General features: G+C 64.2%; 52 protein-coding genes and 1 other RNA gene (2 of these 53 only partly in view). 30 read left to right on the top strand and 23 right to left on the bottom strand.

Going from position 1 to position 56,068, the window contains the following annotated elements; all coding sequences use genetic code 11:
* The 3 genes in view from GTP77_RS17375 to GTP77_RS17365 are tightly spaced (at most 28 nt apart) and all read right to left on the bottom strand, a layout consistent with a single transcriptional unit that may run on beyond the window.
* Positions 1–952 carry the 5' portion of an efflux transporter outer membrane subunit gene (locus GTP77_RS17375; RefSeq protein ID WP_161073403.1) on the bottom strand. 500 nt of this gene lie to the left of the window's left edge, so 952 of the gene's 1,452 nt are visible here — the first part of the coding sequence; its start codon is at positions 950–952; its stop codon lies off the left edge, out of view.
* A 28-nt stretch (positions 953–980) separates the two neighbouring features.
* The gene (locus GTP77_RS17370) at positions 981–2,573 is read right to left on the bottom strand and encodes a DHA2 family efflux MFS transporter permease subunit (protein WP_161073402.1); all 1,593 of its coding nucleotides are present in this window, start codon (positions 2,571–2,573) and stop codon (positions 981–983) included.
* Positions 2,574–2,580: 7 nt separating this feature from the next.
* The gene (locus GTP77_RS17365; protein ID WP_161073401.1) at positions 2,581–3,666 is read right to left on the bottom strand and encodes an HlyD family secretion protein; all 1,086 of its coding nucleotides are present in this window, start codon (positions 3,664–3,666) and stop codon (positions 2,581–2,583) included.
* Between the two features lie 179 nt (positions 3,667–3,845).
* Between GTP77_RS17365 and GTP77_RS17360 the strand changes: the two genes are divergently transcribed.
* From GTP77_RS17360 to GTP77_RS17340, 5 genes are all read left to right on the top strand, one after another.
* Positions 3,846–4,514 carry a TetR/AcrR family transcriptional regulator gene (locus GTP77_RS17360; RefSeq protein WP_228893626.1) on the top strand — a complete coding sequence of 223 codons (669 nt, stop codon included), beginning with the start codon at positions 3,846–3,848 and terminating at the stop codon, positions 4,512–4,514.
* Positions 4,515–4,628: 114 nt separating this feature from the next.
* Positions 4,629–5,861 carry an RNA polymerase sigma factor gene (locus GTP77_RS17355; RefSeq protein WP_371869368.1) on the top strand — a complete coding sequence of 411 codons (1,233 nt, stop codon included), beginning with the start codon at positions 4,629–4,631 and terminating at the stop codon, positions 5,859–5,861.
* Between the two features lie 39 nt (positions 5,862–5,900).
* Positions 5,901–8,090 carry a protein-disulfide reductase DsbD family protein gene (locus tag GTP77_RS17350; protein WP_229202243.1) on the top strand — a complete coding sequence of 730 codons (2,190 nt, stop codon included), beginning with the start codon at positions 5,901–5,903 and terminating at the stop codon, positions 8,088–8,090.
* Positions 8,091–8,106: 16 nt separating this feature from the next.
* Positions 8,107–8,712, top strand: coding sequence for a redoxin domain-containing protein (locus tag GTP77_RS17345; RefSeq protein ID WP_161073399.1), 606 nt, complete (start codon positions 8,107–8,109; stop codon positions 8,710–8,712).
* A 107-nt stretch (positions 8,713–8,819) separates the two neighbouring features.
* Positions 8,820–9,107, top strand: coding sequence for a DUF3144 domain-containing protein (locus GTP77_RS17340; RefSeq protein WP_161073398.1), 288 nt, complete (start codon positions 8,820–8,822; stop codon positions 9,105–9,107).
* A gap of 83 nt (positions 9,108–9,190) precedes the next feature.
* Here the strand turns inward: GTP77_RS17340 and GTP77_RS17335 are convergent, their stop codons facing one another.
* Positions 9,191–9,391 (bottom strand): hypothetical protein, encoded by a 201-nt coding sequence (locus GTP77_RS17335; protein ID WP_161073397.1) that lies wholly within the window; start codon positions 9,389–9,391, stop codon positions 9,191–9,193.
* A 38-nt stretch (positions 9,392–9,429) separates the two neighbouring features.
* On the opposite strand from GTP77_RS17335, the gene GTP77_RS17330 reads away from it, so the two are divergent.
* Both GTP77_RS17330 and GTP77_RS17325 read left to right on the top strand, forming a co-directional pair.
* On the top strand, positions 9,430–10,008 hold the full coding sequence (locus GTP77_RS17330; protein WP_161073396.1) for a peptidoglycan-binding domain-containing protein: 579 nt from the start codon (positions 9,430–9,432) through the stop codon (positions 10,006–10,008).
* Positions 10,009–10,019: 11 nt separating this feature from the next.
* Complete coding sequence (locus GTP77_RS17325) at positions 10,020–10,328, top strand: hypothetical protein (protein ID WP_161073395.1); 309 nt, start codon at positions 10,020–10,022, stop codon at positions 10,326–10,328.
* 50 nt (positions 10,329–10,378) lie between these two features.
* Here GTP77_RS17325 and lpdA read toward each other — a convergent pair whose 3' ends face one another.
* From lpdA to aceE, 3 genes are read right to left on the bottom strand one after another with little or no spacing between them, the layout of a single operon-like run.
* Positions 10,379–12,169 carry a dihydrolipoyl dehydrogenase gene (gene lpdA / locus GTP77_RS17320; protein ID WP_161073394.1) on the bottom strand — a complete coding sequence of 597 codons (1,791 nt, stop codon included), beginning with the start codon at positions 12,167–12,169 and terminating at the stop codon, positions 10,379–10,381.
* Positions 12,170–12,178: 9 nt separating this feature from the next.
* Entirely contained in the window at positions 12,179–13,861 is a 1,683-nt protein-coding gene (aceF, locus tag GTP77_RS17315) for a dihydrolipoyllysine-residue acetyltransferase (protein WP_161073393.1), read from the bottom strand.
* Positions 13,862–13,892: 31 nt separating this feature from the next.
* Positions 13,893–16,589 (bottom strand): pyruvate dehydrogenase (acetyl-transferring), homodimeric type, encoded by a 2,697-nt coding sequence (gene aceE, locus GTP77_RS17310; RefSeq protein WP_161073392.1) that lies wholly within the window; start codon positions 16,587–16,589, stop codon positions 13,893–13,895.
* Positions 16,590–16,790: 201 nt separating this feature from the next.
* Between aceE and folD the strand changes: the two genes are divergently transcribed.
* From folD to GTP77_RS17275, 7 genes are all read left to right on the top strand, one after another.
* Positions 16,791–17,636, top strand: coding sequence for a bifunctional methylenetetrahydrofolate dehydrogenase/methenyltetrahydrofolate cyclohydrolase FolD (folD, locus tag GTP77_RS17305; RefSeq protein WP_161073391.1), 846 nt, complete (start codon positions 16,791–16,793; stop codon positions 17,634–17,636).
* A gap of 29 nt (positions 17,637–17,665) precedes the next feature.
* Positions 17,666–19,750: a M3 family metallopeptidase gene (locus GTP77_RS17300; RefSeq protein ID WP_161073390.1), complete on the top strand. Its 2,085-nt coding sequence runs from the start codon at positions 17,666–17,668 to the stop codon at positions 19,748–19,750.
* Positions 19,751–19,777: 27 nt separating this feature from the next.
* Positions 19,778–20,389: a glutaredoxin family protein gene (locus tag GTP77_RS17295; RefSeq protein ID WP_229202242.1), complete on the top strand. Its 612-nt coding sequence runs from the start codon at positions 19,778–19,780 to the stop codon at positions 20,387–20,389.
* A 52-nt stretch (positions 20,390–20,441) separates the two neighbouring features.
* Positions 20,442–20,867, top strand: coding sequence for a DNA polymerase III subunit chi (locus tag GTP77_RS17290; RefSeq protein WP_161073388.1), 426 nt, complete (start codon positions 20,442–20,444; stop codon positions 20,865–20,867).
* Positions 20,864–21,217, top strand: coding sequence for a DUF2486 family protein (locus GTP77_RS17285; protein WP_161073387.1), 354 nt, complete (start codon positions 20,864–20,866; stop codon positions 21,215–21,217). Before GTP77_RS17290 ends, GTP77_RS17285 begins: the two co-directional genes overlap by 4 nt.
* A 136-nt stretch (positions 21,218–21,353) precedes the next feature.
* Positions 21,354–22,496 carry a branched-chain amino acid ABC transporter substrate-binding protein gene (locus tag GTP77_RS17280; RefSeq protein WP_161073386.1) on the top strand — a complete coding sequence of 381 codons (1,143 nt, stop codon included), beginning with the start codon at positions 21,354–21,356 and terminating at the stop codon, positions 22,494–22,496.
* Positions 22,497–22,575: 79 nt separating this feature from the next.
* Entirely contained in the window at positions 22,576–23,706 is a 1,131-nt protein-coding gene (locus GTP77_RS17275; RefSeq protein ID WP_161073385.1) for a branched-chain amino acid ABC transporter substrate-binding protein, read from the top strand.
* Positions 23,707–23,733: 27 nt separating this feature from the next.
* Here the strand turns inward: GTP77_RS17275 and GTP77_RS17270 are convergent, their stop codons facing one another.
* Complete coding sequence (locus GTP77_RS17270) at positions 23,734–24,045, bottom strand: c-type cytochrome (RefSeq protein WP_161073384.1); 312 nt, start codon at positions 24,043–24,045, stop codon at positions 23,734–23,736.
* A 135-nt stretch (positions 24,046–24,180) separates the two neighbouring features.
* Between GTP77_RS17270 and GTP77_RS17265 the strand changes: the two genes are divergently transcribed.
* Positions 24,181–24,405 (top strand): TIGR04438 family Trp-rich protein, encoded by a 225-nt coding sequence (locus GTP77_RS17265; RefSeq protein ID WP_161073383.1) that lies wholly within the window; start codon positions 24,181–24,183, stop codon positions 24,403–24,405.
* Between the two features lie 89 nt (positions 24,406–24,494).
* Here the strand turns inward: GTP77_RS17265 and ilvD are convergent, their stop codons facing one another.
* Entirely contained in the window at positions 24,495–26,357 is a 1,863-nt protein-coding gene (gene ilvD / locus GTP77_RS17260) for a dihydroxy-acid dehydratase (protein ID WP_161073382.1), read from the bottom strand.
* 120 nt (positions 26,358–26,477) lie between these two features.
* Here ilvD and GTP77_RS17255 point away from each other — a divergent pair, with 120 nt between their 5' ends.
* Complete coding sequence (locus tag GTP77_RS17255; RefSeq protein WP_161073381.1) at positions 26,478–27,380, top strand: LysR family transcriptional regulator; 903 nt, start codon at positions 26,478–26,480, stop codon at positions 27,378–27,380.
* Positions 27,374–28,192 carry a prolipoprotein diacylglyceryl transferase gene (gene lgt / locus GTP77_RS17250; RefSeq protein WP_161073380.1) on the top strand — a complete coding sequence of 273 codons (819 nt, stop codon included), beginning with the start codon at positions 27,374–27,376 and terminating at the stop codon, positions 28,190–28,192. Before GTP77_RS17255 ends, lgt begins: the two co-directional genes overlap by 7 nt.
* Here the strand turns inward: lgt and GTP77_RS17245 are convergent, their stop codons facing one another.
* The 5 genes from GTP77_RS17245 to GTP77_RS17225 form a co-directional block, all read right to left on the bottom strand.
* Positions 28,193–28,651: an EVE domain-containing protein gene (locus GTP77_RS17245; protein WP_161073379.1), complete on the bottom strand. Its 459-nt coding sequence runs from the start codon at positions 28,649–28,651 to the stop codon at positions 28,193–28,195.
* A 73-nt stretch (positions 28,652–28,724) separates the two neighbouring features.
* Positions 28,725–28,903: non-coding RNA, 6S RNA (ssrS, locus tag GTP77_RS17240), on the bottom strand.
* Between the two features lie 46 nt (positions 28,904–28,949).
* Positions 28,950–29,261 carry a cell division protein ZapA gene (locus GTP77_RS17235; RefSeq protein WP_161073378.1) on the bottom strand — a complete coding sequence of 104 codons (312 nt, stop codon included), beginning with the start codon at positions 29,259–29,261 and terminating at the stop codon, positions 28,950–28,952.
* A complete protein-coding gene (locus GTP77_RS17230) occupies positions 29,258–29,494 on the bottom strand; it encodes a hypothetical protein (protein WP_161073377.1) in 237 nt (78 codons plus the stop codon). Before GTP77_RS17230 ends, GTP77_RS17235 begins: the two co-directional genes overlap by 4 nt.
* 234 nt (positions 29,495–29,728) lie before the next feature.
* The gene (locus GTP77_RS17225; protein ID WP_161073376.1) at positions 29,729–30,052 is read right to left on the bottom strand and encodes a hypothetical protein; all 324 of its coding nucleotides are present in this window, start codon (positions 30,050–30,052) and stop codon (positions 29,729–29,731) included.
* A gap of 397 nt (positions 30,053–30,449) precedes the next feature.
* On the opposite strand from GTP77_RS17225, the gene groES reads away from it, so the two are divergent.
* Both groES and groL read left to right on the top strand, forming a co-directional pair.
* On the top strand, positions 30,450–30,740 hold the full coding sequence (gene groES / locus GTP77_RS17220; RefSeq protein ID WP_056393686.1) for a co-chaperone GroES: 291 nt from the start codon (positions 30,450–30,452) through the stop codon (positions 30,738–30,740).
* Between the two features lie 18 nt (positions 30,741–30,758).
* Entirely contained in the window at positions 30,759–32,405 is a 1,647-nt protein-coding gene (gene groL / locus GTP77_RS17215; protein WP_161073375.1) for a chaperonin GroEL, read from the top strand.
* Positions 32,406–32,489: 84 nt separating this feature from the next.
* Here groL and GTP77_RS17210 read toward each other — a convergent pair whose 3' ends face one another.
* Positions 32,490–32,888, bottom strand: coding sequence for a DUF7684 family protein (locus GTP77_RS17210; protein WP_161073374.1), 399 nt, complete (start codon positions 32,886–32,888; stop codon positions 32,490–32,492).
* A 171-nt stretch (positions 32,889–33,059) separates the two neighbouring features.
* On the opposite strand from GTP77_RS17210, the gene GTP77_RS17205 reads away from it, so the two are divergent.
* The gene (locus tag GTP77_RS17205; protein ID WP_187358748.1) at positions 33,060–33,593 is read left to right on the top strand and encodes a hypothetical protein; all 534 of its coding nucleotides are present in this window, start codon (positions 33,060–33,062) and stop codon (positions 33,591–33,593) included.
* A gap of 95 nt (positions 33,594–33,688) precedes the next feature.
* Here the strand turns inward: GTP77_RS17205 and GTP77_RS17200 are convergent, their stop codons facing one another.
* Complete coding sequence (locus tag GTP77_RS17200) at positions 33,689–34,936, bottom strand: MFS transporter (RefSeq protein ID WP_161073373.1); 1,248 nt, start codon at positions 34,934–34,936, stop codon at positions 33,689–33,691.
* 11 nt (positions 34,937–34,947) lie between these two features.
* On the bottom strand, positions 34,948–35,475 hold the full coding sequence (locus tag GTP77_RS17195; protein ID WP_228893637.1) for a PadR family transcriptional regulator: 528 nt from the start codon (positions 35,473–35,475) through the stop codon (positions 34,948–34,950).
* Between the two features lie 130 nt (positions 35,476–35,605).
* Between GTP77_RS17195 and GTP77_RS17190 the strand changes: the two genes are divergently transcribed.
* A complete protein-coding gene (locus GTP77_RS17190; protein WP_161073372.1) occupies positions 35,606–36,274 on the top strand; it encodes a hypothetical protein in 669 nt (222 codons plus the stop codon).
* On the opposite strand, the gene GTP77_RS17185 is transcribed toward GTP77_RS17190, so the two are convergent.
* The 3 genes from GTP77_RS17185 to GTP77_RS17175 form a co-directional block, all read right to left on the bottom strand.
* Positions 36,275–36,808, bottom strand: coding sequence for a hypothetical protein (locus GTP77_RS17185; protein WP_161073371.1), 534 nt, complete (start codon positions 36,806–36,808; stop codon positions 36,275–36,277).
* Position 36,809: 1 nt separating this feature from the next.
* Positions 36,810–38,687 (bottom strand): glucokinase, encoded by a 1,878-nt coding sequence (locus tag GTP77_RS17180; RefSeq protein WP_161073370.1) that lies wholly within the window; start codon positions 38,685–38,687, stop codon positions 36,810–36,812.
* Positions 38,688–38,812: 125 nt separating this feature from the next.
* Complete coding sequence (locus GTP77_RS17175) at positions 38,813–40,435, bottom strand: alpha-glucosidase (protein ID WP_161073369.1); 1,623 nt, start codon at positions 40,433–40,435, stop codon at positions 38,813–38,815.
* 248 nt (positions 40,436–40,683) lie between these two features.
* On the opposite strand from GTP77_RS17175, the gene GTP77_RS17170 reads away from it, so the two are divergent.
* From GTP77_RS17170 to GTP77_RS17130, 9 genes are all read left to right on the top strand, one after another.
* Positions 40,684–42,327: a POT-type proton-dependent oligopeptide transporter gene (locus GTP77_RS17170; protein ID WP_161073368.1), complete on the top strand. Its 1,644-nt coding sequence runs from the start codon at positions 40,684–40,686 to the stop codon at positions 42,325–42,327.
* Positions 42,328–42,549: 222 nt separating this feature from the next.
* Positions 42,550–43,527, top strand: coding sequence for an ABC transporter substrate-binding protein (locus GTP77_RS17165; protein ID WP_161073367.1), 978 nt, complete (start codon positions 42,550–42,552; stop codon positions 43,525–43,527).
* Positions 43,528–43,539: 12 nt separating this feature from the next.
* Entirely contained in the window at positions 43,540–44,361 is an 822-nt protein-coding gene (locus GTP77_RS17160) for an ABC transporter permease (RefSeq protein WP_161073366.1), read from the top strand.
* A 10-nt stretch (positions 44,362–44,371) separates the two neighbouring features.
* Positions 44,372–45,175, top strand: a complete 804-nt coding sequence (locus GTP77_RS17155) for an ABC transporter ATP-binding protein (protein ID WP_161073416.1) — start codon at positions 44,372–44,374, stop codon at positions 45,173–45,175.
* Positions 45,176–45,257: 82 nt separating this feature from the next.
* Positions 45,258–47,054 (top strand): sensor histidine kinase, encoded by a 1,797-nt coding sequence (locus GTP77_RS17150; RefSeq protein WP_161073365.1) that lies wholly within the window; start codon positions 45,258–45,260, stop codon positions 47,052–47,054.
* The gene (locus GTP77_RS17145; RefSeq protein WP_161073364.1) at positions 47,035–48,396 is read left to right on the top strand and encodes a sigma-54-dependent transcriptional regulator; all 1,362 of its coding nucleotides are present in this window, start codon (positions 47,035–47,037) and stop codon (positions 48,394–48,396) included. Before GTP77_RS17150 ends, GTP77_RS17145 begins: the two co-directional genes overlap by 20 nt.
* Before the next feature lie 48 nt (positions 48,397–48,444).
* The gene (relB, locus tag GTP77_RS17140) at positions 48,445–48,672 is read left to right on the top strand and encodes a type II toxin-antitoxin system RelB family antitoxin (protein ID WP_161073363.1); all 228 of its coding nucleotides are present in this window, start codon (positions 48,445–48,447) and stop codon (positions 48,670–48,672) included.
* Positions 48,656–48,919: a type II toxin-antitoxin system RelE family toxin gene (locus GTP77_RS17135; RefSeq protein ID WP_161073362.1), complete on the top strand. Its 264-nt coding sequence runs from the start codon at positions 48,656–48,658 to the stop codon at positions 48,917–48,919. The genes relB and GTP77_RS17135 overlap by 17 nt, the downstream gene beginning before the upstream one ends.
* 95 nt (positions 48,920–49,014) lie before the next feature.
* The gene (locus GTP77_RS17130; protein ID WP_161073361.1) at positions 49,015–51,753 is read left to right on the top strand and encodes an alpha-1,6-glucosidase domain-containing protein; all 2,739 of its coding nucleotides are present in this window, start codon (positions 49,015–49,017) and stop codon (positions 51,751–51,753) included.
* Positions 51,754–51,891: 138 nt separating this feature from the next.
* Here the strand turns inward: GTP77_RS17130 and GTP77_RS17125 are convergent, their stop codons facing one another.
* From GTP77_RS17125 to GTP77_RS17115, 3 genes are all read right to left on the bottom strand, one after another.
* Positions 51,892–53,571: an alpha-amylase family glycosyl hydrolase gene (locus tag GTP77_RS17125; RefSeq protein WP_161073360.1), complete on the bottom strand. Its 1,680-nt coding sequence runs from the start codon at positions 53,569–53,571 to the stop codon at positions 51,892–51,894.
* 17 nt (positions 53,572–53,588) lie between these two features.
* Entirely contained in the window at positions 53,589–55,220 is a 1,632-nt protein-coding gene (locus GTP77_RS17120) for an alpha-D-glucose phosphate-specific phosphoglucomutase (RefSeq protein WP_161073359.1), read from the bottom strand.
* 106 nt (positions 55,221–55,326) lie between these two features.
* Positions 55,327–56,068, bottom strand: the 3' portion of a protein-coding gene (locus GTP77_RS17115) for an MFS transporter (protein ID WP_161073358.1). Its footprint extends 611 nt past the window's final position; 742 of the gene's 1,353 nt are visible here — the last part of the coding sequence; its start codon lies off the right edge, out of view; the stop codon is at positions 55,327–55,329.

Genomic DNA, 56,068 nt, shown 5'->3' with positions numbered 1-56,068 from the left:
GGTAGAACCCGCCTTCGGCCACGCCAATCTGGGCGTTGGCGGCGCGCAGCGTGGCGACGCTGCCGGCCAGGTCGGGCCGCTGCGACAGCAAACTGGCCGGCAGGCCCACCGGTATCGCCGGCGGCTGCGGCAGGCCGGCCGCCGCAGCGGCGGGCAGCCGCATGGCCGACGGCGAGGCGCCGGTCAGCGTGGCCAGGCTGTGCTCGAGCGTGTTGCGCTGCCGTTGCACTTCCTGCAGATCCGCTTCGGCGTTGGCGCGTTCGATGCGCGCGCGCGACGTGTCCAGCTCATTCGACAGGCCCGCATTGAAGCGCGCGTTGACCAGTTCCTCCGTTTCGCGGCGGCTGTCCAGCGCTCCGTTCAGGATGGCGGCCTCGGTGTCCAGCCCGCGCAGCTGCCAGTAGGTGGTCGCTACTTGCGAGGACAGCAGCAGCAGCACGCCGTCGCGGTCCGCTTCGGCGGCCAGCGCCTGCGCGTCCGCTGCTTCGACCATGCGGCGCACACGGCCCAGCAAGTCAACTTCGTAGGACATCGACGCGCCCAGCGAGTAGTTGTTGCCGTGGATGGAGCGGTTGCCCAGCGCCAGCCCTTGCGAGGTGTTGGCCGAGGTGCGCGAATTCGATACGCCGCTGTTCACGCTCAGCGACGGCGATTCGCTGGCGCGCGCCAGTCCCAGTTGCGCCTGCGCCTGCAGCAGGCGCTGCGCGGCGGCTTTCACGCTGGGGTTGTCGCGCAGCGCGCTTTGTTCCAGGCGGTTCAGCGTGTCGTCGCCGTAGATGGTCCACCATTGCGCGGGCAGGCGCGCGTCGCTTTGCGCGCCCGCCGGAGCGTGGCGGAAGCCTGCGTCGGCCACGTTCTTCGGCGCGCTGAAATCGGAACCCACGGTGCTGCAGCCTGCCAGCGCCAGCCCAACGGCGGCGGCCAGCGTGATTTTTTTGAATGAACTGAACATATCGTTTATACCTTTTCGTCTGGTGTTCTTAGTGCGCGCCGCCACCGCCGCCCGGGGACTTGACCTTGTCGGACATCCACAGCACCGGTATGCAAGCCAGCAGGATCGCGCTGACGATGAAGAAGCCGTCGTTATAGGCCATCACATAGGATTCGCGCCGCACAATGCCGTCGATCGCCTTCAGCGCCTGCTCGCCCGCCATCACCGCTTCGTAGCCCTTGCTGATGAACGACTGCGTCAACGCGGCGATGCGCTCCTGCGCGGCCGGCGCGAAGGAGTTGACCGCTTCGCCCAGGCGCTGCGAGTGGAAGTGCTCGCGCTGCGACAGCGAGGTGGCCAGCAGCGCGATGCCGATCGAGCCGCCTAGGTTGCGCGTCATGTTGAACAGGCTCGATGCGGAGGCCATGTCCTTGGGCGCGATGCCTTGCATGGCGAAGTTGGACAGCGTCAGCATCACAAAGGGCTGGCCCAGCGAGCGCACCACTTGCGACGCCAGCAGCTGGTCGTAGCCGGTGGTCGCGTCCATATAGGCGTTCATCAGGCAGGACACGCCGAACATCAGCAGCCCGAACGAGCACAGGATGCGGTTGTCCACCTTGCCCGACAGCTTGGCCACGAAAGGCATGATGAACAGCTGCGGCAGGCCGGCCCACATGATGACTTCACCGATCTGCATCGGCGAGTAGCCGGCGATCTGGCCCAGGTACAGCGGCAGCAGGAAGGACGAGCCGTACAGCGCCATGCCGAACACCGCCGACAGCGCGGTGGCGACCAGGAAGTTGCGCTGGCCGTACAGCGCCAGGTTGACGAAGGGGTTGGCCCTTGTCGCGCTGGTGACTATCCAGCCCAGCAAACCGGTCAGCGCCAGCGCGGCGAAGGTGATGATGAAGCCGGAGTCGAACCAGTCCTTGCTGTTGCCTTCTTCGAGGAAGATGGTGAGGCAGCCCAGGCCGAGCGCCATAAAGCCTATGCCCAGCCAGTCGGTCTTGAGCAGGTCGCCCCACTTGGTCTTCTCGGCATCCAGGCCGTAGGCCACGCCGGCGATCAGCAGCAGGCCGGGCACCCAGTTGATGTAGAAGATGGAGGGCCAGCCGTAGATTTCGCTCAGGTAGCCGCCCAGCGTGGGACCCATCGAGGGCGCCAGCGTAGCGGTCAGGCCGAAGATGGCCATGCCGGCGGCGCGCTTGGACGGCGGCAGCTTGAGCATCACCAGCGTGAACGCCATCGGTATCAGCGCGCCGCCGGTGAAGCCTTGCGCCATGCGGAACACGATCATGCTTTCCAGATTCCAGGCCGCGCCGCACAGGGTGGAGAACAGCAGGAACAAGGCGGTGGTGCCCATCATGTAGCGGCGCGCGCCGAACACGCGCGTGAGCAGCGCGGTCAGCGGGATAACGATGATCTCGGCCACCAGGTAGGCGGTGGAGATCCACGAGCCTTCTTCCTGGGTGGCGGACAGGCTGCCGAGGATGTCCTTCAGCGAGGCGTTGGTGATCTGGATGTCCAGCACCGCCATGAAGGCGCCCAGCATGCCGGCGCCGACAGCGATCCAGGTGCGCAGGTCGACCTTCTGGCCGTTCTGCGGCAGCGCCGGGGCTTGGTTGATAGTGGTGCTGCTCATGGCTTAATTACAGTTCGACTTCGGCGATGGCGGACATGCCGGGCACCAGGCGGCCGCTCAGCGCTTTCACGTCTTCCGGCTTGAAGGTGACCTTCACCGGCACGCGCTGCACGATCTTGGTGAAGTTGCCGGTGGCGTTATCGGCCGGCAGCAGCGCGAACTGGGCGCCGGAGGCGGGCGCGAAGCTGTCCACGCGGCCGACCAGGGTTTTGCCCGGCATGGCGTCGATGGTGACGTGCACCGGCTGGCCCACTTTCAGGTCGGCCAGCTGGGTTTCCTTGAAGTTGGCGGTGAGCCAGACGTTGTCCTGCACGATGGCGGTCAGCTGCTGGCCCGGCTGCACGCGCTGGCCCACTTCCAGCGAGCGCTTGCCGATGCGGCCAGTCACCGGTGCCAGGATGCGGTTGTAGGCCAGCTGCTGCTGGGCGTCCTTGAGCTGCACGCGCAGCACTTTCACTTGCGCCTTCAGCACGTCGCGCGCGGCGGCGGCGGCGGTGGTCTGGGCCTTGGCGGCGGCGGCGCTGTCCTTGCGCGCGGCCAGGTCGGCCACGGCGCTGGAGCGGCCTGCGTTGGCGGCGTCCAGTTCAGCCTTGGAGACGGCTTTCATCTGGCTGTTGTACAGCTGGCCGTAACGCTCGGCGTCCTGCCTGGCGCGCAGCAGCTGCGCTTCGGACTGCGCCACTTGCGCGGCGGCGGCGCCGGCCTGCGCGTTCACTTGCGCGATCTGCGCTTCCGACTGCAACACTTGCTGCTCGGCGGTGGCGATCTGCGCTTCGATCTGCTCCACTTTCACGTGCTGGTCGAACGGGTCCAGTTCGGCGATCACGTCGCCCTGCTTTACCAACTGGTTGTCTTCGATCAGCACCTTGGTCACCACGCCGGAGATGCGGGCAGACACCGGATGCACGTGGCCGGCCACGTAGGCGTTCTCGGTTTCCACGAAATGATGGCTGCGGTACCACATGCGCGCACCGGCGCCGATGGCGGCCAGCGCGATCAGGCCGGCGATCACCAGCACGCGGCGGTTCGGCGGCGTGGCGGCGGGGGCGGCAGGGGCTGCGCTCAGCATTTTTTGCTCTGCTTGGTTGGACATGTAGTGCTCCGGGATAATGAAATGGGATAGGTGCATTATTCGCCAAGTCCCAGTCCAAGTCAAGAAATGAAACGATTGCATTTCATTTTAATTTGGACTACAGTCCCCATCTGTTAAGATCTCGATCAAATCCATCGCTAGCTGCCATGACGCCCGCCAGTCCAGAAAAATTATCCTTATTGCCAGAACCCGAGCTGTTCGGCCTGCCCCTGTGCCCCGCCAAGACGGCGGGCCGGCCGCGCGCGTCCGAAGCCGAGGCGCGCACCCAGGAGCTGGTGGAAATCGCCGCCCGGCTGTTCCTGGAAAAGGGCTATAGCAAGGTCAGCCTGGAGATGATCGCCAAGCAGGCGCGCGTGGCGGTACGCACCATCTACGTGAAATTCGGCGGCAAGGCCGGCCTGTTCACGGCCGTCATCAATGCCGGCTGCGCGCACTTCTTCGCCACCATGCACGATATGGAAACCTCGGTGCGCCCGCTGCGCGAGATCCTGCTCGACTTCGGCCTGCGCTTCGGCCAGCTGGTGGCCTCACCGCAGGTGCTGGCCGTGCACCGCATGGTGATCGCCGAGTCCATGTCCAACCCGGAACTGGCGCAGGCCTTCTTCGAGGCCGGCCCAAGGCAGACCCGCGAGGCGCTGCAGCGCTTCTTCGCGCGCCCCGACATCCGCAGCCAGCTGCGCGGGGACATGACGCCGGAAGCGCTGACCGTGCATCTGCTGAACTGCATCATGGGCGACCAGCTGAAACGCTATCTCTTCGTCATCAATCAGACCCTGCCCATGCCCGACGTGCTGCGGCAGGTGGAGGTGGGCGTGGACCTGTTCCTGGGCGGCGCCTTGCAAAAGTAGAGTCAGTAGAAACCGGGCCAGGCCCGGTTTTTTTACGCCCCCGGCTAAGCGCTGCCACGCGCTTTGCCGTAAGCTAGGCCTTTACCCTCTCTTTGCACGAGTTACCGAACCGACGTGGCGCCACCCGACAACGACACCATTGCGCAATTGCTGTCCCTGCACCGCCCGCAAACGCTGGCGGCGCTGCTGCGCACCTTCCGCGACCTCGACCTGGCCCTGGCCGCATGGCAGGACGCGGCGATGCGCGCACGCCTGCTATGGCCCGGCACCGGCCTGCCCGGCGACCCGCTGGCCTGGCTGGTGGCCTGCGGCCGCAACGCCGGCATGGCGCCGGTGCGCCACCAGAGCAGCGCCTATTCCGACCCCGACCTGGTGGCCGACAGCATGGACGCCCTGCCCGGCCTGCAGCGCAACCTGGACTTCGTGCCCTTCCGCGACGACACGCTGCGCCTGCTCTACATCTGCGCCAATCCCGGCCTGCCGCCGTCCTACCAGATCGCGCTGCTGCTGCACACGGTCTGCGGCCTGACGGTGGCGCAGCTGGCGCACGCCTTCCTGCTGCGCCAGCCCGCCATGGAGCAGCGCATCGCGCGCGCCAAGCGGCGCGTGGCGGAAACCGGCACCTCCTTCGACGAACCGGCCGCACACGAGCGCGCGGCGCGGCTGAAAACCGTGCTGGCCATGGTGTATCTGCTGTTCAGCGAAGGCTACGCCTCGAGCAGCGGGCGGCAATACATCCGCATGGAGCTGTGCGAGGAGGCGATCCGCCTGGCGCGGCTGCTGGCGCGCATGTTCCCGCACGACGGCGGCGCGCTCGGCCTGGCGGCCCTGCTGATGCTGCAGCACGCGCGCTCCGGCGCGCGGGTGGACGCCAAGGGCGCCCTGATCCTGCTGGACGACCAGGACCGGCGGCGCTGGGACCTGGCCCTGATCGACGAGGCGCTGCCCATGGTGGACACGGCGCTGCACTGCCGCGAGCTGACGCCTTACCAGATCCAGGCGGCGGTGGCGGCGGTGCACGCGCAGGCCGAAACCGCCTCCGGCACCGACTGGGCCGAAATCGACCGCCTGTACGCGGTGCTGCAAGTGGTGCATCCCTCGCCCATCGTCACACTGAACCGGGCGGTGGCGGTGAACAAGCTGCGCGGACCCACTGCGGCGCTGGTGATGATAGAGCCGCTGGCGGCCGAGTTGTCCGGCTACGCCTACTATTTCAGCGTGCGCGGCATGCTGCTCAAGCGCCTGGGCCGCAACACCGACGCGCAGGCGGCCATGCTGCGCGCGCGCGAACTGGTCAACAGCGCGCCCGTGGCCAGCCATATCGACATGACGCTCAACCTGCTGTAACGGAGGGCTGCTGCCTTGATACGTAGCGCAAAACCGGAAATGGCACGGCTTGCCGGGATGGTGGTGGTCACGCTGCTGGCGGCGCTGCCGGGGCATGCAGCTGCGGCCACGGCCCTCGTCACGGACCACGTGCGGGCCGAGCTGCTGGCGCACTCGCCGCAGGGCGTCCAGCACGGCATGCCGCTGTGGCTGGGGCTATCGATCGAACATCAGCCGCACTGGCACACCTACTGGAAAAATCCCGGCGACTCCGGCCTGCCGACCACGCTCGCATGGACGCTGCCCACCGGATTTACGGCCGGCGACATTAGCTGGCCCACGCCGCAGCACTTGCCGCTAGGCCCCCTGCTGAACTACGGCTACGAAGGCCGCGTGCTGCTGCCGGTGCCGGTGACCGTCCCCGCAGGCTATGCGGGTAAAACGCTGGACATCAAACTGCACGCCGAATGGCTGGTATGCAAGGAAATCTGCCTGCCAGAATCAGGCGACTTCCTGCTGACCATCCCAACCGCCCAGCCCACGGCCGCGCACGAAGCCTTGTTCAACGCCGCCCGCGCCGCCGTGCCGGTAACAGTCCCGCAAGCCAGCGCCAGCGCCCGCGTGGACGGCAACGCGCTCGCCATGGAAGTGCGCGGCCTGCCCGCCGCCGCGCAAGGCCAGCCGCTGCGCCTGATGATGGAAGATGCCGGCGTGATCGACTACGCCGCCAAAGTAGACCAGCGCTGGACAGATGGCACGCTCCAGCTACGCGTTCCGCTCTCCGCGCAACGCAGCGAGAGCCCCGCCGCGCTGCAGATCATCCTGAAAGCCGCCACCCAGCCCGCCGGCTGGTCCATCCCTGTCCCGCTTGCAGGCGGCTGGCCCAACACCGCCAGCACAGCCAATCCGGGCACGGCTGGCGCCAGTTCAGCACCAAGCGCAAACGCGCCTGCCGCAGGCGCAGCAATTAGTTCGGGCGCGGCGGGCGCAGCCTCCGCCGGTGCCGCAAGCGGCGCCCCCGCCTTCCTGCTTACGCTGCTCTTCGCTTTCATCGGCGGCGCCATCCTGAACCTGATGCCCTGCGTGTTCCCCGTGCTGTCGCTCAAGCTGGTCAGCCTGGCGCAGCACGCCAACGAGCGCAAACAGGCAGTCGCCGGCGGCATTGCCTATACTGCAGGCGTGGTGCTGTCGTTTGCCGCGCTGGCAGGGCTGCTGCTGGCCCTGCGCGCGGGCGGTGAACAGCTGGGCTGGGGCTTCCAGCTGCAGTCCCCGACGGTGGTGTTCCTGCTGGCCGCCCTGTTCACCCTGATCGGCCTGAACCTGGCCGGCGTATTCGAATTCGGCACCATGCTGCCCAGCGCCCTGGCCAGCTTCCGCGCCAGGAACCGCCTGCTGGACGACGCCCTGAGCGGCGCGCTCGCGGTGGCGGTAGCGTCGCCCTGCACCGCGCCCTTCATGGGCGCCGCCATGGGCGCGGCACTGACGGAATCGCCCCCCAAGGCGCTGGCCATCTTCGTGGTGCTCGGCCTCGGCATGGCCGCGCCCTACCTGGCCGCATCCTGCTGGCCCGGCCTGGCTCGCGTGCTGCCGAAACCGGGCGCCTGGATGCAGCGCTTCAAGGTGCTGATGGCCTTCCCCATGTTCGCCACCGTCGTGTGGCTGGCCTGGGTGCTGGGCCAGCAGACCGGCATCGACGGCATGGCAGCCGCGCTGGCCATGCTGGTGGCGCTGGCCTTCGCCGCCTGGACGCTGGGCACGCCGGTCCGCACGCGCCGTACGCGCGTGCTGCTGGCAGGCGCAGGCCTGCTGACGCTGGCGGCCGCCGTCGGCACCGCCGGCCCGCTGCTGCGCGCCGACAGCGGCAACGGTAGCAATGAGGTCAGCGCAAAGAAAGAAACCCAGGCAGGCGCACGCTGGTCTGCCTGGTCCGAAACGGCAGTGGCGCAGGCGCGCGCGGCGGGCAAGCCGGTGTTCGTCGACTTCACCGCCGCGTGGTGCGTCACCTGCCAGTTCAACAAGCGGGCGACGCTGGCGGACGCCCGCCTGCTGGCGGACTTCGACGCCAGAAACGTCGTGCTGCTGCGCGCAGACTGGACCCGCCGCGATCCGGCCATCACGCAGCAATTGGCCCGGCTGGGCCGCAACGGGGTGCCGGTGTACGTGCTGTACGCACCCGGGGACGCCCCGCCGCAGTTGCTGTCCGAACTGCTGACGGTGGAACAAGTAAGGACGGCTTTGAAACAACTCTGACCTGAAAGGAAATCGCATGAAAACTCTGACGTTGACGGCAGCATTGATCGCAGGTTTGACGGCCAGCGCACTGGCCATGGCGCAAGCGGCGGTGGGCCAGCTTGCGCCGGCATTCACCGGCATCGACACCGCAGGCAAGCAGGTATCGCTGGAGAGCCTGAAAGGCAAATACGTGGTGCTCGAATGGGTCAACCCCGATTGTCCCTTCGTGCAAAAGCACTACAACAGCGGCAATATGCAAAGCACGCAAAAGCACGCCGCCGGCAAGCAGGTGGTGTGGCTGTCGGTGAGCACCAGCGCCGCGCCGGACGGCGATCCCAAATCGGCCGCCTCGCTGTCCAGCTGGGCCAAAGAGAAAAAAGCCACGGCCAACGCCATCCTGGTCGACAGCGGCAAGATCGGCCGTGCCTACGGCGCGCGCACCACGCCGCATATGTACTTGATCGATCCGGCCGGCAAACTGGTGTACGCCGGCGCCATTGACAGCAAGCCGAGCGCCAATGCCGCCGATATCGCCGGCGCCAGCAACTACGTGGTGCAGGCCATCGACGAAGTCACGGCGGGCAAGCCGGTCAGCAAACCAGTGACCCAGCCCTATGGCTGCTCGGTGAAATACGGCTAATCGGCAACACTGGCCGCGTACAAGGCGGCGCCCGGCGCGCCGCCGCTCGACTATTGCGCCGATTCGTGGCAGGATGCCCACTCGTTTAAATTCATACCGAGACATCAATGACCACCCCTAACAACGACGAACAATTCTGGCAACTTGTCGATTCCTTCATCAACCTGGCCAACGACAAGGCACAGACCATGGACCGCAACACCATCGGCCCAGCCATCCTGTTCGCGGCTACCCGCTTCAACGCCTACATGCTGGCCGTATCCACTGGCGAGCAAGCTGCCTTTTCCCAGCAAAAGGAAGCGGCGATGCAGTACTACAAAGAGCAGCACGAGAAGATGTTGAACGATAACTTCGGCGATTTCGAAACCAATTTCGAAAAGTACCGCACCAAGTAATCGCGCGGGACGCAGTTCCAGCCCCGGGATCCCGGTCGCCGGGGCGATCAGCCGCCTGGCCCTCATCAAGGCCGGGCGGTTTGTCATTCAGCCCGCTTTAGAGCAGCGCGGTAAGCCCTGTAGAGCAGATAGCTCTGCAACATCATCACCAGATAGCCGCGCCACCAGCCTTGCGCCATGCTCAGGAAGCTGCGCGTATCACTGGGATGCGAAAATAAACCGCATGCAGTTTGGCCGCGATCAACGCCATCATCTTTGGCCTCGGCTAGCCTTTGAACTTCCACCAGCGTCGGCTAATTAAGCCGAAAAACGGAGGTTTGACATGGCCACATCCAAACAGAACAAGGAATTAAGTGGCGCTCAATGGGCGCGGCGCTTTCCGGGTAGCAGAGACACCAAAGACCTAAACGGCACATTCCGCCACGCGGTTGAAGACTTTATACATGCCATGACTGAAGCTGGCATCAAGGTTGAAATAGATGCCACCTACAGGCCGGCAAAACGATCCTACCTGATGCATTGGGCTTGGCGCATAGCGAATGACAAGACGGACGCCAGCTCAATTCCAGCTATGGTTGGCGTGGATATAGAATGGCAGCATCCGGCATCTGCTGAATCCATGCGCGCAGCAAAAGATATGGTTGACGCCCTTTCGCTGCGACGCCTGCGCACAAAGCCGGCCCTTCGCTCCCAACATAACCTGGGGCTGGCAATCGACATGTCACTGACTTGGCGTGGCGCCGTATCAGTGAAGGATGCAAACGGGAAGCTGGTTCAAATCAAATCACTGCCTCGCAACGGAATGAATCGGCAACTGATCGAAGTCGGAGCGACCTACGGCGTGAAGAAATACGCTGGCAGCGGGAGAGATGTACCTCATTGGTCAAACAACGGGCGCTAGCGCAGGGGAAAATGATGCAGATGAAAACCTTGGCTGTGCTTGCATGCTTTATGGCGTCCGGCACCACGCAAGCGAGCAGCGCCACACCGAAAGATGTCCAGGCATTCATTCGCAACGCCAATGCTTGCGAACATTTCGCGGGAGAATTTGACGGCAGTTTAAGCGAAAAGCGGCAGCGGGAAATCGAGCGGTCTGTCGTCAAGCATTGTCAAGCCGCTCAAAAACAACTTGAGCAGCTAAGCGCCAAATACAAAAATGATCCCCGCGTGTCAGAAATAATTCGCGCTCAAACAAACGATTCTGTAACCAGCTTTCGGTAAGACGAAAAAAGCCCGGTGCGGACACCGGGCTTTAGGGAGATGCTTGCAGCTTAACGCTTGCGCGGCGGAGGCAGGTCGGTGCAGACGCCTTCGTACACTTCGGCGGCCATGCCGATCGACTCGCCCAGGGTTGGGTGCGGGTGGATGGTCTTGCCGATGTCGGTGCCGTCGCAGCCCATTTCGATGGCCAGCGCGATTTCGCCGATCATGTCGCCAGCGTGCGTGCCGACGATGGTGCCGCCGATGATGCGGTGCGTTTCAGCGTCGAACAGCAGCTTGGTGAAGCCTTCGGCGCGGCCGTTGGCCACGGCGCGGCCGCTTGCCGCCCAAGGGAAGTGGCCCTTCTCGACCTTGATGCCCTTGGCTTTCGCTTCGTCTTCGGTAATGCCGGCCCATGCCACTTCCGGATCGGTGTAGGCCACCGACGGAATCACCTTCACGTCGAAGTGCGACTTCTGGCCTGCCGCAGCTTCCGCTGCAACGTGGCCTTCGTGCACCGCCTTGTGCGCCAGCATGGGCTGGCCCACCAGGTCGCCGATGGCGAAGATGTTGGGCACGTTGGTGCGCATCTGGCTGTCGACGTTGATGAAGCCGCGATCGGTGACGATCACGCCGGCTTTTTCAGCGGCGATCTTCTTGCCGTTCGGGCTGCGGCCCACGGCCACCAGCACCAGGTCGTAGATCTGCGGCGCTGGCGCGGTGGCGCCGGCTTCCGCTGCTTCGAACGTGACCTTGATGCCTTCCGGCAGGGCCTCGACCGCAACCGTCTTGGTCTTGGTCATGATGTTGTCGAAGCGCTTCTCGTTGAACTTTTGCCAGACTTTGACCGCGTCGCGGTCCGCGCCTTGCATCAGGCCGTCCATCATTTCAACCACGTCGATGCGCGCGCCGAAGGTGGAGTACACCGTCGCCATTTCCAGGCCGATGATGCCGCCGCCGATCACCAGCATGCGTTTCGGGATCTGGCGCAGTTCCAGCGCGCCGGTCGAATCGACGATGCGCGGATCTTCCGGCACGAACGGCAGCTTCACTACAGCCGAACCGGCCGCGATGATGGCTTGCTTGAACTGGACGACTTTCTTGCTGCCGTCTTTCGCCGTCACTTCGATGTGGTTCGCGCTCAGGAACTGGCCTACGCCGGTGACGATCTGCGTCTTGCGTGCCTTGGCCATGCCGGCCAGGCCGCCGGTCATGTTCTTGATCACGCCTTCCTTGTACTTGCGTACCTGGTCGATGTCGATGGTCGGCTTGGCGAAGGTAACGCCGGTGTTGGACATGTGCGCGGTCTCGTCGATCACGGACGCCACGTGCAGCAGCGCTTTCGACGGGATGCAGCCCACGTTCAGGCACACGCCGCCCAGCGTTTCGTAACGCTCGACGATCACGGTGTTCAGGCCCAGGTCGGCGGCGCGGAAGGCGGCCGAGTAGCCGCCAGGACCGCCGCCCAGCACCATCATGTCGCAGTCGATGTCGACCTGGCCGGCATAGCTGCTACCGGCTGGTGCGGCGATCGGCGCGGCAGGAGCAGCAGCGGCGGCTGGCGCCGGAGCTGCTGCGGCAGGTGCAGGTGCTGCGGCGGCCGGAGCTGCGGCAGCGGCGCCCGCTGCGGCTTCCAGCACCAGCAGCACAACGCCTTCCTTGACCTTGTCGCCAACCTTGACCTTCAGTTCTTTCACCACGCCGCCGTGCGACGAAGGCACTTCCATGCTGGCCTTGTCCGATTCGACGGTGATGAGCGACTGGTCGGCCTTGATCGTATCGCCGACCTTGACCATCACTTCAATCACTTCCACCTCGGCGAAGTCGCCGATGTTAGGGACTTTGACTTCTACTGTGCTCATAGTCGCTCCTTACAGCAGAATTTTGCGCATGTCGCCGAGCACTTCGCTCAGGTACACGGAGAAGCGGGCGCCCATTGCACCGTCGACCACGCGGTGGTCGTAGGACAGCGACGTACCCATCATCAGGCGCGGCTGGAAGGCCTTGCCGTCCCATACCGGCTTGATCGACGCTTTGGACAGGCCCAGGATGGCCACTTCCGGCGCGTTGACGATAGGCGTGAAGTGCGTGCCGCCAATGCCGCCCAGCGACGAGATGGTGAAGGTGGCGCCTTGCATGTCGGTCGGCTTCAGCTTGCCTTCTCGCGCTTGCAGCGACAGCTCGGTCATTTCGCGGGCGATCTGCGAAACGGACTTCTGGTCGGCGTTCTTCACAACCGGCACCACCAGGCCGTTCGGCGTGTCGGCTGCGAAGCCGATGTTGTAGTACTTCTTCAGGATCAGGTTTTCGCCATTGGCGTCCAGCGATGCATTGAAGGTCGGGAATTTCTTCAGCGCGGCGACAGATGCCTTGATGACGAAGGCCAGCATAGTCAGCTTGGCTGCGTCCTTGTTCTTGGCATTGGCGTTGTTGGTCTCGACGCGGAACGCTTCCAGATCGGTGATGTCTGCATCGTCGAACTGCGTGACGTGCGGGATCTGCACCCAGTTGCGGTGCAGGTTAGGACCGGAGATCTTCTTGATGCGCGACAGGGGCAGCAGTTCGGTTTCACCGAATTTGCTGAAGTCCAGCGACGGCCATGCCAGCACGTTGAAGTTGCCGCCGCCCGAAGCGCCGGCAGGAGCGGCAGCGCCCGCAGGAGCTGCGGTAGTGCCGGCCATCACGCCCTTGACGAAGTTCTGCACGTCCAGCTGGGTGATGCGGCCTTTCTGGCCGCTGCCTGGCACTTTGCCCAGGTCCACGCCCAGTTCGCGGGCGAACTTACGGATCGATGGCGATGCGTGCGCCAGCTTGCTGGTTTCAACCGAGCCTTGCGATACGGCCGGAGCTGCTGCAGCGGCTGGCGCCGGAGCTGCGGCTGGTGCGGCGGCAGGAGCCGAAGCGGCGGCGGGTGCAGCGGCAGGGGCGGCAGCGGCTGGCGCCGAAGCTGCGCCGCCGGTGGCTTCAACCACCAGCACGACCGTGCCCATGGCAACCTTGTCGCCCAGCTTGACTTTGACTTCCTTGACCACGCCAGCGTGCGACGAAGGAATCTCCATGCTGGCCTTGTCCGATTCAACGGTCAGCAGCGACTGGTCCACCTTGATGGTGTCGCCAACCTTGACCATCACTTCGATGACTTCCACTTCCTTGAAGTCGCCGATGTCCGGTACTTTTACTTCGACAGGGCCGGAGGCGGCGGCCGGTGCTGCGGCCGGAGCCGGTGCAGCAGCGGCAGGCGCTGGTGCTGCAGCTGCCGGAGCAGCAGCGGCAGGGGCGGCCGGCGTGCTGGCAGTGCCAGCACCCGCGGCAGCGCCGTCAGCTTCCAGCAACAGCAGCAGCGAACCTTCCGCAACCTTGTCGCCTACCTTGACCTTGATTTCCTTCACCACGCCGGCGGCGCTCGAAGGAATCTCCATGCTGGCCTTATCCGATTCAACGGTAATCAGCGACTGGTCTACTTTGATCGTGTCGCCGACTTTGATCATCAGCTCGATGATTTCAACTTCTTTGAAATCGCCGATATCCGGGACTTTAACTTCCACAATGCTCATAGCGTTTGCTCCGTTTCTTTTTCTCAGCGGATTATTGGGTCACCGGATTTGGCTTGTCCGCGTTCAGGCCGTACTTGACGATAGCCTGTTCAACCACGGACACGTCGATCTTGCCTTCTTCCGACAGCGATTTCAGCGCAGCGACCGTGATGTAGTAACGGTTCACTTCGAAGAACTCGCGCAGTGCGGCGCGGGTGTCCGAGCGGCCGAAACCGTCGGTGCCCAGCACGCGGTAGGTGCGGTCTTTCGGGATGAAGGCGCGGATCTGTTCAGCAAACGCACGCATGTAGTCGGTGGTCGCCACGATAGGACCGGTGGTGTCCTTCATCAGCTGCGCCACGTAAGGCACGCGCGGTTCCTTGGTCGGGTTGACCAGGTTCCAGCGTTCCGCATCCTGGCCGTCGCGCGCCACCAGGGTCAGCGACGGTGCGGACCACACGTCGGCCGCGATGTTCCAGTCGTTCTTCAGCAGTTCCTGTGCGAACAGCGATTCGCGCAGGATGGTGCCGGAACCCATCAGCTGCACGCGCTGCTTCAGCGACTTGTCGCCTTCCTGCAGCAGGTACAGGCCCTTCAGGATGCCCTCTTCCTGGCCCGGCTTGATGCCTGGGTGCGGGTAGTTCTCGTTCATGATGGTGATGTAGTAGAACACGTCTTCCTGGTCTTCCACCATGCGGCGCAGGCCGTCCTGGATGATCACGGCGACTTCGTGGCCGAAGGTCGGATCGTAAGGCATGCAGTTCGGTACAGCCGCTGCGAACAGGTGGCTATGGCCGTCTTCGTGCTGCAGGCCCTCGCCGTTCAGCGTGGTGCGGCCTGCGGTGCCGCCCATCAGGAAGCCACGGGCGCGCATGTCGGCGGCGGCCCATACCAGGTCGCCGATACGCTGCATGCCGAACATCGAGTAGTACGTGTAGAACGGAATCATCACGCGGTTGTTGGTCGAGTACGAGGTCGCGGCTGCGATCCACGAGCTCATGCCGCCCGCTTCATTGATACCTTCCTGCAGGATCTGGCCGGCCTTGTCTTCGCGGTAGTACATCACCTGGTCTTTGTCGACCGGCTCGTACAACTGGCCTTGCTGGTTGAAGATGCCAACCTGGCGGAACAGGCCTTCCATACCGAAGGTACGCGATTCATCGACCAGGATAGGCACGATGCGCGCGCCGATGCTCGGGTCTTTCAGCAGCGTGGTCAGGATACGGACGAAGGTCTGGGTGCTCGACACTTCGCGGCCTTCGGCGGTCGCGTCCAGCACGTTCTGGAATGCGGTCAGCGCCGGCACGGTCAGCTTCTCGTCGGCTTGCATGCGGCGCTGCGGCAGGTAGCCGCCCAGCGCGGCGCGGCGCTCGTGCAGGTACTTGATTTCCGGCGCGTCGTCGGCAGGCTTGTAGAACGGGATGTCGGCCAGCTTGTCGTCCGGGATAGGGATCGAGTAGCGGTCGCGCATTTCGCGCACGGCTTCGTCGGTCAGCTTCTTGGTGTTGTGCGCGGTGTTGCGCGCTTCGCCGTGCTTGCCCATGCCGAAGCCCTTGATGGTCTTCACCAGCAGGACGGTAGGCTGGCCCTTGTGTTCCTGCGCCACTTTGAAGGCGGCGTAGATCTTGTGCGGATCGTGGCCGCCGCGGGTCAGGCGCCAGATGTCGTCGTCGGTCATGTTGGCGACCATTTCCAGCAGCTTCGGATGCTTGCCGAAGAAGTTGGCGCGCACATAGGCGCCGTCCTTGGCCTTGTAGTTCTGGTATTCGCCGTCCAGCGTTTCCATCATCACTTTTTGCAGGATGCCTTCTTTGTCCTGCTTCAGCAGCGCGTCCCAGCCCGGACCCCAGATGACTTTGACCACGTTCCAGCCGGCGCCGCGGAAGTCCGCTTCCAGTTCCTGGATAATCTTGCCGTTGCCGCGCACAGGGCCGTCCAGGCGCTGCAGGTTGCAGTTGACCACGATAACCAGGTTGTCCAGGCGTTCGCGCGCAGCCATGCCGATGGCGCCCAGCGATTCCGGTTCGTCCATCTCGCCGTCGCCGCAGAATGCCCAGACCTTACGGTCGGTGGTGTCGGCGATGGAGCGGGCGTGCAGGTACTTCAGGAAGCGCGCCTGGTAGATGGCCATCAGCGGGCCCAGGCCCATGGACACGGTAGGGAACTGCCAGAAGTTCGGCATCAGTTTCGGGTGCGGATACGACGACAGACCCTTGCCGCCGACTTCGCGGCGGTAATGGGTCAGTTGTTCTTCGCTCAGGCGGCCTTCCAGGAAGGCGCGCGCGTACACGCCGGGCGAGGAGTGGCCCTGGATGTACAGCAGGTCGCCGCCATGGCTTTCGCTAGGCGCTTTCCAGAAGTGGTTGAAGCCGATGCCCAGCATATTGGCCAGCGAGGCGAAGGAGGACAGGTGGCCGCCCAGGTCGCCGTCAACGCGGTTGGCCTTGACCACCATGGCCATGGCGTTCCAGCGCATCCACGAGCGCAGCTTCTCTTCATATTCCAGGTTGCCCGGGCAGTGCTGCTCCAGGTGGGCCGGAATGGTGTTGACGTAGGCCGTGTTGGCCGAGAACGGGATATCCGAGCCGCTCTGGCGGGCCAGATCGATCAAGCGTTCCATCAGATAGTGCGCGCGGTCCGGGCCTTCTTTTTCCAGGACGGCTTGTAGCGCCTCCAGCCATTCTTTGGTTTCCTGCGCGTCAGAATCGTTGGCGGTGAGTGCCGTGACCTGGTCAAGTTGAGGTGCCATGCGTTGAGTCTCCTAGTGTGAGTGCCCGGATCGCTGTCGGACGGTGCTGCGTGATTATTTACTAAGACTTCGGATTAGTGTGAAGATTCTAACAGTGATTTCCCTATTTTTCAAATTGCGATACATCATTTCATATAGTGAAATATCCCGTTTTTGCTTGCCTGTATAATTCTGCTTTTCCCTCCCACCTCTCCAAAAATCATGTCTGCTCAACTGATCGACGGTATCGCCCTCTCCCAAAAACTGCGCGCTGAAATTGCCGAACGCGCCGCCAAACTCACCGCCCAGGGCAAACAGCCCGGCCTGGCCGTGATCCTGGTCGGCGAAGACCCGGCTTCGCAGGTCTACGTCCGCAACAAAGTGAAAGCCTGCGGCGACGTCGGTTTCCACTCGGTGCTGGAGAAGTACGAGGCGGACCTGAGCGAAGCGGCCCTGCTGGCGCGCATCGATGCGCTCAACAACGACCCGGCCATCCACGGCATCCTGGTGCAAATGCCGCTGCCCAAGCACATCAACCCGCACAAGGTCATTGAAGCCATCTCCACCTCGAAAGACGTGGACGGCTACTCGGTGCTGAGCGCCGGCGAGCTGATGACCGGCCTGGAAGGCTTCCGCCCCTGCACCCCATACGGCTGCATGAAGCTGATCGAATCCACCGGCGTGGACCTGCGCGGCAAGCACGCCGTCGTCATCGGCCGCAGCAACACGGTCGGCAAACCTATGGCCCTGCTGCTCTTGCAAGCCAACGCTACCGTCACCATCTGCCATAGCGCCACCCCGGACCTGGGCCTGTACACCCGCCAGGCCGACGTGGTGGTGGCCGCAGTGGGCCGCCGCAATACGCTCACCGCTGATATGGTGAAACCGGGCGCCATCGTGATCGACGTGGGCATGAACCGCGACGACGCGGGCAAGCTGTGCGGCGACGTGGATTTTGCCGGCATCAAGGAAGTGGCATCGCACATCACGCCCGTACCAGGCGGCGTGGGTCCGATGACCATCACCATGCTGCTGATGAACACCATCGAATCGGCCGAGCGTAAATAATCAACCTTCACGGCCACATTGGACAGACTATGACTACTGACGCAAGCAACAATCCCCTGCTGGACTTCTCCGGCCTGCCCCGTTTCGACGCCATCACGGCCGAACACGTGACGCCGGCCATCGACCACCTGCTGGAAAAGAGCTACGCCGTGGTCGCCGCGCTGGAAGCCCCCACCGACGAAGTGACGTGGGACAACTTCGTGGCGCCGCTGGAAGACGCCTCGGAGCTGCTGGGCCGCGCCTGGGGCGTGGTCAGCCATCTGAACAATGTGGTCGACACGCCCGAGCTGCGCGCGGCCTACAACGAGAACCAGCCGAAGATGACCGAGTTCGGCACCGCCGTGGCGCAAAACGAGGCGCTGTTCGCCAAGTACAAGGCGCTGCGCGCCAGCGCCGGCTTCGACGCGCTGGAACCGGCGCGCAAACGCATCATCGACAACGCCATCCGCGACTTCCGCATGGGCGGCGCGGAACTGCCGGCCGAACAGAAAGAGCGCTTCGCCGCCATCCAGGAAGAACACGCGGCGGTCTCGACGCGCTTCTCGGAAAACGTGCTGGACGCCACCAACGACTATAAATTGACGGTCGAGGACGAGGCCGACCTGGCCGGCCTGCCGGACGACGCCAGGCAGGCCGCCAAGGCGCTGGCCGAGAAGGAAGGCAAGCCGGGCTGGATGTTCTCGCTGCACTTCCCGTCCTACTACCCCATCCTGCAATTCGCGGACAAGCGCGCGCTGCGCGAAACCGTGTACCGCGCCAACGCCACCAAGGCGTCCGATCTGGGCGAGGTGTTCAGCAAGCGCGAGGACTGGGACAACACCGGCAACATCGTCACGCTGCTGAAGCTGCGCGACGAGGAAGCCAAGCTGCTGGGCTACAAGAATTTCGCCGAAGTCTCGCTGGTGCCCAAGATGGCCAAGGATCCCGAGCAGGTGATCGCCTTCCTGGAAGACCTGGCGCGCCGCGCGCGGCCCTACGCCGAGCAGGACTACGCCGAGCTGAGCACCTTCGCCAAGGACGAGCTGGGCATAGACCAGCTGCAAGCCTGGGACATCCCCTACGCGTCCGAAAAGCTGCAGGAAGCCCGCTACGCCTTCTCGGCGCAGGAAGTGAAGCAGTACTTCCCCGAGCACAAGGTGGTGGACGGCCTGTTCCGCCTGATTTCCTCGCTGTTCTCCGTCACCATCGCCCCGGACGAGGCGCCCGCCTGGCACAAGGACGTGCGCTTCTTCCGCATCGAGCGCGACGGCAAGCTGCTGGGCCAGTTCTACCTGGACCTGTACGCGCGCGCCGGCAAGAGCGGCGGCGCCTGGATGGACGACGCGCGCGGCCGCCGCCTGGGCGCGAACGGCCAGCTGCAAACGCCGGTCGCCTATCTCACCTGTAACTTCACCGAACCGGCCGTTATCGACGGCAAAGTGCAGCCATCGCTGTTCACGCACGACGAAGTCATCACCCTGTTCCACGAATTCGGCCACGGCCTGCACCACATGCTGACCCAGGTAAACGAGCTGGGCGTGTCCGGCATCTCCGGCGTGGAATGGGATGCTGTGGAACTGCCGTCGCAGTTCATGGAAAACTTCTGCTGGGAATGGGAAGTGCTGAGCCACATGACCGCGCACGCGGCCACCGGCGCCGCCCTGCCGCGCGCGCTGTACGACAAGATGCTGGCCGCCAAGAACTTCCAGTCCGGCATGCAGACGCTGCGCCAGGTCGAGTTCTCGCTGCTGGACATGCATCTGCACTACGACTTCCAGCCGGACGGCGCCAAGACCGTGCAGCAGGTGATCGACGAAGTGCGCGCCAAGTTCTCCATCGTGATCCCGCCGGCGTTCAACCGCTTCCAGAACTCCTTCGGCCACATCTTTGCGGGCGGCTACGCGGCAGGCTACTATAGCTACAAATGGGCCGAAGTGCTGTCCGCCGACGCCTACGCAGCCTTCGAGGAAGCCCAGGCGCTGGGCGAAGACGCGGTATCGGAAACCGGCAAGCGCTACCTGCGCGAAATCCTGTCGGTGGGCGGCTCGCGCCCTGCGCTGGAATCGTTCACGGCCTTCCGCGGCCGCGAACCCAGCATAGACGCCCTGCTGCGCCACAGCGGCATGGCGGCATAAGGAGGAATGATGCAACTGCGGCTGGCAATGGTTTTACTTATGTGCGCAGGCACGGCCAGCGCGCAGATGTATAAATGGAAGGACGCCAAGGGCGTGACGCATTACAGCGACACGCCCCCGCCGGCATCCGCGCCTGGCAAGGCGGTGGAGCTGAAATCCTTCAGCACCGGCAGCCAGCCCGCGCTGCCGGCCGAACTGGCAGCCGCCGTGCAAAGCCGCCCGGTCACGCTGTACACCACCGCCAGCTGCGCCGGCTGCGACCAGGGCCGCGCCCTGCTGCAGGCGCGCGGCATTCCCTACACCGAAAAAACCGTCAACAGCGTGGAAGACCACGCCGTGCTCAAGCGCGCCGGCAGCGCGGGCCAGCTGCCGCTGCTGCTGATAGGACGCGGCAAGCAGGTCGGCTTTGAGCAAAGCACCTGGGACACGCTGCTGTCCGACGCCGGCTATCCCACCCAGCCCATGCTGCCCGCCGGCTACAGCAATCCTGCGCCCGCCCCGGCTGCGCCGCCGCCCGGTCCCAGCGCCCAGGAGCGCGCGCTGGCGGAGTCGAAAGCTGCCGCAAAAGCGGCTGCGGAGCAAGCGGATCGTGAACGCCGTTTGCGCCCAGTCAACGCTCCGCCGGATTTCCAATTCTAAAGTCCGGCTACGGTTAAAATGCTGGACCGACACTCGCTTTGCCAGTCCAGCCATGACCCGTATCGATTTCCATACCAACGTTCCCGACAAGATAGCCTACGCCTGCCGCCTGGTGCGCAAGGCCTATGCGGCGCGCAACCGCATCGTGCTGATGGCCGAGGATATGGAGCAGTTGGCCGATCTTGACGAGGCTTTATGGACGTTTTCCGGCGTCGACTACCTGCCGCATGTGCTCTGCGGCGACGCGCTGGCGGCCGAAACGCCCATCGTGCTGGCCTGCAGCGACGAGGCCGAGCTGCCGCATACCGACCTGCTGGTGAATCTGTCGAGCCGCACGCCCGCCATCTTCCCCCGCTTCCAGCGCGTGATCGAAGTGGTGTCGTCGGAAGAAAACGACGCAGCGGCCGGACGCAAGCGCTATGTGTCGTATAAACAGCAGGAATACCAACCCACCCACTTCGTCGCCAACAAATCATGAGCCCAGCCCATCCGTTTGATGCGTCCATCCCCGTCCTGACCGAAGTGCTGGACGATGAGCCCGTTGTTCTCGAGCCTGCTGCGGTGCAGCAGGCTCCCGTTCCGCAGCCGCAGCCGAACGAATGGGAAACGCTGGAGCGCCAGCTCTGCGAACGCATCCTGGGACAGCTGCAATCGCGCGTCGATTTCGTGCTGGAGCAGCGCATCAAAGACAGCATGGAAGAAGTGCTGAGCCACGCCTTGCGCGGGCTGACGGCGGAGATCCGCAGCGGCCTGCACGACACCCTGTCCAAGATCGTCAGCCGCGCCGTGGCGCAAGAGCTGACCCATCTGCAAGCGCAGAAAAAATAGTATCAATTTAGTCAAATTGCACAAAACCTCCGCTTCGCGCTTTGCGCGACGGATATTTTGTTGTACCTTCTCGTGCAGCGGAACCAGAAGTGGCGTTCATGAGACGCCGCCGTTACTAATCCATCGGAGAATGTTCATGCAGTTCAACACCAAGTTGATTCCATTTGCCATCGCAATGGCTTTTGCTGGCAGCGCAAGCGCGCAGGAAATTATCAAGATCGGCCACGTCGGCCCAGTCTCCGGCCCTTCGTCCCACCTCGGCAAGGACAATGAAAACGGCGCCCGCATGGCGATCGAGGATTTGAACGCAAAGAACCCGCAGATCAACGGCAAACCCGTCAAATTCGTGCTGCAGGCCGAAGACGACGCCAGCGATCCGAAACAAGGCACCACCGTGGCGCAGAAGCTGGTCGACTCCCACGTGAATGGCGTGGTCGGCCACCTGAACTCCGGCACCTCCATCCCCGCCTCCAAGATCTACTCGGACGCCGGCATTCCGCAGGTGTCGCCCGCCACCACCCAGACCAAATACACCCAGCAAGGCTTCAAGACCACCTTCCGCATCGTCGCCAACGACGCAAAGCTGGGCGGCACGCTGGGCGCTTACGCCGTCAACAAGCTGGGCGCGAAGAAAATCGCCGTCATCGACGACCGCACGGCCTACGGCCAGGGCGTGAAGGACGAGTTCGTGAAGGGCGCGACCAAGGCCAAGCCTGGCGTGCAGATCGTCGCCAAGGAATTCACCACCGACAAGGCCACCGACTTCAACGCCATCCTGACCACCATCAAGGCCAAGAACCCGGACCTGGTGTTCTTCGGCGGCATGGACTCGGTCGGCGGCCCGCTGCTGCGCCAGATGAAGGCGCTGGGCATCAACGCCAAGTACATGGGCGGCGACGGCCTGTGCACCGACGCGCTGCCGCGCCTGTCCGGCGACAACGCGCCGGAAAGCGTGGTCACCTGCGCCGAAGCGGGCGGCGTCTCGCCGGAACTGCAGAAGAATATGGACGACTTCCGCGCCCGCTACAAGAAGAAATACAACCAGGAAGTGCAGCTGTACGCGCCCTACGTATACGACTCGGTGATGGTGATCGCCCAGGCCATGACGGACGCCAAATCGTCCGACCCGGCCAAATACCTGCCTTACCTGGCCAACATCAAATACCAGGGCGTCACCGGCCTGATCGCCTTCGATTCCAAGGGCGACATCAAGGACGGCTCGCTGACCCTGTTCACCTACCGTAACGGCGTCAAAACCAAAACCGAAGTCATCAAATAACCTGGTTACACATAATCGGCGATAATTGCCCTAGGCCGTCCAGCGCTGGACGGCCTTTTTTCATTTTAAGGATAGCAACATGCAAATAAAGTACATCGCTGCTGCGCTCGCGCTGGCATTCACAGGCAGCATCTCCAACCTGGCTGCGGCCCAGGAAGTCGTCAAGATAGGCCACGTTGCCGCCACTTCCGGCCCTTCGGCCCACCTGGGCAAGGAAGACGAGAACGGCGCCCGCATGGCGGTTGAGGATTTAAACGCCAAAGGCTTCAAGATCAACGGCAAAGCCGTCAAGTTCGTGCTGCTGGCCGAAGACGACGCGGGCGACCCGAAACAGGGCACAGCCGCGGCGCAAAAGCTGGTGGACGCAAAGATCAACGGCATTATCGGCCACCAGAACTCCGGCACCTCGATACCCGCCTCCAAGATCTACTACGACGCCGGCATCCCGCAGATCTCCGCCTCGGCCACCAGCCCGGTCTACACCCACCAGGGCTTCAACACCGCCTTCCGCATCGTCGCCAATGACAACAAGCTGGGCGGCACGCTGGGCAAATACGCGGTGAGCAAGCTGGGCGCGAAGAAAATCGCCGTGATCGACGACCGCACCGCCTACGGCCAGGGCGTGGCCACCGAGTTCATCAAGGGCTCCAAGGGCGCGCAAATCGTCGCCAAGGAATTCACCACCGACAAGGCCAGCGACTTCACCGCCATCCTCACCTCCATCCGCGCCAAGAACCCGGACCTGGTGTTCTTCGGCGGCATGGACGCCATTGCCGGCGCGCTGCTGCGCCAGATGAAGGCGCTCGGCATCAAGGCCCACTTCATGGGTGGCGACGGCGTGTGCACGGAAGCGCTGCCCAAGCTGTCGGGCGGCGCGGACGGCCTGGTCACCTGCGCCGAAGCGGGCGGCATCCTGCCGAGCCAGCGCAAGGGCCTGGACGAGTTCGCGGCCCGCTACAAGGCCAAGTACAACCTGGAAGTGCAGATCTACGCGCCCTACGCCTACGACGCCGTGATGGCCATGACGGCCGCCATGGCCGAAGCCAAGTCCGCCGATCCCGCCAAATACCTGCCGGTGCTGGCCAAGATCAAATACCAGGGCATCACCGGCCCGATCAGCTTCGACAAGTTCGGCGACATCAACAACGGCTCGCTGACCCTGTACGGCTACAAGGACGGCAAGCGCCAGCTCATCGAAGTTGTCCGCTAAAAAAAAGGAGCCCGAGGGCTCCTTTCATCATTTCTGGGCCAGGACCCATTTCACCAGGGTCTTGGCTTCCGCCTCGCTGACCTGTGGGTTGGCTGGCATCGGGATCGCGCCCCAGACGCCGGAACCGCCCTTCATGACCTTGGCCACCAGCTTGGCTTCAGCGTCTTTTTGGCCGGCGTATTTCGCTGCCACATCCTTGTAGGCCGGACCGACCAGCTTGTTGGCTACCGCGTGGCAAGCCATGCAGTTCTTCGCCTTGGCCAGGTCTGCGTTCGCCATTGCGGATTGCGTAGCGAAAGCCGAAACGGCCACCATACCTATCATCAGAAATCGTTTCATCGTTTTCTCCAAAGTAACTACATTCATTCTAACGCTTTTCCACAACGCTGGCATGATAGCCGGGGTTGACCTCGCCCACAATATCGCCCCCGGTATAGGTCTTTCTTTTGTAAGATGATGTAAAGGAGAATTTCTATGCCGCTGATTTTATTGATACTGGCTCTATGCGGGCTGCGCTACTTCGAGGTGTGGCGCTTTGCCGAAGTGTCCTGGTGGTGGATCGTCGGCCTGATGGTGTTCGCCTTCGTCTGGTTCGAGTTTCTGGAGCCGATGCTGGGCCTGGACAAGCGCAAGGCCCACAACGTGGACGAACAGCGCCGCAAGGACCGCGTGAAGCAGAGCTTCAACAAAAAAAAATAGGAGGATCGCATGATCCCCCTACTGGGCCCAACGCCGCAACGGATTACGCGTAGGGCGGGTTAGCGGCACCGCCGCGTAACCCGCCGTTCTCAGCGCTTCAGCTGCGACAAATCGCGCACCGCGCCGCGGTCGGCGGAGGTGGTCAGCGCCGCGTAGGCCTGCAGCGCCTGCGACACATAGCGTTCACGGTCGACCGGCAGCCAGGCGTCCGCGCCCTTGGCTTCCATGGCCGCGCGGCGCTCCGCCAGCGTGGCGTCGCTAATGCGCAAATTGATGGTGCGGTTCGGGATGTCGATATCGATCATATCGCCCTCCTCCACCAGGCCAATGGCGCCGCCTTCGGCCGCTTCCGGCGAAGCGTGGCCGATCACCAGGCCGGACGAGCCGCCCGAGAAGCGGCCGTCGGTGAACAGCGCGCAGGCTTTGCCCAGGCCCTTGGACTTGATGTAGGAGGTCGGGTACAGCATCTCCTGCATGCCCGGACCGCCTTTCGGGCCTTCGTAGCGGATGATGACCACGTCTCCTTCGTGCACGGTGTCGCCCAGGATGGCTTCCACCGCCGCGTCCTGGCTTTCAAACACGCGCGCCTTGCCGCTGAATTTCAGGATGCTTTCATCCACGCCGGCCGTCTTCACGATGCAGCCCTTCTCCGCCAGGTTGCCGTACAAAACGGCCAGGCCGCCGTCCTGCGAGTAGGCGTGCGCCTTGTCGCGGATGCAGCCGGTTTCGCGGTTCAGGTCCAGCGCTGCGAAGCGCTCGGACTGCGAGAACGCGGTCTGGGTCGGCACGCCGCCCGGCGCCGCGCGGAACATCTGGTGCACGGCGGGGTCGTCGCTGCGCTTGATGTCGTTGCGTTCGATGGCGTCACCCAGCGTGGGCGCGTGGATGCTGTAGACCGAGGTGTCCAGCAGGCCGGCGCGCGCCAGTTCGCCCAGGATGGAGACGATACCGCCGGCGCGGTGCACGTCTTCGATGTGGAACTTGTCCGTCATCGGCGCCACTTTGCACAGGCAGGGCACTTTGCGCGAGATGCGGTCGATGTCGGCCATGCTGAATTCGACTTCGGCTTCGTGCGCGGCGGCCAGCAGGTGCAGCACGGTGTTGGTGGAGCCGCCCATGGACACGTCCAGCGCCATGGCGTTCTCGAACGCAGCCTTGGTGGCGATGGAGCGCGGCAGGACAGTCGCGTCGTCCTGCTCGTAGTAGCGCTTGGCCAGTTCCACCACCAGGCGGCCGGCTTTCAGGAACAGTTCCTTGCGGTCCGAGTGCGTGGCCAGGATGGTGCCGTTGCCCGGCAGGGACAGGCCCAACGCTTCGGTCAGGCAGTTCATGGAGTTGGCGGTGAACATGCCGGAGCAGGAACCGCAGGTAGGACAGGCGGAGCGCTCGATCTCGGCCACGTCGGCGTCGGAAACGGTGCTGTCGCCGGCCTTGATCATGGCGTCCACCAGGTCCAGCTTGATGATCTTCTGGTTGCCGTTGACCACCTTGACCACCTTGCCCGCTTCCATCGGGCCGCCGGACACGAACACCACGGGGATGTTCAGGCGCATCGCGGCCATCAGCATGCCGGGGGTGATCTTGTCGCAGTTGGAGATGCAGACCATGGCGTCGGCGCAGTGCGCGTTGACCATGTATTCCACCGAGTCGGCGATCAGGTCGCGCGAAGGCAGCGAGTACAGCATGCCGCCGTGGCCCATGGCGATGCCGTCATCGACCGCGATGGTGTTGAATTCCTTCGCCACACCGCCGGACGCTTCGATCTCGCGCGCGACCAGCTGGCCCAGGTCTTTCAGGTGCACGTGGCCGGGCACGAACTGGGTAAAGGAATTGACCACGGCGATGATGGGCTTGTCGAAATCGCCGTCTTTCATGCCGGTGGCGCGCCACAGGGCGCGGGCGCCGGCCATGTTGCGGCCGTGGGTGGTGGTGCGGGAACGGTATTGGGGCATGGCTTTACTCCTATGATGTGCTAGCAGAGTGCCTTCCCCGCGCTGCCCTGTCAAATATTAGATTTCGCGCCCTGTGATACGCTTTGCATATCACAGCAACGAAATACCATAGGATTCCATATGAATGTCGAATTGCGCCAGCTGCGCTACTTTGCCGCCGTGGCCGAGGAGCTGCATTTCGGCCGCGCGGCGCAGCGCCTGCACATGACGCAGCCGCCGCTGTCGCAGGCCATCCAGGCGCTGGAGGAGCTGCTGGGCGCGCCGCTGTTCGAGCGCAGCCGGCGCGGCGTGGCGCTGACGGCGGCCGGAGCGGCCCTGCTGCCGGAGGCGCGCCGCATGCTGGCGCAGGCGCAGGAGCTGCCGCAACTGGTGCAGCGCGCCGCCGGCGGCGAGGTGGGGCGCCTGGCGCTGGCCTTCGTCTCGTCGGCCGACTACAGCGTGCTGCCGCCCTTCCTGCGTGCCTACCGCGCGGCCTATCCGCAGGTGCAGATCGCGCTGCAGGAAGCCACCTCGGACCTGCAGCTGGAAGACCTGCTGCACGCGCGCATCGACGCCGGCCTGCTGATCCCGCCGCTGCCCGAACGCGCGCGCGCGGAGCTGGACTATTTGCCTGTACTGAAGGAGCCGCTGGTGCTGGCCGCACCGGCCGGCCTGCCCGCGCTGCACGGCAAGCGCAAGGTGGCCTTGGGCGCCCTGCCCGCGCTGCCGCTGATTATCTTCCCGCGCGCGATTTCGCCGGCGCTGTACGACGCGGTGCTGGGCGTGTTCCGCGCGGCCGGCATCACGCCAGTGATCGGCCAGGAAGCGATCCAGATGCAGACCATCGTCAGCCTGGTGTCGGCTGGCATGGGCCTCGCACTTGTGCCACAATCGGTGTCGAATCTGAAGCGCCCCGGGGTAGAATACCGCGCGCTGCTCGACCCCACACCGCTGGTGGAGACGGGCCTGGCCTGGCGCCGCGACAATCCCTCGCCGGTGCTGCAGGGCTTCCTCGAACTGTTAAGAAAGAACACGCAATGCTGATACACCCGCTGCCCGACCCCATCGCCTTCTCGCTAGGTCCGGTCAAAGTCCATTGGTACGGGCTGATGTATGTGCTGGCCTTCGCCATGTTCGTGGCGCTGGGCCGGGTGCGCATCAGGCAGCCGCATATTGCCCGGCTGGGCTGGAAGAACCAGGACCTGGACGACATGCTGTTCTACGGCATGCTGGGCGTGGTGATAGGCGGGCGCATGGGCGAGGTGCTGTTCTACCGTCCCGAGTTTTTCCTGCACAATCCGCTCGAGATTTTCGCCGTGTGGCGCGGCGGCATGTCCTTCCACGGCGGCTTCCTGGGCGTGATGCTGGCCATGTGGCTGTGGGCGCGCAAGGCCGGGCGCAATGTGCTGGACGTGTACGACTTTATCGCGCCGCTGGTGCCGCTGGGCTACGCGGCCGGGCGCATCGGCAACTTCATCAACGCCGAACTGCCGGGCCGCATTGCGGACCCGTCGCTGCCGTGGGCCATGATCTGGCCCAACGTGGACGCGCTGCCGCGCCATCCGTCGCCGATCTACCAGGCGCTGGTGGACGGGCTGCTGGTGTTCGCCATCCTGTGGATGTTTGCGCGCCATGCGCGGCCGCGCCTGGCGGTGGGCGCCATGTACACGCTGCTGTACGGCTGCGCGCGCTTCTTCACCGAATACTTCCGCACGCCGGACTACGAAGTGGACTTCCTCGGCTTCACCATCTCGTCCGGCCAGCTGCTGTCGCTGCCGATGATCGTGGGCGCCATCCTGCTGCTGCTGTGGTCCTACAAGCGCAACATCGTCCCCACCGCCCCTGCGGCGGCTTAGCTATTTCAGCAGGGCCTGGATGGTTTTCCATTGCGCCGGGGTGACCGGCGTGATGGACAGGCGGCTGCCTTTTTGCAGCAGCACCATGTCTTCCAGCGCGGGGTTGGCGCGCAGTTCGGACAGCGGCAGCAAGCGCGTCTTGCGCACGGCCTTCACGTCCACCATCTGCCAGCGCGGCTCCTCCGGCTTGGACTTCGGGTCGTAGTAGTGGCTCCTGGGATCGAACTGCGTGTGGTCGGGATAAGCGCTGCTGGCCACTTCGGCAATGCCGGCGATGCCCGGCTGCGGACAGCTGGAGTGATAGAACAGCACCCCGTCGCCCACCTGCATGCCGTCGCGCATGAAGTTGCGCGCCTGGTAGTTGCGCACGCCGAACCACGGCACCGTGGACTGCGGCCTGGCCAGCACGTCGTCTATGCTCATCTCGTCCGGTTCGGACTTCATCAACCAGTAAGCCATGGCGCTCCTTCAAAAGGTATAGGCGTAAAAAAGCGGCTGCGCACCAAGGTGCTAACAACCGCTCTTTTGGGAATGAAGCCCCGCCTGTGCCGCTATGCCGGCATCCCGAACCTGGTGGCTCAGGTGGTCACAGTTAGTTCAATTTCGGGTTCATCGGGCTAGCGACGCTCACTCCCATCAAACAAATTTCCGCGACCGTTGCAAACAAATGGTTCAAGGAATATATGGCATCCGCGAACACCGCAGGGTGACACGGAGTTTACTCCTGTATCGCCGCCAGGGAAAGGGCTTTCGAGACTTAAAACAGAATTTCTTGCGGCGTCAGTGCGCTGTCGAGCACCTTGTTCATGGCCGCCATTTTGTCCTGCATGTCCAGCACCGACATATCCGACAACGGTCCTTGCGGCGAACGCGCCGACAGGAATTCGGCCGCCATGCCCAGCGCCGCCATCACGGCGATGCGGTCGTTGCCCTTGACGCGGTTGGCATCGCGGATGGCCGTCATCTTCTTGTCGAGGAAGCTGGCCGCTTCGCGCAGCGCGCGCTCTTCGTCTTCCTTGCACGCCAGGCGATAGGGCTGGCCCATGATGCTCACGTCCAGATGTATCATTGCACGTCCTCTTGCGCCGGCGCGGCGGCCGCTGCGCCTTCAATGGCGGGTATCTTTCCCAGCAGCGCCGACACGCGCGCGTGCGCCTCGGCCAGGCGCCGCTGGCAGGCCATATTGTCGGCCACCAGGGCCGCATTGGCCTGGCGCAGCTGTGCGTTTTCACGCCGCAGGGCCAGGCTCATCTCGGCGAGCTGGTCGATTTTGTCGGAAAGTTCTTGGAATTCTGAAATCATCCCGCAACTATAGGATGGCAAAGGAAGGCGCGTCAACAGCTACACGCGCATGATGCACATATTTAGGAGGAGTCCTCGGGCGATGGGAAAGATGCCAGGCGTGGCGCGCCGCATATTGATGTGCCTGGCGGCATGGACGGCGGCCGAACCGCGCGCCGCCGTCCAGGACGAACTGCGCCTGCAGCGGGAAGGCTATGCGCTACCGCAGGGCACCGTGCCAGATGATCGGCTTGGTCACGGCACTTTCCTGTATTCCGTCTTGCCGTTCGTGAGATGGCCGGATGCCTTATCAATGGCCAGCGCCACGTTGCCGAAATCGGTCGCGATTAAAAGCTGCCCCTCTTTGTAAGTCGCGGGAATGTTCTTCGTTTCCGGCTTGCCAGTGGCAGGACTTGGGTGAGAGTCGCGCACCATAAATCCTTCGCCGTTGCGCTCGATGTTGAGGCGATAATCGTCGTACTGCACGTTCACCCACCTACCGACATACTCACCGCCGCCCTTCACGCCACATCCAGCCAGGAAGACCATCAGCACCGCCAAGCAGATCACCGCTTTCATCTTTTTCTCCTTATGAAGACGAGCCATCCCGCCGCAAAGCTCCGCGCCTTACCACTGGCAAACCAAGCGCTCGCGGCGCCGCAGCGTTCCGGTCAGATAGGCCTCAAGCGTCGACGGTCGCGTCGAATGGTTGAGTCACCGTCCTTAGTATAAGCCGCATTGATTTATTTGAAAGCTTGCCTTTTGCACCATCTGATCGACCTTGATCTGGCGCAAACAGTGGCGCTGTGGCCGGCGATTAATCAAATAAGTTCATGCCCGCCTTGAAATAGGGCATAAGCGTCCCTATAATTGGCACTCGTTAGCCGAGAGTGCTAACAAGGATACCGAGGTTGCGCTGCAGAAACACTCTGGCCGCAGCCTCTCAGCACGACAACCATTGATAAAGGAGTTTTGTATGAACCTTCGCCCTTTGCACGATCGCGTCATCGTCAAACGTCTCGACCAGGAAACCAAAACCGCATCCGGCCTGATCATTCCTGACGCAGCCGCCGAAAAACCAGACCAGGGCGAAGTCCTGGCTGTGGGCAATGGCAAAGTGCTGGACGACGGCAAAGTGCGTCCGCTGGAAGTGAAAGTGGGCGACCGCGTTCTGTTCGGCAAATACTCCGGCCAAGCTGTCAAAGTCGACGGCGACGAGCTGCTGGTGATGCGCGAAGAAGACATCATGGCCGTTGTTAACAAGTAATCACAGGAGAATTCGAACATGGCAGCTAAAGACGTAGTATTCGGCGACGCAGCGCGCGCCAAGATGGTTGAAGGCGTGAACATCCTCGCCAACGCAGTCAAAGTAACCCTGGGTCCTAAGGGCCGTAACGTGGTGCTGGAGCGCTCCTTCGGCGCCCCTACCGTTACCAAGGACGGCGTATCGGTCGCCAAAGAAATCGAACTGAAAGACAAGCTGCAGAACATGGGCGCGCAAATGGTCAAGGAAGTTGCTTCCAAGACCAGCGACAACGCCGGCGACGGCACCACCACCGCGACCGTGCTGGCCCAGGCCATCGTGCGCGAAGGCATGAAGTTCGTAGCCGCCGGCATGAACCCGATGGACCTGAAGCGCGGCATCGACAAGGCAGTGGCTGCCACCGTCGAGCAGATCGCCATCCTGGCCCGTCCATGCACCACCACCAAGGAAATCGCCCAGGTTGGCGCGATCTCGGCCAACTCCGACTACTCGATCGGCGAGCGCATCGCTGAAGCGATGGAAAAAGTGGGCAAAGAAGGCGTGATCACCGTGGAAGACGGCAAGTCGCTGAACGACGAGCTGGACATCGTGGAAGGTATGCAGTTCGACCGCGGCTACCTGTCGCCATACTTCATCAACAACCAAGAGAAGCAAGTTGCCATCCTGGACAATCCATTCGTCCTGCTGTGCGACAAGAAAATCTCCAACATCCGTGACCTGCTGCCGGTACTGGAACAAGTTGCCAAAGCTGGACGTCCACTGCTGATCATCGCAGAAGACATCGAAGGCGAAGCGCTGGCCACCCTGGTTGTGAACAACATCCGCGGCATCCTGAAAACCTGCGCAGTGAAAGCCCCAGGCTTCGGCGACCGCCGCAAAGCCATGCTGGAAGACATCGCTGTCCTGACCGGCGGCCAGGTTGTTGCTGAAGAAATCGGCCTGACCCTGGAAAAAATCACCCTGGCGGAACTGGGCCAGGCCAAGCGTATCGAAGTGGGCAAGGAAAACACCATCGTGATCGATGGCGCCGGCGACGGTTCCAACATCGAAGCGCGCGTCAAGCAGATCCGCGTGCAGATCGAAGAAGCGACCTCGGACTACGACCGTGAAAAACTGCAAGAGCGCGTAGCCAAGCTGGCTGGCGGCGTTGCCGTGATCAAAGTCGGTGCAGCCACCGAAGTTGAAATGAAAGAGAAAAAAGCCCGCGTGGAAGATGCACTGCACGCCACCCGCGCTGCGGTTGAAGAAGGCATCGTGCCAGGCGGCGGCGTAGCCCTGCTGCGCGCCCGCTCGCAACTGACCGTCAAAGGCGACAATCCTGACCAGGAAGCTGGCATCAAGATCGTTCTGCGCGCGATGGAAGAGCCGCTGCGCATGATCGTGCAGAACGCCGGCGAGGAAGCATCGGTCGTCGTTGCAGCAGTGTTGGCCGGTTCGGGCAACCACGGCTACAACGCCGCCAACGGCACCTACGGCGACATGGTTGAAATGGGCGTTCTGGACCCAGCCAAAGTGACCCGTTCGGCACTGCAAAACGCAGCGTCGATCGCTGGCCTGATGCTGACCACCGACTGCATGGTGGCTGAAATCACCGAAGACAAGCCAGCCGGCGGTATGGGTGGCATGGGCGGTATGGGTGGCATGGGCGGCATGGACGGCATGATGTAATAGCCGTTCCGCGCCGAACCGCACCGGTTCATCGCTAAAAAAAAGCCCGCAAGGTTCGCGCCTTGCGGGCTTTTTTGCAATCCCTTACACCAGTTCGTACATGAGCGCTTCCGCTGCGGCAAGCTGATCATCCAATACAAGCAAGCAGCGGAATGGCTCGTCTCCAGGATGTGCCGCATGCAAAACGAACTGCGCCACATCCTGCGGCGATTCTCCCTGATGTGACGTCGTCGAAATGTTCAACCAGGAGGGTTCGCCCTGCTCCAGAACAAAGTCGATGTCATCTTCCAGCGCGTCTGCGTGGGGGCCGTACAGGGCGAACGATTCGGTTCCGACTGCGAGACTGGCCTTGGCCAACAAGTCGATCTCGGACGAGGCCGCAGGGTTTTGAAACGCCACCAGGCAAACCGTCGGCATGACCGTCAAATGACTGATTGCAGCCAAATCACCACGCCGTACCACCTTGATTTCGCATGATTGCATTGTCCATCCCTCCTGCTTTCTGAAGAAATCATACCCTCCTTTCACCTGTCCCTGACTGAGTATGTAACGAGTTAAGCTTTTGCGGCGGAGCAAAGGGTCTGGTTGCCGCTGGTGACCCTTTGGTTTAGTATGGCCGCAACTTTCCTCTCTCTATGACAAGGCTGGCATCCGATGGCTCCGCGCTCCCCAAACTCGAAAACCGCTGCGATTGCCGGGGCGCTGGCCGGGCTGCTTGCGGCTGCCCTGGGCTCCTATTACGTGTACACCGTGCGCCATGAGGCCCAGCCACGCGCACAGGTGGCCACGGTGGCAAGCGCGGGCGCGGTGGCGCTGCAAGGCGGCATGGCCGGGGCGCAGGCTCCCGCCGCAAAGGGCGCGCTGAGCCGCGAGCAGGCGGTGGCGGCGCTGATGGCGCTGCCTGAACTGAAGGCCTGGGCGGACCGGATCGAGAAGTCGTCGAACGGGAAGGCGCATGGCGCGCTGATGGAGTACGACGCGCAGCTGCGCGCCGTGAAGGGAAAACAGTATTACCAGCTGAGCTTTGTCGAGAACAGCAGCGACGCGGCCCAGCGCTGGGAGAGCTTCCTGGTGGCGCAGTCGGACGGCGAAATCCTGGTGGATGACGACGTGTCCGGCGAGGCGCTCACGCTGGAGCAGTGGCGCAAGGACAAGAAGCCGCTGCAGCGCAGCGGGCCGGGCGAGTGACGCTGGCGGGTTACGGCGTGCCGCCTAACCCGCCCTACGCAACATGACGCGACACCACGCGATGCAATATGCCGGAACGCGCCGCAAACGCACTGTTATGCGGCTGAGCGCACTGTGGCGGGCGCTGCAACCGCCGCACTTTGAACGCGGCCTATCCACAATATCGCGCCCAGCGTCAGCGCGGCTGCCAGCCAGCCGTTGTAGCCGTAGCCTTCTATCTGCCCGCCGGCGCCGGTGCTGAGCCACAGGCCGCCGACGAAGGCGCCCAGCCCTGTCCCCATCTGCTGCACCGCCGAGTTGGCGCTCAGGAAGGCGCCGCGCCGCGACGGCTCGGGCACCGTGGTCATCAGGGCTTGCAGCGGCACGGTGCGGCCCGACAGCGCCGTCATAAAGAACGGGAACATCAGCACCAGGCCGATCAGCGGCACGTGCGGCAGGTGCGTGATCAGCATCAGCGGCACGATGGAAAAGCCGGCCACGTAGCGGAACACGCGCTGCTTGCCCGCCCTGTCCGCCCAGGCGCCGATATTGCGCGCGCTGAACAGCGTGGCCAGCCCGCCAGCCAGATAAATCCACGTAATCTCCGCCGGCTGCACGCCGTAATTGGCCACCAGCACCGGCGAAATAAAGGGAATCACCAGCATGCCGGACATCATGGTCATGCCGCTCAGTGCAAAGGCTTTCAGGTGCGCCGGCACGCGGAACATGGCGAGCAGCTCAGGCAGGATGCGCGCCACCGGCACCGGCTGCGCCTTCAGGTGCGAGGTCATGGACGGCAGCGCGCGCAGCGCCACGCCCCAGATCAGCAGCGAGAGCCCCACCAGCAGATAAAAGGCGGACTGCCAGCCGAAATGCGCCGACATCATCACGCCCGCCGGCACGCCGGCTATGGCGGCCAGGCTGAACGAGGTCATGACAATGCCGGTGGCCGCGCCGCGCCGCTCGGGCGGCACCAGGTCGCCGATGATGGCCATGCAGATCGAACCGAGCACGCCGCCTGTCACGCCGGCAAAGGCGCGCGACAGCACCAGCACATGGAAATTGGGCGCCATCGCACAAGCCAGGTTGGACAAGGTGAACAGGAAGAACATCGCCAGCAGCAGGCGCTTGCGGTCAAAGCGGTCGATATAGGTCATGGCCAGCAGGCCGGACAGGCCGGCGCACCAGGAATAGACCGAGACCGCGCCCGACACGGCCGCCGGCGTTTTGCCGAAGGCCTGCATCAGCTGCGGAGCGAGCGGCATCATCACCATGAAGTCCATGATGACGGTGAATTGCGTCAGCGCCAGCAGCCACAAAATCAGGCGTTCGCGGGCCGGCGAGACGGGTGTAACAGTTGCCATAGGCGCTCCCTTCAGTCCAGCTGATTGATCTCGTTGGCGGCGTTGCGCAGGATGGCGCGGATGTGCTGCAGCCGGGTTTCGTTCGGCGCGCCGTCGCGGGCGCGCGTGATGACCGCTTCCTTCAGCGCATGCATCAGCGAGCGCAGGTCGCCGCCCGCCTCGGCCGGCTCGCTCAGGCGCGCCATCATGGCGTCCACCATCTGGCGGTTCTCGTCCAGGAAGGCCTGGCCTTCCGGCGTGACCGTGTGCAGCTTCTTGGCGCCGTCATGGCTGATGGACACATGGCCCATATCGTACAGCATTGCCATCAGCGGGTAGATCGCGCCCGGGCTGGGGGTGTAGCTGCCGCCGGTGCGCTGCTCCAGCTCCTTGATGATCTCGTAGCCGTGGCGCGGTTTTTCCGCAATCAGCTGCAGCACCACGTAGCGCATGGCGCCCGAGTCGAACATCTTGGGACCGCGCCCGCCGCCGCCGCGATGGTGGCCGTGGCCGTGCATATGCGGGTGGAAACGATGATGGCCTTTGAAAAAGTGGAACATGGGAATCTCCATAAGATATATCGAAGTAAGATATATCTTAACCTGTTTTTTCAGGATTTCAAGATTTTTTTGTGCCACCCGCTTTCGCGCATTGCCGTATCATGCAAGCTCTGTCCCGTTGTCCACGTCCATGTTCAAGAAACTACTCGCCCTCTTTGGCAAAAAAGCTTCAGCGACGCCAGCCGGCCCCGCTGCCCCCAGTGCGCCCTACAAGCAGGACGAACTCAATCTGATTTACAACCTGCTGTTCTGCGACGAATCCTCGCTGTACCAGCCGCAAGGTACGGAAACGGCGCTGTTCGGCGAACAGGCCGACGCCGCCGTGGTGCGCACCATCGCCGAGGACAGCGACGAGGAAAGCCGCGTGCGCATCCTGGCCTGCAACTGGCTGCGCGAGAACGGCCATGCCGTACCCGCGCACGAGCTGCTGGGTGTAATCGTGGAAGTGCCCCTTGACGAGGGCCTGGACGTGCTGGCCGCCTACGCGGACGGCACCGTGCGCTACATCAACCAGACCGGCAAATTCGCGGTATTTGAAGGCGCGCCGGACGCGGTGGCGGACAGCGCCAAGGCGCTGGTGGAGACGGCCAAGCCGGCGCTGCGCCAGGCCACGCCGGCCAAGGGCGGCCGCATGCCGCCGCCGGGTCCGGGCCATCTGCGCATCGGCTTCCTGGCGTCGGACGGGCTGTATTTCACGCAGGGGACGTTTGAAGTGCTGGCCAAGGATGCGCGCGCGTCCTCCGCCATCCAGAGCGCGCAAACGCTGCTGGACCTGGTGGTGCGCCAGGCCAGCGAGTAATTACGCGCTGGCGTAGTCGGTGATGGTGATGCGCACCGCGTTGCGCGTGGTGTCCACCTTGAAAATATAGCCGCCCAGGCTTTCGAAATCGCATTCGCCATCCACCGGCGCGGTGCCGTCCTTGCAGATGGCCAGTTTGCCCGCCGCCGGTTTCAGCCCGTGGGCTTTTTTCAGGAAGGCCAGCAGGCCGGGCACGTCGCGCGCCGCCTTGCTGGTTTTCAGGCGCTGCATTTCCGCCGCAGCAAAGTCCAGCCAGTAGTTCAAATCATGCGCGCCGGCGGGACGCGGCAGCACCAGCGTATATTCCGTCACCAGCGTGTCCACGCACTGCGAATGCAGGATCTCCAGCCGCACGTCCTTCTCCACCTGCGCGGATTCGGCGGCGCCGTTGTTCTTCTTGCGCACAAAGGTCTGCTGCGGATAGGCCTGCGCCTGCAGCGCCGGGGACGGCGGCTGGAAGGTGCAGGCCTCTGCGGCCTGCGCGGCGCCCGGCAGGGCAAGCGCCAAGGCCAGGGCGGCGGCGTAGATTTTCATATCAGCTGTCCAGGTGGGAAATCAGCAGGCGGCGGCTGTCGGCCTCCACGCCCTCGCCCGCTTTGCGTTCCAGCACCAGCTCCGCGTTCTGCGCGTCCACCGAAATGCCCACCGACAGAATGTCGATCAGCAGCAGTTGCAGAATGCGCGAGATCATGGACAGGAAGGTCGTGCTGTCCTCCGAGTGGTCCACCGCCAGGCACACCGAGGCGCGCTTGGCCAGCGGCGACTGGCTGCTGGTGATGGCGATAACGTCCGCACCGGCCGCGCGCGCCGCGTCCACCGCGTCGAGCAGCTCCGGCAGCTTGCCGGAATTGGAGATGGCGATCACCACGTCGCCCGCCTTCAGCAAACCGGCGGCCAGCACGAACAGGTGCGAGTCGCCATAGGCTGCGGTCGGAATGCGGAAGCGGAAGAATTTGTGCTGGCCGTCCAGCGCCACCACGCGCGAATTCCCCATCGCGAAGAACTCGATGCGCTTGGCCTTGGCCACCAGCGCGATGGCCTTGTCCAGCGAGCGCACGTCCAGCTGGTCGCGGAATTTCAGGATGGCGGACACGGTGTTGTCGATCACCTTGGCGCTCAGGTCGTGCGTGCTGTCGGACACGCGCACCTGGCTATGGCGCACAGGGATGGCGCCGGTCAGGCTGCTGGCGAACTTCAGCTTGAAGTCGGCCAGGCCGGAGAAGCCCAGCGAGCGGCAGAAGCGGATCACGGTCGGCTGGCTCACTTCGGCCAGGCGCGCGATGTCGGCGATCGGCTCGTTCAGCACCAGGCGCGGCTGCTCCAGCACCAGCGCGGCCACGCGCTGCTCGGCCGGGGTCAGCTCATGCTGCAGATGCTGCACGCGTTCCATCAGCGTGTTGGCGCCGCTGCGTCCGCGCAGGTGTTCGGACAGTATCGTCGCCACGCCGTAGAACGCCGGATTCGGCGTGGTGATGACGTAGGTGGGAATCTCGGACAGATACGTGGTGAAGCGGCCCTTGGCCTCGAAGCGCGCACGGAACGGCGACGAGGCGAACCACTCGCCCATGCGCGGCACGATGCCGCCGCCGATGAAGATGCCGCCGAAAGCGCCCAGCGTCACCGCCAGGTTGGCGCTGGCGCCGCCCAGCATGGCGCAGAAGCACTCCAGCACTTCCATGCACAGCGGGTCTTTGTCGGTCAGCGCGCCGGCCATGATCTCCTGCGCGTTCAGGTCTTTCACGTTGCGGCCGTTGCGCTTGGCGATGGCGCGGTAGATGATCTCCATGCCGGGGCCGGAAATCAGGCGCTCGGTGGAGACGTGCGGCCAGGTCTGCCATGCGTACTGCAGGATGGCGTATTCGCGCTCGTCGGCGGGCGCGAAGTTGGTGTGGCCGCCTTCCGAGCCGAGGGTGACGAAACCGTCCACCGTCGGAATCACGCCGGACACGCCCAGGCCGGTGCCCGGCCCCAGCACGCCGATCACGGAGTTGCTGGCCGGGGCGCCGCCGCCCACCTGCATCAGGTCCGCCGGCTTGAGGCCGGGCAGCGACATGGCCAGCGCGGTAAAGTCGTTCACCACCAGCAGCGTGTGCAGGCCCAGCGCGCGACGCACTTCGTCGGTGGAGAATTCCCAGTCGCGGTTGGTCATGCGCACGTAGTCGCCGCTGACCGGGTTGGCCACGGCCAGGGCCGCGTGGTTCAGCGTGATGTCGGCGTGGTCGGACAGATAGGTGCGCAGCAGCGGCACGATGCCGGTGAAGTCGTCGCACTTGAGCACGCGCACGGCGCGGAACTCGGACGGGCCGGTCTGCAGCGCAAAGCGCGCGTGCGTGGCGCCGATATCGGCCAGCAGGCGCGGACCGTCCGCGAAAGCGGTGCGGCTGGATTTTTGGTCAACTTCAGCTAGTCTCATCGTCGATTTTATTTTGTTGGGAATATAACGCCCGTGAAGGCGGCAAGGATACCCGAAATATGCGATGCGTTGGACCCTAAACCGAAAGGCCGGGGTCAGACCCGACGGGTCTGACCCCGGATTCCTCAGGCGGCGTAGCCGAACCAGGCGCCGTAAGCCGGCAGCGTCGCCGTGCCGTCGGCCGCCATCGCGCCCGGCAGCCCCGGCGCGCCGATCGTCTCCGCGCCTGCCGCCTGCGGCAGCGCAAACGTCAACGGCTCCTTGCCCAGATTGAACACGGCCAGCACGCTGCGCTCGCCCGCCAGGTCGCGGCGCAAAGCCAGCACCGGCTCCGGCGCGTCGAAGAAGACGACGTCGCCGCGCGTGAGCTGCGGCATGGTGCGGCGCCAGGCGATGATCTTGCGCGCAAACGCCAGCGGCGAAGCGGCGTCGGCTTCCTGCACCGAAGCGGCGCGGGCGATGTGCTTCTCATCCACCGGCAGCCACGGCTTGCCGCTGGTGAAGCCGCCGTTGGCGTCCTTGTTCCAGGCGATAGGCGTGCGGCAGCCGTCGCGGCCCTTGAACTCGGGCCAGAAGGTGATGCCGTAAGGGTCCTGCAGCAGTTCGTAAGGCACGTCCGCCTCGGTGAAGGCCAGCTCGTCGCCCTGGTACAGGCAAGGCGTGCCTTTGAGCGACAGCTGCATGGCCAGCACCAGCTTGGCCATTTCCGGCGACGGGTTCTCGCCGCCCCAGCGCGTCATCACGCGGATGGAATCGTGGTTGCCCACCGACCAGGAGGCCCAGCCATCCTTCACGCGCGCGCCGAACTGCTCCACCTGCGAGCGGATATGCTTGGCCGAGCACACCGGCGTGAGCAGGTTGAAACTATAGGCCATGTGCAGCTTGTCGCCGCCTTCGGTGTATTCGGCCATGACGGCCAGCGAATCGTCCGCGCCCACTTCGCCGATGGCGACGGCGCCGTATTCGTCCAGCAGCACGCGCAGCTTCTTCAGGAAGGCCACGTTCTCAGGCTGGGTCTTGTCGTGGATGTGGGCCTGCATGCCGTATGGGTTCACGTCCGTGACTGTGGAAGTGTCGCGCACCAGCGCCGGCGGATTGCTGCGCAGCGTACGGTCGTGGAAGTGGAAATTGCAGGCGTCCATGCGCACGCCGTCCACGCCGCGCTCCAGCCAGAAGCGCAGCGCGTCCAGGTGCGCCTGCTGCACTTCCGGGTTATGGAAGTTCAGGTCCGGCTGGCTGACCAGGAAGTTGTGCATGTAGTACTGCTTGCGGCGCGAGTCCCACTGCCAGGACGAGCCGCCGAACACCGACATCCAGTTGTTGGGCGGGCAGCCGTCCGGCGCCGGGTCGGACCAGACGTACCAGTCGGCCTTGGGATTGTCGCGGCTCTTGCGGCTCTCGGCGAACCACGGATGGTCTTCGGCCGTGTGCGACATCACCTGGTCGATCATGATTTTCAGGCCCAGGCTGTGCGCCTTGGCGATCAGCGCATCGAAGTCCGCCAGGGTGCCGAACAGGGGATCGACGTCGCAGTAGTCGGAAATGTCGTAGCCGAAGTCCTTCATCGGCGACTTGAAGAAGGGCGAGATCCAGACGATGTCCACGCCCAGCCGGGCGATGTAATCCAGCTTGGCGGTAATGCCGGGCAGATCGCCCACGCCATCGCCGTTGCTGTCTTTGAAACTGCGCGGATAAACCTGGTAGATGATCGCTTCGCGCCACCAGTTCGGAGACAATTCTTTGCTCATGTCGGTATCCATAGAGGGAGTTTGTAGAGAATATACATTATGTATTTGTTTTTTTCAATCACGAACTACGCGCATTAAATTGAACAATACACTTTAAAATCAATGACATAACGTTTTCACGTCAAACTCGAAGAGTAGTCAAACTACAATTTACCCACCGTTATTTACCGTGCAGCAACTTGCATATACCAGTTGCCAAGCGCAGCCGGTTCGGCATAGCATCCCGCAAAGACCAACAGGGAGAACCAATGACACAATCCGCAGCGCAGCAGGGCAACGGGCCACTGCCGCGACAAATCCCCTACATCATCGCCAACGAAGCCTGCGAACGCTTCAGCTTCTACGGCATGCGCAACATCCTCACCCCATTCCTGATCAGCACCCTGCTGCTGTTCATTCCGCTGGCCGACCGCCCCAGCGAAGCGAAGCACGTGTTCCACACCTTCGTGATCGGCGTGTACTTCTTCCCGCTGCTGGGCGGCTGGCTGGCCGACCGCTTCTTCGGCAAATACAACACGGTGTTCTGGTTCAGCCTGATCTACTGCGCGGGCCACGCCTGTCTTGCGGTGTTCGAGAAAAACCTGGAAGGCTTCTATCTGGGCCTGGCGCTGATCGCCTTCGGCTCGGGCGGCATCAAGCCGCTGGTGGCCTCCTTTGTGGGCGACCAGTTCGACCAGACCAACAAGAACCGCGCCAAGGTGGTGTTCGACGCCTTCTACTGGAGCATCAACTTCGGCTCCTTCTTCGCCTCGCTGCTGATGCCCATCTTCCTGCGCGACTACGGCGGCGCCGTGGCCTTCGGCATTCCTGGCATCCTGATGTTCGTGGCCACCTTCGTGCTGTGGCTGGGCCGCAAAAAATACGTGCACGTGCCGCCGGCCGCGCCGAATCCCAACTCCTTCATGAACGTGGCGAAAACCGCCCTGCTCAGCACCGCGCCGGGCAAGTCGCGCGTGGGCCTGCACTTCGCCGTCATCGGCGTGATCGGCGCACTGGGCTCGCTGGCCATGACGCCCAAGTGGGGCTTCGTGATCGCAGCCTGTACCGCGCTGGTGCTGCTGCTGGCCTTCGGCGGCATCGGCACCTCCATGCAGCTGGAGCGCGCGCGCGGCAAGCATAGCGACGAAGGCGTGGACGGCGTGCGCGCCGTGCTGCGCATCTTCATCGTGTTCGCGCTGGTGACGCCGTTCTGGTCCCTGTTCGACCAGAAGGCATCCACCTGGATCGTGCAGGCCAACGACATGACCCACCCGACCTACGAGCTGCTGGGCTGGAGCTTCAGCTTCGTGCCGGCGCAGATGCAGGCGCTCAATCCGCTGCTGGTGATGCTGCTGATCCCCTTCAACAACCTGGCCCTGCTGCCCATCCTGCGCGCGATCGGCATCGAACCGACCGCCCTGCGCCGCATGGGCGCCGGCATCTTCTTCTCCGCGCTGTCGTGGGTGGTGATCGGCACCATCCAGGTGGTGATGGACGGCGGCACGCCGGTGTCCATGGCGTGGCAGATCCTGCCTTACGCGCTGCTGACCTTCGGTGAAGTGCTGGTGTCGGCCACCGGCCTGGAATTCGCCTACAGCCAGGCGCCGTCCTCGATGAAGGGCGCCATCATGTCGCTGTGGTACCTGGCGGTCACCGTCGGCAACCTGTGGGTGCTGATACTGAACTCCAGCGTGAAGAACGAAGCGGTATCGGCCTACATCGCCAGCACGGGCTTCTCCGTGATGGCCTTCCAGATGTACTTCTTCGCCGCCTTCGCGGGACTGGCGGCGGCCATCTTCGCCTGGTACGCCACGCGCTACCGCATGGTGGACAACTACCGCCCCGAGCCAGATCCGAATCTCTGCTACGGCACCACGACGGCCCCGCAGACGTCCACCCCAAAGCCAGCGTAACCGCGTAGGGCGGGTTAGCGGGCCATGCCCGCGTAACCCGCCATTGAGGCGGAAATCCGCACAAGCCCGGCGGTAATTCCGGATTTCCGCCGCTCCCCTCCCCTCCCCGCCACTCTGCCGCAGCGCACCAAACGAATCAAATCAAGCACTTGCCTTTTCAGGACTGCTTGGCACGAAATCTGCTCAATAGCTCCTCACAACAAACCCGCTTAGGAGACGAGCATGAGCATCACCCGCACCATTCCCCTCGCTATCGCCATCGCAGCCGCATTCGCCGCCACCTCCGCCAGCGCGCAGGAAGTGGTCCGCCTCGGCAACCTCAAATTCGCGCACTACGGCGCCGTGTCGTACATCAAAGAGATCGCGCCCAAATGCGGCATCAAGGTCGAAGAGCACACCTTCGCCAAAGGCCCGGACGTGATGCAGGCCATCCTGGCCGGTGAGCTGGACGTGGGCGCCACCGCCTCCGAAGCGGCTATCCAGGGCCGCGCCAACGGCGCCCCGATCTACGTGGTGGCAGGCTTCGCCAAGGGCGGCGCGCGCCTGGTTGCGCGCCCGGACAGCGGCATCAAATCCATCAAGGACCTGAAAGGCAAAAAGGTCGGCGTCACGCGCGGCGGCATCCACGAAGTGCTGCTGGCGGCAGAGCTGCAGCAGGCCGGCATCACCTTCTCCGACCAGCCGGGCAAGGACGTGCAGCTGATCTTCCTGGCCTTCGCGGACCTGAACCAGGCCCTGCTCGGCAAGAACCTGGACGCCATCATGCAATCGGAACCGCAATCGTCGCAGGCCATCAACAAGGGCTTCGGCGTGGAAGTGATGAAGCCATACGACACGCCGATCGGCGAGCCGGTGCGCACCATGGTGATGAGCGAGAAGTTCTACAAGGAGCGCCGCGCCACCGCCGCCAAATTCATGAACTGCTTCGTGCAGGCCACCAAGACCTTCATCGACAGCAAGCCGACCGCCGAGAAGTACGTGCGCGAAGTGATCTTCAAGAGCCAGATCACGGCCGACGACTTCCAGGACGCCATCAGCAACTCGCCCTACACCTATGACGTGACCGCCCAGCACATCCAGATCACCACGGACGTGATGGCCAAGACCGGCGTGGGCAAGATGCGCAAAGCGCCGGTGGCCAGCGAGTGGGTGAAGACCGACCTGCTGGACGAAGCGAAGAAAAGCCTGAACATCAAGTAAAGCGGGGACACCATGAAAAAAATGAATTGGCGGGAAATCGGCACCGGACTGGTGGTGCCCGCCGTTGTCGTGCTGCTGTGGCAGGCCAGCGCCATGCTGGGCTGGGTCAATCCGCAAGTGCTGCCGTCGCCGGTGGCGGTGGTGCAGAAACTGCTTGAATACGCGCTGCCGCTCACCGCCTACGATTCGGCCGCCGGCTCCTGGCTGGCCTGGGCCGTATCGGGCGAGCTGTGGCTCGACACGCTGGGCAGCATGTACCGCGTGCTGGTCGGCTTCGCGATCGGCGCCGGCCTGGCGCTGCCGCTGGGCCTCATGATGGGATCGAGCCAGCGCGCCTACGCCTGGTTCAATCCCCTGATGCAGCTGCTGCGCCCCATTCCGCCGATCGCCTACATTCCGCTGTCGATCCTGTGGTTCGGCCTGGGCAACGCGCCGGCCGTGTTCCTGATCGCCATCGGCGCCTTCTTCCCGGTGCTGATGAACACCATCGCCGGCGTGCGCCAGGTGGACGGCATCTACATCCGCGCCGCGCGCAACCTGGGCGTGAACCAGCGCACCATGTTCATCCGCGTGATGCTGCCGGCGGCCGTGCCCTACATCCTGTCCGGCGTGCGGATCGGCATCGGCACCGCCTTCATCGTGGTGATCGTCTCCGAGATGATCGCCGTGAACAACGGCCTGGGCTTCCGCATCCTGGAAGCGCGCGAATACTTCTGGTCCGACAAAATCATCGCCGGCATGATCAGCATCGGCCTGCTGGGACTCTTCATCGACATCGGCATGAACAAACTGAACAACCACCTGCTGCGCTGGCACCGTGGCCTGGAGAACTGAGATGAGCAAAATGGAAAAGAACTTCAGCCACATCACCGTGCGCGGCGTAAACAAGGTCTTCAAGAGCAGCGACCGCGAAGTGGTGGCGCTCAAGGACATCAACCTGGAAATCCCGCAGGGCCAGTTCGTCTGCCTGCTGGGACCATCGGGCTGCGGCAAGTCCACGCTGCTCAACGCCATCGCAGGCTTTTCGCCGCCGTCCAGCGGCGAGATCACGGCCGACAGCCGCATTGTGACCGGTCCCGGCCCCGAGCGTGGCATGGTGTTCCAGGAATACGCGCTGTTCCCGTGGATGACGGTGGAAAAGAACATCGCCTTCGGCCTCGAAATCAAAGGCATGTCCCAGGGCGAGATCAACCAGACGGTGGCCAAGCTGCTCGACATGCTCTCGCTGAGCGACTTCCGCCACCGCTTCCCCAAAGACCTGTCGGGCGGCATGCGCCAGCGGGTGGCGATCGCCCGCGTGCTCGCGCTGGACTCGCCCATCATGCTGATGGACGAGCCGTTCGGCGCGCTGGACGCCCTCACGCGCCGCAACCTGCAGGACGAGCTGCTGCGCATCTGGGCCGAGCTGAAAAAGACCATCATCTTCGTCACCCACAGCATCGAAGAAGCGATCTACATGGCCGACCGCATCGTGGTGATGACCTACCGTCCCGGCACCGTCAAGCGCGACATCATGGTCGACCTGCCGCGCCTGCGCGACCCCTCCGCCGCCGAATTCAACGCCCTCAAGCGCGAACTCGGCATGCTGGTGATGGAAGAGCAGCAGCGCCACCACAACGACGAAATGCGCATGGCCGCCGTCGACTAAACCTTCGGGGTCAGTTCTGTCATCACGTCATGCCTGCCGGCATGACGTGATGACAGAACTGACCCCGATGTAAAATCGCACCATGCGCGCAAAACTGTTCAGGGTACTGGTCTTTCTGGGGACTGCCGGGGTTGTCGCGGCGGCCTGGTGGACCGGTACGCTGCGCGCGCAGGCGGATCTGATGGAGCAGGGCCGGCGCCAGCTGGAGCTGCTGGCGCCGGATCTGCAGTCGGCCATGGAGAAGTATGAAACCCTGCCCTTCGTGCTGGGCTTCCAGCCGGACCTGATCCAGGCTCTGGCCCATACCGACGACGCGCCCACCATCGCGCGCCTGAATCAATCCCTGCAAACCATCCAGCAACAAGCCAAGGTCGGCGCCATCTACATGATGGACCGCACCGGCCTCACGCTGGGCGCGAGCAACTGGGACCAGCCGCTCGGCTTCGTCGGCAAGAACTTCTCCTACCGTCCCTACTTCAACGAGGCGCTGCATGGCCGCGCGGGACTGTTCTACGGCATCGGCACCAGCACCAGCGAGGCGGGCTATTTCATCGCGCAGCCGGTGTACCGCAACGGCACGGCAGGCGGGCCGGTGGCGGGCGTGGTGGTGGCCAAGATCAGTCTGGCGGACTTTGAGCAGACCTGGCGCAGCAGCGAGCACGCCATTGCGCTGGCGGACCGGCACGGCGTGATTTTCCTCAGCAACCAGCCGCAATGGCGCTACCGCAGCCTGCAGCCGCTCAGCGCGGCCACCACGCAGGAGCTGGCGCACACGCAGCAGTATATGGGGCAGACGGTGGCGCCGCTGCCCGCGCATCCGGGACAGTTCGCGGCGCGGCCGGTGGGCCGCCTGGGCTGGCAGCTGATGCTGTTTCCGTCGCAGGCGCGGGTGGCGCGCGCGGGCTTGCAGTGGGCGCTGGCGGCCGTGCTGTTGCTGTCCTGCGCGGCCGCGTCGTGGTGGGCGCTGCACCAGCGCCGGCGCAGGCTGGAGGAGCGCAAGGAGTCGCGCCAGGCCTTGCAGCAGGCGGCGCGCGAGCTGGATAGCCGCATCGTTGAACGCACGCAGCAGCTGCGCGAGACCAACCATGACCTGGAGAACAAGTACGCGCGCCTGAAAGCGGCCGAGCAGATGCTGCGCTCGACCCAGAATGAACTGGTCCAGGCGGGCAAGCTGGCCATGCTGGGCCAGATGGCGGCGGGCGTGACGCATGAGCTGAACCAGCCGCTGGCGGCCATCCGCGCCTTTGCGGACAACGCCCGCACTTTCCTGCAGCGCGGCCAGCCGGCGCAGGCGGAGGCCAACCTGGGCCACATCGGCGACGCCAGCGCGCGCATGGGCGCCATCATCTCGCAGCTGAAGGGCTTTGCGCGCAAGGATGAAGCCATCTGCGCGGTGGACATGGCCAAGCCGGTGCGCGCCTCGGCCTTCATGATGGAGAGCGAGTTCCGCCGCCACGGCGTGGCGCTCGCCATTGATGCGGGCGCGGAGCCGGACGCCGTCCCGCTGCTGGTGGCCGGCGATCCGGTGCGCATCGAGCAGGTGCTCATCAACCTGCTGCGCAATGCGCTGGACGCCGTTGAGGAGTCGCCCGAGCGCCAGGTCTGCATCACCCTGGCGCGCGTGGACGACCACGCCGAAGTGCGCATCAGCGACAGCGGCGGCGGCATCCCCGAGCAGGTGGCGGCGCACCTGTTTGAACCCTTCTACACCACCAAGCCGTCCGGCAAAGGCCTCGGGCTGGGCCTGGCCATCTCGTCGTCCATCGTGCAGGCGATGAACGGCCAGCTGACGGCGCATAATCTGCCTGGCGGCGGCGCGCAATTCGTGCTGCGCCTGCCGCTGCAACTGGAAAGCACCAATGCAAGCCATCCTCATTGAAGACGAAGCCGCGCTGCGCCTGGCCACCGCGCAGACCCTGGAACTGGACGGCTACACCGTGCAGGCCTGCGCCAGCGCGGAGGAGGCGCTGCCGCTGCTGCGCGCCGATTTCCCCGGCGTGGTGGTGACCGACGTGCGCCTGCCCGGCCGTTCCGGCCTGGAACTGCTGGCGCACGTGGCGGCGCTGGACGCCGAGCTGCCCGTCATCGTGGTGACCGGCCACGGCGACGTCACCATGGCCGTGGCGGCGATGCGCAGCGGCGCCTACGACTTCATCGAGAAGCCTTTCGCCTCCGGCCGCCTGATGGACGCGGTGCGCCGCGCGCAGGAGCGCCGCACGCTGGTGCTGGAAAACCGCGAGCTGCGCGCCGCGCGCGCCCTGCATCCGGACACGCCGGACCTGATCGGCCGCTCGCCCGCCATCGAACAGCTGAAAGTCCTGGTGCGCAATGTGGGGCCGGCGGGCGTGGACATCCTGATCAACGGCCAGACCGGCACCGGCAAGGAGGTGATGGCGCGCCTGCTGCACGCGGCCAGCGGCCGCAAGGGCAACTTCGTCGCCATCAACTGCGGCGCGCTGCCGGAGTCCGTGTTCGAGAGCGAAATCTTCGGCCATGAAGCGGGCGCGTTCACGGGTGCGCAGAAACGCCGCATTGGCAAGCTGGAATACGCCAACGGCGGCACGGTCTTCCTGGACGAAATCGAGAGCATGCCGATGGCGCTGCAGGTGAAGCTGCTGCGCGTGCTGCAGGAGCGCCGCCTGGAGCGCCTGGGCGCCAACGAGGGCGTGACGCTGGATTGCCGCGTGGTCGCCGCCAGCAAGGCGGACCTGCTGCAACTGAGCGCGCAGGGGCTATTCAGGGAAGACCTGTATTACCGCATCGGCGTGGTGACGATAGACTTGCCGCGCCTGCGCGAGCGGCGCGAGGACATCCCGCTGCTGCTGGCCCACTTCGTGCAGGAAGCCGCGCTGCGCTACCAGCGCCCGCTGCCGCAATGGAGCGCGCAGGACATGGCGGCGTGGCAGGCCGCCGACTGGCCCGGCAACGTGCGCGAGCTGCGCAACTTCGCCGAACGCCTGACGCTGGGCCTGGCCCCTGTTCTCGCGCCCTCGGCGCCAACCTCCGCCAGCATCCCCGCGTCCCCCGCTCCGGTCTCCGGCGCGGCGGCAGACGCGTCCTCCCTCCCCCAGCAGGTCGACAACTTCGAACGCGACCTGATCGCGCAAGCCCTGTCCGCCGCCGACGGCAACGTCGCCCTCGCCGCCGACAACCTCAGCGTGCCCCGCAAAACCTTGTACGATAAGCTCAAGAAGTATCAAATCAGCACTGGCAAGAAGTAGACAGCGGGATTAGCATGGGGATCAGAATCCATCTAGAGGAGTGAAGCTGTGGCTACCACGATTCAACTGGACCCCAAGAACGACTTGATACTGGAAGATCTGGCAGCAAGGATAGGCCAGACCAAGGAAGAGTTGCTGCGTCAACTTGTCGACATTGCAGTAGAAGAGCTTGAGCACTTCTACTCGGCGGTGGAAATAGCGGAGAAGGTGCGTACTGGCGAGGAGCAAGTCTTTAGCTCCGCTGAAGTCAAGGCTCACCTTGGCCTGGCAGATTGACTACTCCACCGCGGCGAGGAAGCAACTGCGGAAACTCGATACTGCCATTTCGGCCCGCATTATCCACTTCCTCGAAACGCGCGTGGCGCCATCCCCACGCAGCGTAGGGAAGCCTCTGCACGGCCATCTCAGTTCGTACTGGAGCTACCGCATGGGTAACTATCGGATAATTTGCGAGTTGGACGATGGCATTCTTCGGGTCCTTGTGGTTACTGTCGGACATAGGCGCGACGTCTACAAACCATAGAATCGTAGTAAAGCTACAGCAATTGGATTACCATATCGGACAAATCCAAGCTGCAAATGCCAATTTTGTAGCTCAACTACTTTGGAGACGAGTCTATGGCTGGGAAGATGGGAGTGCGCCTGACGCTGGGCGCGGCGCTGGTGACGGCGGCGTTCGGGGCGCAGGCGTCCGTGCAGCTGGGCGCTTGCGACGCGCCGTTTGAAACCGTGCTGCAGCAGTCGAACACCTTCGACGCGCGCGCGGTCTGGCTGAACCGCCAGCTCGCCAAGTGGCCGGGCGCCGACGCCAGCGGCTCGTTCAAGCTCTATCACTCGGCCTCCGGCCAGATCAGCGCCGCCGCAGGCGCCAAAGTCTCAGGCGCGGACGGCGCGCTGGCGATGGGCCTCCACACCGCCGCCATCCCCGCCGACGCAGCCCAGCGCTTCAAGTACGTGGGCAACGGTGCCGTGCTGGCCGTGGAGCCGGCGGACCAGTCCAAACTCCCCGCCCTGCTCAAGCAGCAGCTGGTGCTGGTGCAGGAGAACGCCGACGGCACCGTGCGCGACGCCACCACCCTCCAGATCGCCGGCGCGCTGGATGACCTGTATGCGCGGGCTGCCCGCGTTACAGATCTTGGCGCCACCGTGGCAAAAGGCCATACCGCCTTCAAGCTGTGGGCGCCGACTGCGCAGCAGGTTTCCGTCTGCATCTATGACAACGGCTACGGCAAAGCGGCAAGTATCGAAAACATGCGCTTCGACGCGACCACCGGCGTCTGGTCCGCTTCGCGCCGCAGCAACCTGGCCGGGAAGTATTTCAAATACGCGGTGGACGTTGTCGCGCCGAGCAAGGGCCTGGTGCGCAATCTCGTCACCGACCCTTATTCCGTCAGCCTCACCACCGACTCGCTGCGCAGCTACATCGCCGACCTGGACTCGCCCAAGCTCAAGCCAGCAGGCTGGGACAAGGCGCCCGTGCCGAAGAAGGTCGCCGCGCAGACCGATATGTCCGTGTACGAGCTGCACGTGCGCGACTTCTCCATCAACGACAGTACCGTCAGCGCCGCCAACCGAGGCAAGTACACCGCCTTCACCGAGACCGGCTCCAACGGCATGAAGCACCTGGCCGCCCTGAGCCGCGCCGGCATGACCGACATCCACCTGCTGCCGGTGTACGACATCGGCTCCGTGCCCGAGCAAGGCTGCGTGGTGCCGCAGCCAAGCGGTGCGCCGGATGGCGAAGGCCAGCAGGCGCTGGTGGCGGCCACCTTCATCAAGGACTGCTACAACTGGGGCTACGACCCTTACCATTACAGCGCCCCCGAGGGTAGCTACGCCACCGATCCGGCCGACGGCGCGCGCCGCATCATCGAATTCCGCCAGATGGTGATGGCGCTGCACAAGACCAATCTGCGCGTGGGCATGGACGTGGTCTACAACCATACCTACCGTGGCGGCCAGGAAGAAAAATCCGTGCTGGACCGCGTAGTGCCGGGCTATTACCACCGCCTGAACGCCAAGGGCGTGGTCGAGCGTTCCACCTGCTGCGACAACACGGCCACCGAGAATATGATGATGGCCAAGCTGATGATCGATTCGGCCGAGCTGTGGACCCGCCATTACAAGATCGACTCCTTCCGATTCGACCTGATGGGCCACCAGCCGCGCGCGGCGATGGAGGCTTTGCAGGCGCGCGTGGACAAGGCCGCCGGCCGCCATCGCGGCGGCGCACCGATTAACCTGATCGGCGAAGGCTGGAACTTCGGCGAAGTGGAGAACGGCGCGCGCTTCGTACAGGCGTCGCAACTTTCGCTGAACGGCAGCGGCATCGGCACCTTCAGCGACCGTGGCCGCGATGCGGTGCGCGGCGGCGGCGCGGGCGATTCGGGCGAGAAGATGTTCAGCATGCAGGGCTATATCAACGGCCTGGTGTACGACGCCAACGCGCATGCGGGCCAGCGTCCGAAGGAAGACCTGCTGCGCACGGCCGATCTGGTGCGCGTGGGCCTGGCGGGCAGCGTGCGCACTTACAAGATGAAGACCTGGCAGGACAAGGAACTGGAGCTGCAGGCCATCGACTACAGCGGCCAGCCTGCGGGCTACGCCAGCGAGCCGGGCGAGGTGGTGAACTACGTGGAGAACCACGACAATCAGACCATGTACGACGTGAACGTGTTCCGCCTGCCGCTGGCCACCAGCGGCGCCGAGCGCGCGCGCGTGCAGATGCTGGGCGCGGCGATCAATGCGTTCAGCCAGGGAGTGGCCTACTACCACGCGGGATTCGACATCCTGCGTTCCAAGTCGCTGGACCGCAACAGCTTCGAGTCGGGTGACTGGTTCAACCGCCTGGACTGGACGTATCAGGACAACTACTTCGGCGTGGGCCTGCCGCCGGAGGCGGACAATGGCAAGGACTATGCGTTGATGAAGCCATTGCTGGCGAATCCTGCGCTCAAGCCTGCACCGGCCGATATCGCGTTTGCACGCGACGCCTTCCGCGACCTGCTCAAGATCCGCGCCAGCAGCACGCTGTTCCGCATGCGCACGGCGGCGGACATCAATCAGCGCCTGCATTTCCTGAACACCGGCTCGGCGCAGGTGCCGACGGTGGTGGCAGCGCGCATCGATGGCGCAGGCTATCCGGGCGCCGCGTTCAAGACGGTGACTTATCTGATTAACGTGGATAAGGTGGAGCAGAGCATTGTGGCGGATGAGGAGAAAGGCAAGCGCTACCGCCTGCATCCGGTGCATGCAGCGCCAGGCGCCGCAGACCAACGCGCGCAATCGGCCAGGTACGACAGCGGTACGGGGCGGTTCACCATTCCGGCGCGGACGGCGGTGGTCTTTGTAGAGTAAGCGGCGCACGGGCATGGCGGGTTACGCGGGCTCCGCCCGCTAACCCGCCCTACGTTGTATCCAGGGTGCGTGGAAGGCCCGTAGGGCGGGTTAGCGGCGCGCAGCGCCGCGTAACCCGCCACAGCGCCGCCACAGCATCTACTGCGCGGCCGCGCCCAGCAGCACTACCCCGCCCTTCACCGTCAGCGTCACTCCGCCATCCTTGACGACCGTGCTGGCGCCCGAGTAGTAGTCCTTCACCTTCTGCCCATCGGCAAACACGCCGCCCACCTTGATGATGCTGCTCGCAGCCGCAGGCACATCCAGCGCCACCACTACCTTGTCGCTCACGCCATCCTTCTCGTAAGTGCGCTTGAAGGTGTAAGGTTGGTCCGCAATCTTCTCATGCGCACCCGCCCCCACCGCCACGTGCGCGTGCCTGAACTGTCCCAGCCTGGCCCAGTGCGCGCGCACGTCGGCCACCTTGTAGCCGTCGCGCGCGGCATTCTTCGCCAGGTCGTCCCAATTCATATAGGTGCGCAGCTTAGCGTCCCCCTGCGCGCCCGGCGCGTCCAGCAGGCGCGCGGTTTCGTCGCCGTAGTAGATCTGCGCGGCGCCCGGCGCGAGCAGCAGCTTGCTGGCCGTCTCGAAGGGCTTCTTGCGCTCCGGGTCGAACGGATTTCCGTCATCATGTGAAGCGGTGTAATTGAGCACCGACTTCCCTTTCAGCGGCCCTTGCAGCGCCGCCGAATACTTGCTGAACAGCGTTTCATAGTCCTGCTTCGCATCCCACACCAGGCCGAAGTTGATCATGCTGTCAAAGCCGTTGTCGTAGAAGTCCACCATGGCCCCGCCGCCCATGTCGAACTGCCGGCCGTGCGCGATGTTGTAGTTGTAGACCTCGGCCAGCATGTAAAACTTGCCGTCGCCCAGCACCTTGCCAGGATGCGCGCGCTTCCAGTCCTCATGCGCTGCCGCAGCCACCGAGCCCAATTCCTTCCACACGCCAGGCTCGGTGTGCTTCACGGTGTCTGCGCGGAAGCCGTCCACGCCAAACTTGCGCACCCAGTCGGCGTGCCATTTCATCAGGTAGTAGCGCGGCGCGCGCGGGTAGCCGGTGCGGGCGAAGAACGCGTCCAGCTCCTTCACTTCGCGCTCATAGCGCCCTTCCTTCTTCCATTTCTGCACCAGCGCGTCCGGCAGCGCCACGTTCGCGTTGCTGTTGGTGAGCACGTCCGGCAAGCCTTTCACCAGCGTGCAGTCGACATTGGTCGCCACGTCCTTGTAGGTGCAGGCGGGATCGAGGCGCACCCAGTCCAGCGGCCAGGCTGGTTCCGCGTCCGTGAACGGCGCGGTGTGGTTCATCACCACGTCCAGCAGCACGCGGATGCCGCGCGCGTGGGCCGCGTCGACCACGTCCTTGAAGTCCTTCTCCGTGCCCAGGTTGGCGTCCAACGCCGTGAAGTCCTTCGCCCAGTAGCCGTGGAAGCCATAGGATTTTCCCGTGCCTTCGTCGGTCGAGCCGTGCAGCTGTTCAACCGGCGGCGTAAGCCACAGCACGTCCACACCCAGGCTGTCGAAGTAGCCCGCTTTCAGCTTGGCCAGCACGCCTTTCAGGTCGCCGCCCATGTAGCCGCGCTGCGGCGCCGCGTCGGCCTTGCGGCCGTAGGACAGGTCGTTGCTGCGGTCCGCATTGTTGAAACGGTCCGTCAGCAGGAAGTAGACGGTGGCGTTCTCCCACAGGAATGGCTTCGGGCTTGCCTTTGCGGGCTGCGCCGCCTGTGCGTTCATGCTGCCCGCGAGCAGCGCCAAAGACAATGCGATGGGAGATAGTTTCATGCAGTGCGTTCCTATGGTTATGTGATGACGGTCGGGGTGGCCCGGCCCGTGTGCAGGGCGATGCTGGCCACGCTCTCGGCGGCGGCGATCAAGCCTGCCAGCGCTTGCTGCGTGGGTCGGTGGTGCTGGGTAGGGTCGGCTTCGAACAGTTCCAGGTAGACGCGCAGGGTGGCGCCTTCGGTGCCGGTGCCGGACAGGCGGTAGACGATGCGCGAGCCGTCGCGCATGACGATGCGCACGCCTTGCTGCTGCACGGTGGAGCCGTCCACCGGGTCGGTGTAGGCAAAGTCGTCCGCGAAGTCGACGGTGTGGGCGTTGAGCACCGTGCCCGCCAGCGCGGGCAACTTGATGCGCAGGTCGGCCATCAGCAGGCGCGCGCCTTCGCTGTCGATGGCTTCGTAGTCGTGCCGCGAGTAGTAGTGGCGGCCGAAGCGCGCCCAGTGTTCCGCCACGATCTGCTGCACCGGCTTGCCGCTCGCGGCCAGCAGGTTGAGCCAGAACAGCACGGCCCACACGCCATCTTTCTCACGCACGTGGTCCGAGCCGGTGCCGTAGCTCTCCTCGCCGCACAGCGTGGCCATGCCCGCGTCGAGCAGCGTGCCGAAGAACTTCCAGCCGGTGGGCGTTTCGTAGCAAGGGATGCCGAGCGCCGCCGCCACGCGGTCCGCCGCGCGCGACGTGGGCATGGAGCGGGCGATGCCTTTCAGTCCGCCGCGATAGCCCGGCGCCACGGCGGCGTTGGCCGCCAGGATGGCCAGGCTGTCGGAAGGCGTGACGTCGAACTTGCGGCCCAGGATCATGTTGCGGTCGCCGTCGCCGTCCGAGGCGGCGCCGAAGTCGGGCGCGTCGGCGGCGGCCATCAGCGCAATCAGCTCGGATGCGTTGACGGGATTGGGGTCCGGGTGGTGGCCGCCAAAGTCCTCCAGCGGCACGGCGTTGATGACGGTGCCGGCCGGCGCGCCAAGCATGCCTTCGATAATGGCCTTGGCATACGGCCCGGAGACGGCGTGCATGCCGTCGAAGCGCATGGTGAAGCCGCCGGCGAACAGTGCGCGGATGGCCTCGAAGTCGAACAGGCGCGCCATCAGTTCGGCGTAGTCCGCCACGGGGTCGATGACCTCCACCTGCATGCCGTCCAGCTGCACCGTGCCTATGGTGTCGATGTCGATATCGGCCGCGTCGCTGATGCGGTACTGGGTGATGGTTTCGCTGTGGTGGAAGATGGCCTCGGTCACGCTCTCCGGCGCCGGGCCGCCCGCCGCGATGTTGTACTTCACGCCGAAATCGCCATCCGGCCCGCCGGGATTGTGGCTGGCCGATAGGATGATGCCGCCCGAGGCCTGCCGCTTGCGGATCACGCAGCTGACGGCCGGCGTGGACAGGATGCCGCTCCGCCCCACCAGCACCTGCGCGTAGCCGTGCGCGGCGGCCATCTTCAATATGGTCTGGATGGCGGCGCGGTTGTGGTAGCGGCCATCGCCGCCCAGCACCAGCGTCTTGCCGGCGCAGTCGCCCAGGGTATAGAACACGCTCTGGATGAAGTTCTCAAGATAGTGCGGCTGGCTGAAGGTGTGAACCTTTTTGCGCAGGCCCGAAGTGCCCGGCCGCTGGCCGGGAATGGGATGGGTGGTAACTGTCTGGATAGCCATGGTTGCTCCGCTCGATGATCGGTGATCGATGCCGCCAGGCGGCGGCGCAACCGCCGTTTTACCGCGTTTGGCGGCAAAACGGCGCGCGGCTGGCCTGCGCTAGCCGTCAGGAAGCTTGCTTGGCCGCGCCGTCCGGCAGCGCGGCGCGCTTGGCGCCGTGCTCGTGCACGAACAGCGTCAGCACGCCCGCCAGCACCATGCTGGCGCCACCCAGCGCCACCGTGCTGACCGTGTGGCCGGCGAAGAAGTGCTTGGTGACGAAGCCCAGCAGCAGTCCGCTGAGGATTTGCGGAATCACGATGAAGAAGTTGAACACGCCCATGTAGAAGCCCATGCGCTTGGCGGGCAGCGCGCCGGCCAGGATGGCGTAGGGCATGGTCAGGATGCTGGCCCACGCAATGCCCACACCTATCATCGGCAGCATCAACAGGTTCAGGTTATGGATCAGCATGATGCTCATCAGGCTGGCGCCGCCGATGACCAGGCAGACCATGTGAACGAATTTGCGGCTGGTTGCGCGTGCGAAGACCGGCAGGATGAAGGCGGCCAGCGCGGACACGCCGTTGTAGACCGCGAACATGATGCCGACCCAGTTGCCCGCTTCCTGGAAGGCGGCCGATTGCGCGTCGGCGGTGCCGAACACATTGTCGGCCACGGCGTTGGTGGTGTAGATCCACATGGCGAACAGCGCCACCCAGGTGAAGAACTGCACGAAGGCCAGCTGCACCATGGTTTTCGGCATGCTCATGAAGCCGCCCAGGATTTCAACGATGGCGTGCTTCAGGCCAGGCTTGCGCTCTGCGCGGAAGGCTTCCAGGTTCTCCGGCGGGATTTCATTGGCGGTCAGC

Source organism: Pseudoduganella aquatica, from assembly GCF_009857595.1.
In the GTDB taxonomy this organism is placed as follows: domain Bacteria; phylum Pseudomonadota; class Gammaproteobacteria; order Burkholderiales; family Burkholderiaceae_D; genus Rugamonas; species Rugamonas aquatica_A.
Note: the sequence above shows the minus strand (reverse complement) of the source record. Positions and strands in the feature narration are given on the sequence as shown.

What these genes read in the sequence shown, in the direction of transcription:
- GTP77_RS17155 (WP_161073416.1), top strand. Translation starts at nt 44,372, where the DNA reads ATGGAAAAGAACTTCAGCCACATCACCGTGCGCGGCGTAAACAAGGTC.
- GTP77_RS17185 (WP_161073371.1), bottom strand. Translation starts at nt 36,808, where the DNA reads ATGAAAATCTACGCCGCCGCCCTGGCCTTGGCGCTTGCCCTGCCGGGC.
- GTP77_RS17300 (WP_161073390.1), top strand. Translation starts at nt 17,666, where the DNA reads ATGACTACTGACGCAAGCAACAATCCCCTGCTGGACTTCTCCGGCCTG.
- GTP77_RS17325 (WP_161073395.1), top strand. Translation starts at nt 10,020, where the DNA reads ATGATGCAGATGAAAACCTTGGCTGTGCTTGCATGCTTTATGGCGTCC.
- aceF (WP_161073393.1), bottom strand. Translation starts at nt 13,861, where the DNA reads ATGAGCATTGTGGAAGTTAAAGTCCCGGATATCGGCGATTTCAAAGAA.
- GTP77_RS17225 (WP_161073376.1), bottom strand. Translation starts at nt 30,052, where the DNA reads ATGAAAGCGGTGATCTGCTTGGCGGTGCTGATGGTCTTCCTGGCTGGA.
- GTP77_RS17285 (WP_161073387.1), top strand. Translation starts at nt 20,864, where the DNA reads ATGAGCCCAGCCCATCCGTTTGATGCGTCCATCCCCGTCCTGACCGAA.
- GTP77_RS17295 (WP_229202242.1), top strand. Translation starts at nt 19,778, where the DNA reads ATGGTTTTACTTATGTGCGCAGGCACGGCCAGCGCGCAGATGTATAAA.
- GTP77_RS17235 (WP_161073378.1), bottom strand. Translation starts at nt 29,261, where the DNA reads ATGATACATCTGGACGTGAGCATCATGGGCCAGCCCTATCGCCTGGCG.
- GTP77_RS17170 (WP_161073368.1), top strand. Translation starts at nt 40,684, where the DNA reads ATGACACAATCCGCAGCGCAGCAGGGCAACGGGCCACTGCCGCGACAA.
- aceE (WP_161073392.1), bottom strand. Translation starts at nt 16,589, where the DNA reads ATGGCACCTCAACTTGACCAGGTCACGGCACTCACCGCCAACGATTCT.
- GTP77_RS17350 (WP_229202243.1), top strand. Translation starts at nt 5,901, where the DNA reads ATGGCACGGCTTGCCGGGATGGTGGTGGTCACGCTGCTGGCGGCGCTG.
- GTP77_RS17190 (WP_161073372.1), top strand. Translation starts at nt 35,606, where the DNA reads ATGTTCAAGAAACTACTCGCCCTCTTTGGCAAAAAAGCTTCAGCGACG.
- GTP77_RS17330 (WP_161073396.1), top strand. Translation starts at nt 9,430, where the DNA reads ATGGCCACATCCAAACAGAACAAGGAATTAAGTGGCGCTCAATGGGCG.
- GTP77_RS17345 (WP_161073399.1), top strand. Translation starts at nt 8,107, where the DNA reads ATGAAAACTCTGACGTTGACGGCAGCATTGATCGCAGGTTTGACGGCC.
- GTP77_RS17275 (WP_161073385.1), top strand. Translation starts at nt 22,576, where the DNA reads ATGCAAATAAAGTACATCGCTGCTGCGCTCGCGCTGGCATTCACAGGC.
- GTP77_RS17195 (WP_228893637.1), bottom strand. Translation starts at nt 35,475, where the DNA reads ATGTTCCACTTTTTCAAAGGCCATCATCGTTTCCACCCGCATATGCAC.
- GTP77_RS17290 (WP_161073388.1), top strand. Translation starts at nt 20,442, where the DNA reads ATGACCCGTATCGATTTCCATACCAACGTTCCCGACAAGATAGCCTAC.
- GTP77_RS17230 (WP_161073377.1), bottom strand. Translation starts at nt 29,494, where the DNA reads ATGATTTCAGAATTCCAAGAACTTTCCGACAAAATCGACCAGCTCGCC.
- lpdA (WP_161073394.1), bottom strand. Translation starts at nt 12,169, where the DNA reads ATGAGCACAGTAGAAGTCAAAGTCCCTAACATCGGCGACTTCGCCGAG.
- lgt (WP_161073380.1), top strand. Translation starts at nt 27,374, where the DNA reads ATGCTGATACACCCGCTGCCCGACCCCATCGCCTTCTCGCTAGGTCCG.
- GTP77_RS17245 (WP_161073379.1), bottom strand. Translation starts at nt 28,651, where the DNA reads ATGGCTTACTGGTTGATGAAGTCCGAACCGGACGAGATGAGCATAGAC.
- groL (WP_161073375.1), top strand. Translation starts at nt 30,759, where the DNA reads ATGGCAGCTAAAGACGTAGTATTCGGCGACGCAGCGCGCGCCAAGATG.
- GTP77_RS17165 (WP_161073367.1), top strand. Translation starts at nt 42,550, where the DNA reads ATGAGCATCACCCGCACCATTCCCCTCGCTATCGCCATCGCAGCCGCA.
- GTP77_RS17180 (WP_161073370.1), bottom strand. Translation starts at nt 38,687, where the DNA reads ATGAGACTAGCTGAAGTTGACCAAAAATCCAGCCGCACCGCTTTCGCG.
- GTP77_RS17255 (WP_161073381.1), top strand. Translation starts at nt 26,478, where the DNA reads ATGAATGTCGAATTGCGCCAGCTGCGCTACTTTGCCGCCGTGGCCGAG.
- GTP77_RS17160 (WP_161073366.1), top strand. Translation starts at nt 43,540, where the DNA reads ATGAAAAAAATGAATTGGCGGGAAATCGGCACCGGACTGGTGGTGCCC.
- GTP77_RS17125 (WP_161073360.1), bottom strand. Translation starts at nt 53,571, where the DNA reads ATGAAACTATCTCCCATCGCATTGTCTTTGGCGCTGCTCGCGGGCAGC.
- folD (WP_161073391.1), top strand. Translation starts at nt 16,791, where the DNA reads ATGTCTGCTCAACTGATCGACGGTATCGCCCTCTCCCAAAAACTGCGC.
- GTP77_RS17145 (WP_161073364.1), top strand. Translation starts at nt 47,035, where the DNA reads ATGCAAGCCATCCTCATTGAAGACGAAGCCGCGCTGCGCCTGGCCACC.
- GTP77_RS17340 (WP_161073398.1), top strand. Translation starts at nt 8,820, where the DNA reads ATGACCACCCCTAACAACGACGAACAATTCTGGCAACTTGTCGATTCC.
- GTP77_RS17210 (WP_161073374.1), bottom strand. Translation starts at nt 32,888, where the DNA reads ATGCAATCATGCGAAATCAAGGTGGTACGGCGTGGTGATTTGGCTGCA.
- GTP77_RS17265 (WP_161073383.1), top strand. Translation starts at nt 24,181, where the DNA reads ATGCCGCTGATTTTATTGATACTGGCTCTATGCGGGCTGCGCTACTTC.
- GTP77_RS17205 (WP_187358748.1), top strand. Translation starts at nt 33,060, where the DNA reads ATGGCTCCGCGCTCCCCAAACTCGAAAACCGCTGCGATTGCCGGGGCG.
- GTP77_RS17175 (WP_161073369.1), bottom strand. Translation starts at nt 40,435, where the DNA reads ATGAGCAAAGAATTGTCTCCGAACTGGTGGCGCGAAGCGATCATCTAC.
- ilvD (WP_161073382.1), bottom strand. Translation starts at nt 26,357, where the DNA reads ATGCCCCAATACCGTTCCCGCACCACCACCCACGGCCGCAACATGGCC.
- GTP77_RS17120 (WP_161073359.1), bottom strand. Translation starts at nt 55,220, where the DNA reads ATGGCTATCCAGACAGTTACCACCCATCCCATTCCCGGCCAGCGGCCG.
- GTP77_RS17150 (WP_161073365.1), top strand. Translation starts at nt 45,258, where the DNA reads ATGCGCGCAAAACTGTTCAGGGTACTGGTCTTTCTGGGGACTGCCGGG.
- GTP77_RS17130 (WP_161073361.1), top strand. Translation starts at nt 49,015, where the DNA reads ATGGCTGGGAAGATGGGAGTGCGCCTGACGCTGGGCGCGGCGCTGGTG.
- groES (WP_056393686.1), top strand. Translation starts at nt 30,450, where the DNA reads ATGAACCTTCGCCCTTTGCACGATCGCGTCATCGTCAAACGTCTCGAC.
- GTP77_RS17280 (WP_161073386.1), top strand. Translation starts at nt 21,354, where the DNA reads ATGCAGTTCAACACCAAGTTGATTCCATTTGCCATCGCAATGGCTTTT.
- GTP77_RS17370 (WP_161073402.1), bottom strand. Translation starts at nt 2,573, where the DNA reads ATGAGCAGCACCACTATCAACCAAGCCCCGGCGCTGCCGCAGAACGGC.
- GTP77_RS17365 (WP_161073401.1), bottom strand. Translation starts at nt 3,666, where the DNA reads ATGTCCAACCAAGCAGAGCAAAAAATGCTGAGCGCAGCCCCTGCCGCC.
- GTP77_RS17270 (WP_161073384.1), bottom strand. Translation starts at nt 24,045, where the DNA reads ATGAAACGATTTCTGATGATAGGTATGGTGGCCGTTTCGGCTTTCGCT.
- GTP77_RS17200 (WP_161073373.1), bottom strand. Translation starts at nt 34,936, where the DNA reads ATGGCAACTGTTACACCCGTCTCGCCGGCCCGCGAACGCCTGATTTTG.